The sequence below is a fragment of the Ensifer sp. Root558 genome, assembly GCF_001427045.1.
Lineage (GTDB): Bacteria > Pseudomonadota > Alphaproteobacteria > Rhizobiales > Rhizobiaceae > Ensifer > Ensifer adhaerens.
Map to the genome: position 1 here is coordinate 111074 of NZ_LMGC01000039.1, position 57130 is coordinate 168203.

Here is a 57130-nt window from a genome sequence, read left to right on the forward strand (position 1 = left end):
GAGGCGCTCGAGCTTGCCGGCGAAGCCGCGGCGATCTTCCAGGGGCCAGTCATGGTGGTGCTGGCGGCTTTAAGCAGTTTCCTCCTGCTGATGGCAATCGGCCGGCGAAGCGGTGCGCCGACCGGGCTGGCGCTCTCCACCTACATCGCGCTCGGCATCGGCCTGCACAATCTTGGCGAGGGGCTGGCGATCGGGGCCGCCTTTGCGGCCGGCTCGGCCGGGCTCGGCACCTTCCTCGTGCTCGGCTTTGCGCTCCACAATGTCACAGAAGGCATCGGCATCGCCGCGCCGATCCTGAAGAAGAGGCCGCCGTTCTCGGTCTTCGTCGGTTTGACGCTGCTGGCGGGCAGCCCGGCCGTCATCGGCATGTGGCTCGGGAGCCTTGCCGCCTCGGCGCAATGGTCCGCCTTGGCGCTGGCGATCGGGGCAGGCGCGATCCTGCAGGTGATCGTCGAAGTGGGCGCCTATCTGATGCGTCAGAGCGAGCGCAGGAGCGACGTGTTCCTGACGCCGCCGGTTTTGGCCGGCCTCGCAGCCGGTGCGGCATTCATGTATGCCACCGCGGCGCTGGTGAAGATCTGACAGGCAACAGGATGGGTCAGACGATCGTCTGGTCCATCTCCGCTGCCGGAATTTCATCGACGCGATGGATGCGCACGACGGTTGCCGGCACGCCCGCGACGGTGGTGCGCGGCGGAACGGTCTTGAGGACGACACTGCCGGCGGCGACCTTGCTATGGGCGCCGACCTCGATATTGCCGAGGATCTTGGCGCCGGCGCCGAGCATCACGCCGCGGCCGATCTTCGGGTGGCGGTCTCCGGTTTCCTTGCCGGTACCGCCGAGCGTGACGTTCTGCAGGATCGAGACCTGATCTTCGATGACCGAGGTTTCTCCGATGACGATGCCGGAGCCATGGTCGAGCATGACAGCCTTGCCGATGCAGGCGGCCGGATGAATGTCAGGTCCGAAGACGAGCGAGGCGAGGTTCGAAAGCCAGTTCGCGACCTCACGGCGGCCGTCGACCCAGAGCTGGTGAGCAGCGCGGTAGGTCTGCAGTGCCTGAAAGCCCTTGAGGTTCACCAGCACATGCTTGAGGCCCGGGCAGGCCGGGTCACGCTCCTTCACCGCCTGAAGATCGGCTTCGGTCGCCAGCAGGATCTGAGGGTTTGTCTTGAAGACGTCGGCGAGCAGCTGCGCAAGCGAGCTTTCGTCGACGCGCGCGACGGCCAAGCCGGCTGCGAGCACGCCGGCCAGCAATTCGGCATCCGATCCGGCATCGATGATCGGCATCAGGGCGGGCGCCATGACCGGTTCACGTGCGGCAAGCGCGCGCGCTTCCGCCCGGATCAGGCTCCAGACCGCGCCATCGGCGAGCGGTGCCGCAAGCGAGCCTTCGTACCGTAGCGTCTCAATCAATGCGGTCATGCGCCACCGTTTATCCCGCGATATCGACGACGCCGCAGTCGCCCTCGGCCGAGCCGAAGGCCAGCTGCCGGCCATCCTTGTTCCACGCCATGGCGGTGATTGCGCCCTTGCCGGGACGGCGCAGCAGCACTTCCTTGCTGTCGGCAAAGCGTGCGCCGAGGATCATGCCGTCCTGATAGCCGATGGCGACGATATCTTCAGCCGGATGGCAGCAGACGGAGGTCACCATGATGTCGGCGCGGGTGCCGAGTTCGAGCGGCGCCTTGCCCATCGGGCCGTCCTTGCCCTGGAAGGGCCATACGATGGCAGCCGGCGCGCCCGAGGATGCGAGCCACTTGCCCTTGGCCGACCAGGAAAAGGACTTCACCTTGGCCGGATAGCCGGTCATGCGCATGTGGCGCGCTTCGGCGCCGGGCTTGGCGTCGAGCTTCCAGCCGTGCAGCGCGTTTTCCTGCATCGTGGTGACGAGGAAGCGGCCGTCGGGTGAGAAGGTGACGCCGGTGTGGGCGCCCTTCCATTCGAGGTCGATCGGCTGGCCCGATGTGCCGACCCAGTGCAACGACACGCCGTTGTAGCGCGCTGCGGCGACGCGAAGGCCTTTCGGCGCGAAGGCGAGGCCTTCGACCGTGCGTTGCTCGGCGAATTCCTTCGTCGTGCCGTCGGCAAGCTTCACGTGCGTGGTCTTGCCATAGGCATAGCCAACGGCACCTTGCGGGCCGGCGGCAACCTGGGCGATCCACTTGCGCGGCGCTTCGGCGACCAGCGCCGTGGTACCGTCGGCGGCGGTGCGCATGACCTTGCCATCTTCGCCGCCCGTCAGCAGCGTATCGTTGGCTTCGTCGACCACGAGCGAGAGCAGGCCCTCGTGGACCTCCGTCGTCTTGTGGCCGAGGTCGAGGCGGTGGATGGCGCCGATGGCTTCGGCGAAGAAGGGGACGCCTTTGAGAAAGGCCACGCCGACGACGTGACCTTCGAGATCGAGGGGAGCGACAGTCGGCATCAGTTCGGCTGCGCCTCGCAGGCCTTGAAGGTGCGCTCGAGCTTTTCGCGGTCGAGGTCACGGCCGATGAAGACGAGGCGGCTTTCGCGCTTTTCGCCTTCCTTCCACGCACGCTGGTGATCGCCCTCGATGATCATGTGAACGCCCTGAACGACGTAACGCTCGGCGTCGCCAGCAAAGGCGATGATGCCCTTCAGGCGCAGGATGTTCGGGCCGTCCGTCTGGGTGATCTTCTGGATCCAGGGGAAGAAGCGATCCGGGTTCATCTCGCCGCCGCGCAGCGAGATCGACTGCACCGTCACGTCGTGGATCGGCGAGGGGGCATCGTGGTGGTGATGATGGTCGTGATCGTGGTCATGATCATGGTGGTGATGGTGATGATCGTGGCCGCAATCCGGACCGCAGGTGTGATCGTGTTCGTGATCGTCCTGGTCGAGGAAGTGCGGATCGTTTTCCAGCGCCTTTTCGAGATTGAAGGCGCCCTGGTCGAGGACCTTGGCGAGATCGATCTCGGAGCGCTGGGTGCGATAGATGCGGGCCGACGGATTGATGACGCGCACGGTCGCCTCGATGCGCTCCAGTTCCTCGGGCGTGACGAGGTCGGTCTTGTTGAGCAGCACGACATCGGCGAAGGCGATCTGGTCTTCGGCCTCGCGGCTGTCCTTGAGGCGCAGCGGCAGGTGCTTGGCGTCGACCAGCGCGACGACGGCGTCAAGCTCGGTCTTGGCGCGCACGTCGTCGTCCATGAAGAAGGTCTGGGCGACCGGGACCGGGTCGGCAAGGCCCGTGGTCTCGACGATGATCGCATCGAAGCGGCCGGGGCGGCGCATCAGGCCTTCCACCACGCGGATCAGGTCGCCGCGCACGGTGCAGCAGACGCAGCCGTTGTTCATCTCGTAGATTTCCTCGTCGGATTCCACGATCAGGTCGTTGTCGATGCCGATCTCGCCGAACTCGTTGACGATGACCGCGTATTTGCGGCCATGGTTCTCGCTGAGGATGCGGTTCAAAAGCGTCGTCTTGCCGGCGCCGAGATAGCCGGTGAGCACGGTGACGGGGATCGGCTTCTGCGGGGATGTTTCGGTCATGGGAACCTCTGGGATTTCCGGATGCGGGAGCAGGCATCCTAGTCGCGTCTCATATAGGAGATGCGGCGGCGATGCGCAAATGGCGCAGGCGATTTTGCCGGTCGGGCGGCGTTGATCGCTGCGATCCCGATAACCCTCCTTTCATCAAGATCGGCGAGAGTGCGCAGCACATCGAGGGGGTGCGCACGTGAAGACGATTTCCATCAACGGCCGGTTCCTGACCCAGCCGCTTACGGGCGTGCAGCGCTTCGCCCGCGAGATGACCCGGGCGCTCGATCAGCGCATCGCTTCGGGTGCCGTGCCGCATGCGCTGAAGGGCGTGCGCTGGCGGCTCCTTTCTCCCGGCAAGGCTGTCTACGATCTCGGCCTCAAGGCGATTTCGGTGGAGCGCTTCGGCTCCGGCCCGGGCCATCTGTGGGAGCAGGGGCCACTCTTCTGGCGGTCACGCCGCGACACGCTCATCGGCTTCGGCGGTAGTGGGCCGGTGCTGCATGGCGACCAGGTGGTGGTGATCCACGACGTTACACTCTTTCGCCATCCGGCCTCCTTTGGCCGCGGCTACCGGCTGTTCCACGGGGCGCTCGGTTTCCTTCTGGCACGACGGGCAAAGATCGGGACCGTGTCGAATTTTTCGCGCAAGGAACTCGCAGACGTGTTCCGCGTGCCGGCGCCCGGTATCGACGTTATCTACAACGCGACAGATCACTTCGCGGATCTTCAGCCGGACGACGGCATCATCGGCCGCCTTGGCCTTGCCGATACGCCCTTCTTCCTGCTTGTCGGCACCCTGAAACCCAACAAGAATGTCGAGTTCGCTGTCCGCGCCTTCGAGACCCTTGGCGCCCGCGACCACAAGCTGGTCGTGGTGGGCGGCACCGATCCGTCGGTTTTTCGCGATATCGCGCCGACGTCGAAGGGCAATCTGATCTTTCCCGGACGTCTGACCGACGCGGAGATCGCCGGGCTGCAACGCCGCGCTGTCGCCTTCGTCTTTCCGAGCCTTTACGAAGGTTTCGGCATCCCGCCGCTGGAGGCGATGACGCAAGGCTGCCCCGTGCTTGCCGCCGACATTCCACCGGTGCGCGAGGCCTGCGGCGATGCGGTTCGCTACTTCGATCCGTTGAAGACGGAAACGCTGGTCGAGGCAATGCGGATGATTTCGGCCGACGCGACTTTGCGTCGTGAGTTGACGCATGCCGGTTACGACAATGCCAAGCGCTTTTCCTGGGATGGAAGCGCGGTGGTGCTGCTCAACATGCTGGCTGCCAGCCGGGCTTGATGGCTGCGGAGGGCGTTAGAGGTCGAGCACGCGCATCGGGTCCAACCGCCCGCGCAGCATATCCAAGACGGCGATGACGTTGCCCTTCAGCCGACCGCGGCGGTCGACGAGGCCTTGCGACCTGACGCTGCCGAGGATGTTGGCAGCGACGTTGCCCCCCATCAGACGCAGCGCCCATTTGAGGCCGACCGTGCCCTTGTTGCGCAGATAGAGCGGATTGGCGACCTGCGAGTAGCCGAAACGCAAACCCGAGGTGCGGCCGCGCTTGTTGCCGAGATGGACGCCGCGCAATCTCTGTGACTTGACGATGCGCCCGCGTGACGCAAGCCGCCGGCAGAAATCGACGTCCTCCTGCCAGCCGTAGAGCGGCAGGCGCTCGTCGAAGCGGGTGTGCTCGACGGCGATCGCCGCAACACGGAAGGCCATGTTGCAGCCGTAGGCATTGAAGGCGGGCGTGATTTGATCCTCGGGCGCGGGACCGGCGTCGCCATGGAGGATCGCCTTCGCATCGGCCACCGAAATGCCGGGTCCGTGAATGCCGTCTGCCAGAACCAGGCCGGTTGCAACGACGATATCCGCCTCGCGCGCAAACAATCGCTCGGTCTCTGCGAGAAAGTCATGGTGTGGCAGGAAGTCGTCGTCGAAGAAGACGATCAGGTCGGCGGTCGTCGCGTGGTCGAGGATCGCATTGCGCTGCGCGCTCGAGCCTTTGCTGCCCCTAACGACGCGGACGTCGGCTGCGAGGGCACTGAGGCGGTTTTCGTCGATGTCCTCGGGCGCGCTCGGGCAGACCAGGATGGAGTCCGGCAAGCGGGTCTGCCGCGTCAGATGCATCAGGGTGTCCGAAAGGACTTCGCGGCGGCCCGCGGTCGCTATGCCGACGACGATGTTCATGGCGGACTCTCCGAACGTTTCGGCGGCGATCTAACCGGAAATTCGTGCAGTTTTTCTTAGCGCAATTGCTTCCAGCCCTATGGGGCGGCAAGCTTCGGAGCCCGCATCATCAGCCGCAATTGGTTGAGTGCGAGCAGGCACAGGACGCCGCCCCCGAGGATGCCGGCGCCGATCGCGAGATAGCTGGTTTCGCCGGCGAGCGCGAAGGCGAAGCCGGCCGTGGCGAGCCCTGCGGCGGCAAGAAGCACCGGCGGCCAGGGGAGGTCGAAGGGAAGCACCGCCATCAGGCGCAGACCGAAGGCGGTCGCAAGGACCGCGCCGATCGCACCACCGGTCGCAAGCGCCGTATCGATCGGGCCTGCGACAACCAGTGCCGCGAGCGCCCCGAGGTTCAGCAGCAGGCAGTCGATGACGGCGAGCAGAAGGATCAGCGCAAGACGCTGCTTCAGGTGCAGCGGCGTCGGCAACATGATCTGCGTCAGCGTGCGGGCAAGCGAAATGAGGATGATCGCAGGCGCCGTGGCGAGGAACCCCTGCTGCAGGTCCGGGCTGATGACGACCCACGTGACCGGCAGGAGCACCGCAAAGATGCCGGCCGCCATCATCAGCGCGAAGCTGGCAAGCAGGGCATAGTATTGCCCGAGCGTCCGGGCGAGGTCCGCGCGGTTGTCGGTCCGGTCGTGGGCGGCGACGATTTCGGGGTACTGGATCGCCTGAAGCGCCGAAACGATGAGCACGAAGGGCCGCTGCAAAAGGTCGAGCGCCAACAGCGCGCCGGCGGCACCCCTCGCTCCGAGAACGGATGTCAGCAGCGTCTTGAGGGCGAGCGGCGCGAACATGGCGGCCGTTGCAGCGCCGGCCGAAACGCTGCCATAGACGAGGTGCTTGCGGAAGCGCGCAGTCTCCAGTGCAACGGTCGGTCGCGCTGCCGGGTTGCGGGAAAGAACCGAGGCGAGCAGGCCGTAGGCAGCGTAGCCGGCCAGAAGCCCCGTGACCGTCGAGAGGAAGGTGGGCGAGGCCAATGCCCCGGCGAGCGTGCCGACTGCCAGAATTGTGGCGCGTGATCCCTGCAACACGGAAAAGGCGCGAAAGTCCTGACGAAACCGCAGCATCGTCAGATGCAGGTCGCTGCCCCCTTGCGCGATCGACACCAGGCCGCCGACAAGGGCGACGACCGGCGGCACGCCGAAGAACACGGCTATCGAGGCTGCGGCCAGGCAGAGTGCTGCGCAGACCGTCGCTTCAACGAGGATCGTGCGCCGCTCAGCCGCCTCGCTGTCAGCGTCCGGCCCCGGATAGAAGCGGGTGCACGCGAAGCGCACCCATTCGAAAGCGGCGATCGCTGCGAATTGGCAGATCGAGACGAACAGCGAATAGCTGGCGTAGTCCGCAGGCGCCAGCCAATGGGCGACGATGATCAGCAGGCCGAAGGCGATGACGGCCTGATAAAAATAGGCGCCGAGCGCTATGATCTTCGCCATGGGTTCTCTGCTCTTCCAACGGACGTCCTTGATAGCGCAAAACCGCAAAGAAAGTGTTTGCCGGGCGTCGCTTCACGCGTCAGGCGAGTTCAGACGGGTCGAAATCCCTGACGTCTTCGAGCAGTTCGACAAGGCCTTTGACGGCATGGGCAAGCAGCGCCTCGCCGCGCGCAGCCGTTGCGGCTGACGCGTTGCCGGCAACGCCATCGGCGTTGAGGTCGCGCATCTTCCAGCCGAAGGCATGCGGGCCGTAGGCACGCAGATGCTTGAAGCGACCGGCAAAGTCGCGCTGACGCGAGGGGAAATCGGACGTTTTTGTCGTGTCCACCTTGTCGGGATGCAGCGCCAGCATCACCGAAGTCTCGATATCGCCGCCGTGAATGTCGAAGGCCTTGTCTTCTGGCGCGATCCAGCCGTCCGGCTGGCCGAAGCGGGTCCAGCTGGTTGCGACCGCCAGCATGTTCAAGCGCACGCGCGCTTCGGTCGCGACGATCGTCATCAACGGCGAATTGCCGCCGTGGGCGTTCAGCATCACGAGCTTGCGAATACCAAGGCCATGGAGATCCCCGGCGATGCCGAGCCAGCGCTCCACGGCCTCGTCATAGGCGAGCGTGCGGGTGCCGGCGACATCCATGTGCTCGATCGAGTAGCCGACCGGCTCGGCCGGCAGGAAGGTTACAGGCAGATCGGCGGGAAGGACGGCGATGGTGCGGGAGACGATCCCCTGGGCAATCAGCGTGTCGGTTTCGAAGGGCAGGTGAGGTCCGTGCTGCTCATGCGCGCCGAGTGGCAGCACCGCGATCCAGTCGCGGCGGGCGTCAGGCGGAAGGTCGGCCGGATTGTCCTGCCATCGCGGCTCGGGCATCGACATTTCTCTTCGATCCTCCACGTCAATTGTCGTAAAATTGTTATTTGAGTCATACAGTTCGTAATCGCAAGCTGTATTGTTATAAGTGTTCGAGACGGGATTCGGCAGGAGGTCCAATGGGCAAGAAGAACAAGGCCGAAAAGAAGGGCAAGAACGGCAAGAAGAAGGACGAGCTCCTGATCGAGCCTCACGATCTTGCCGCCGTCCTTGTCCAGGCTGCGCGGTCGATGCGCACCGTGCTCTCCCGCAATCTGCTCGAAAGCGGCCTCTATGCCGGACAGGATGGCGTCATGCTGGCGCTGGCCGAGACCGACGGTCTGACGGCCGGCGGGCTCGCGGTCAAGCTCGGCGTCAAGGCGCCGACCATGACCCGCACCATCGGCCGCATGGAAGCGCAGGGCTTTCTCGAGCGGCGGCCGGACGACGATGATGCACGGCTCACCAAGGTCTATCTCACTGAGCCCGGCCGCAACCGGCTGCAGACGATCGCCGAGGCCGGTCAGCATTCTGAAAAGCTCGCGACCCGTGGTCTGACCGACAAGCAGGTTCGCACGCTGATGAAGCTGCTGCGCGCCGTTGACAGCAATCTCCAGGCTGCGCGCGCGGCCGACTGAACCGGATTTGCCGCATATTGCCGCGGCGATTTAAACAGTTTAAATAGGGATTTAAATTTATGGCACGCGCGCCGTCTCACAGGCGCGCGAAGGATGCCGAACGTTTGACGCACCGCTCCTGGCTGGGGTTCGTGCGGATGGGGCGAAACAGGGCTTACAGGGGGCATCGTGGCGCAAAAGGTCAAGCTTTCGACGATCGCGGAAACACTCGGTCTTTCGACGGCGACGGTATCCCTGGCCCTGCGTGACAGCCCGCTGGTGGCGACGGTCACCCGCGACAAGATCAAGGAACAGGCGCGCGCGCTCGGCTATATCTACAACCGCCGCGCCGCCAGTCTCAGGACATCGCGATCGGGCATCATCGGCGTCGTCGTGCACGACATCATGAACCCGTTCTACGGTGAAATCCTCAAGGCGATCGAGGCCGAACTCGACCGCGACAAGCAGACCTTCATTCTTTCCAATCACTACGATTCCGTCGACAAGCAGCGCGATTTCATCGAGACGCTGCTGCAGCTCGGCGGCGACGGCGTCATCATGTCGCCGGCGATCGGCACGCCGCTGGAGGACATCCAGCTCGCCGAGGACAACGGCATGCCGGCGATCCTGATCGCCCGCTCGATCGAGGGCGTGGACGTGCCGATCTTCCGCGGCGACGACGCCTACGGCATCTCGCTTGCCGCCAACCACCTGATCGGCCTTGGCCACCGCTGCATCGCCATGGTCGGCGGCACGGACGAGACCTCCACCGGACGCGACCGCTACCAGGGCTACGTCAACGCGCTGCGCAAGGCCAACATCGAGGTCGATCCGGAACTGCGCATTCCCGGGCCCCGCACGAAGCAGGGCGGCTTCGAGGCCGCAGTGCACCTGCTTTCGCTGCCGCAGAAGCCGACCGCGGTCGTTTGTTGGAACGACCTCGTGGCGATCGGCATGATGAACGGCATCGCGCGCGCCGGCCTCGTGCCGGGCGTCGACATCTCCGTGACCGGCTACGACGACCTGGAAGAGGCGTCGATCGCGACGCCGGCGCTCACCACCGTCTGGAATGGGCAGGCCGATGTCGGCCGCAGTGCTGCCCGCGCACTACTCGACAAGCTCTCCGGCAGCCATGAGCCGGATGGAATTCACCTGATCAAGCCGGAGATGCGCATCCGGCAGTCGACCGGCCCCTTGCGGGTCATCGCCTGAGGTCCATCACCCGCAAGGAAAATTGCCATGTCTGCCCGCATTCGCGTTCTCGTGCCCGGAAAAATCAATCCGCGGGTGATCGATCGTCTGGCGGAACGGTTCGACGTGGTGCGGATCGAAGGTGCCGATGCGACGCTGGTGACGCCGCAGATGCAGGACGTCAAGGCGATCGCCGTTTCCGGGCGCGTGCCGGCTGCACTGATGGACGCCCTGCCGCAGCTTGAGATCATCGCCAATTTCGGCGTCGGCTACGACGGGGTGGAGGTCGGGCATGCCGCGGCCAAGGGAATTGCCGTCAGCAACACGCCCGACGTCCTGACGGAAGAAGTGGCCGATACCGCGGTCGGGCTGCTGCTCAACACGCTCCGTCAATTGCCGCAGGCGGAGCAATGGCTGCGCCAAGGTCGCTGGAGCCGCGAGGGCGCGTTCCCGCTATCTCCGCTGTCGCTGCGGGGTCGAAGCGTCGGTCTTTACGGTCTTGGACGCATCGGTCTTGCGATTGCCAAGCGGCTCGAAGCCTTCGGCGTATCGATCGCCTACCATACGCGCAGCCCGCGCGAAGGCCTTGCCTATGCCTACCATTCGACGCTGACGGGGCTCGCAGCTGCGGTCGACACGCTTGTTGTCATCGTACCCGGCACCGAGGCGACGCGGCGGACGGTCAATGCCGAGGTGCTTGCCGCGCTTGGCGGCAATGGGGTGCTGATCAATGTCGGACGCGGCTCGACGGTCGACGAACAGGCCTTGATCGCGGCGCTTCAGGCGGGCGTGATCGCCGGTGCCGGTCTCGATGTCTTCGAGAACGAGCCGCAGGTGCCGGAGGCGCTTGTGGCGCTGCCGAATGTTTCGCTCCTGCCGCACGTGGCCTCTGCCTCGGTGGTGACGCGCAACGCCATGGCCGACCTCGTCGCCGACAACGTCGTGGCGTGGTTCTCGACCGGCAAAGCGCTGACGCCCGTGCCGGAAACACCGTTCACGCGACGCGCGGACTAAGGCCCGACGTCGACGCGCCAGGCGCAAGGTCAAACAGATAGCTCAGGCGGCCAGACGACCGGCGGCGTAGGTTCTGACCGCATCGCCGAACGCCTTGAACAGGCTCGCCGACGGCGTGTCCGTGCGCACCCAATATTCCGGATGCCATTGCACGCCGACGGCAAAGGCCTTGGAGCCGATCACCGAGACGGCCTCGATCGTGCCGTCGTCGGCAACCGCTTCGACCGCAAGACGGGGCGCGGCAGCGCCGATCGCCTGGCGATGGAGCGAGTTGACGCGGATGCGGCCGGCGCCGAGCACCGGCGCGAGGCAGCTTCCTTCCTTGACGATCACGTCCTGGCGGATGCCGTAGGCGACGTCGAGTTCCTTCACGTCGGGCTTGCGGTGATCCCAGATGCCCGGCTGGTCCTGAATTTCGGAGGCGAGCGTGCCGCCGAGCGCGACGTTCAGTTCCTGAATGCCGCGACAGATGGCGAGAAGCGGCACGCCGCGCTCCAGCGCGCGGGTGATGAGCGGCAGGCTGGTCGCGTCGCGGCCGGGATCGAAGGGGCCGTCGCTCTCCTTGGCCTCGGCTCCATAAAGCGAGGGATGGACGTTCGAGCGGGCGCCACTTGCCAGCACGCCGTCGACGCGGTCGAGGATCTCGTCGATGTCGTTGCCGGTCTCGAGTGCCGGGATGAGGAAGGGCATGACGCCGGCGCCTTCGACGGCGGCGCGGACATATTGATGGGCAACGACATGCCAGACATTGCCGTCGAATTCGCGGAAATCGCACGGGATGGCAACGACAGGTTTCGACATCATCAGGCTCCGTTGGATGCTTGAGAAAAGCCTTGCCTTCAGTTGCAGATGAAAGTCAACTGAGAAGGTGGTGAGCGCGATCGTCGCGCCGATCCCGGGCAGCGAGACAGGAGGAGCGATCCGAAACGGCAGGAAATCGCAGGTATTTCTTCAAGAACGAGTAACCATCACAGGCGCAAGTTTGGGATCATCTACGGGCGTCGCAGAATTGTCGAAGTTGCGATCAAGCCGTTTTATTGTGCGAATGCCTATGTTTGGTTGTAGAAACCGAGTATTGTCCCGTGCGGTTCGCACTACTGAGTTGAACTCTTGGGAGATTTCGGCGAAGACCCGTGGTTTTGCTGGGATTCGGTACATTTTTCGGGGCGTTAGACGAAATCTTTCGTTAAGTCATCACCCCTAACAATCCGGTAAACCGGAGCTTGGTTCATGATGCGACTTGGACAGAGCGCTCTTCCGACTGACGTGTATCTGTCATCCGTGAGCTCGCTCTACGAACATCGCAAAACGCTGGTGATCGGCATGCTGTCGCATGTCGTGACGTTCCTGCTCGTCTATCTGAAAACCAGTGATCCGCTCTATCTCGCCTGCTCCGGTGTGATCTTCGTCCTCTGGGCGCTGCGCAATCTCGACATGGCGCGGTTCGACCGGCAGGATTTCTCCAATGCCGATCGGGCGATGGTCCGCAAGTGGGAGAACCGCTACATCGTCGGCGGCGTCAGCGTCACGCTCACCTGCGGTATTGCCTGTGGCTACGCCATCGCCATCAGCCAGGACCCCTTTTCCGAGCTCGCCACCATTTCGGTGACGCTTGCGTCGATGATTTCGCTCGTCGGTCGCAATTACGGCTCCGAGCGGGCCGTGCTCCTCTTGTCTTCCTCGGCCTGCCTGCCGATCGTCATCGGCCTGATCACGCTGCAGGACGTGTTCATGCTGGCGCTTGCCGTGCTGATCCTGCCCTTCATCCTGTCCACCTGGATGATGGCCAACAATGTGCGCGCCTTCCTCTATGAAAACGTGATGGCAGCGCGCGAGATCGCCACGATCGCCGGCCAGTTCGACACGGCGCTCAACAACATGACGCATGGGCTGTTCATGCTTGATGCTGATGGCCGGGTGGTCGTCGCCAACGAGCGGGCCTGCGAATTGCTGGCCCTCGGCGACCGCACCGAACTCAAGGGCTGGTTGCTCGATGATGTGATCCGGCGCGGCGCCCGGCGCATGCGGCTCGATCCGGACAAGACCAAGGCCATTTCGCGCCAGCTCGACCTTCTGCTCAAGGGCAAGCGGCCGCAGGTGCTGATCCCCGTCAGCGAAGAGCTGCATCTGGAATTTTCGGCGAGCCGCCGCGATAACGGCGACACGGTGCTGATTTTTGAAGACGTGACCGCGCGCGTCCAGGCGGAAAAGCAGATCCTGCATATGGTGCGGTTCGACAAGCTGACGCAGCTGCCGAGCCGCGACTATTTCGGGGAGCTGGTGCAGGCGACGGTGAGCGCGGACGACACGGCCGAACGGTTGGTCGGGTTGATGGTTCTCGACGTAACGGAATTCAAGCACGTCAATGACATGCGCGGCCATATCGTCGGCGACAGACTGCTTCATGCGATTGCCGGCCGGCTAAGGGTGCTTGCCGGTGACGATGCGATCGTCGCGCGGCTGATGGGCGACGAGTTCGTCGTGTTCATTCCCGGTGGCAGTGACGCTATTGCACTCGAAGAGCGGATGCGCGGACTTCATGCCGATCTGCGCGACACTTACGAAGCCGGCGGCTTCACCTTCAGCATGACGATGAGCGCTGGCATCGTCATCGCTTCGAGCCTCGACCTCAAGCTCGAGGACTTGCAGATCAAGGCGGATCTTGCGCTTTCGGAAACAAAGCTGCGCAACCGCGGCGGCTGCACGGCCTTCGAGGCCGAGATGGATGCACGCTACGTCGATCGCCAGAAGCTGAAGGCCGACCTGCGCGAGGCGATCAACGCCCGCAGCCTGACGCTCTCCTACCAGCCGATGTTCGCCCCGAACGGCGGGCGCGTGGAGTGCTGCGAGGCGTTGGCGCGGTGGACCCATCCGGAACGCGGGCCGGTGCCGCCGAACGTATTCATCCAGCTTGCCGAAGAGCTCGGGCTGGTCACGGAAATCACCCGCTTTGTTCTCGATCAGGCGTGCCGGGACTGCATGAACTGGCCGGGCGACGTATCGGTGTCGGTCAACCTGTCGGTGCTCGACCTTCGCAGCAGCGAAATCGTGGTCATGGTCACGGACGCACTTCGCGTAACCGGTCTCGATGCCGCGCGGCTGCATCTGGAAGTGACGGAAAGCTGCCTGATGGACGAGCCGCTGAAGGTGCAGGCGATCCTGCGCGAACTGCGCGGACTGGGCATCACGATCGCCATCGACGATTTCGGCACCGGCTACTCGAGCCTCAGCTATCTCGATGCGCTGCCGGTCGACATCATCAAGATCGACCGTTCCTTCGTGCGCAACATCCGCGAGGATTCTCGGCGCTTCAAGCTTCTGCGTGGGACCGCCAACCTTGCCCGCGCGCTCGGCCTGCGCATCGTCGTCGAAGGTGTCGAGACGGCGGACCAGCTACAACTTATCAACGAGCACAATTGTGCCGATTTGATACAGGGCTTCGTCTTTGCCGCGCCCATGCCGGCTTCGGCCATTGCTACGCTTTGCAAGAATGGTGTGCCAAAACGAGGCGCAAAAACCACCAGCAAGCGCATCGCCTAACCCCTGAAATCTTCTGGAAACTGTCCTGTTTTACTACTGGTTTTCCGGTAGCAAGTCATTGATTAGGTGCGCCAAATTGATTCCGCTTTGGTGCGCTTGATTTCAAATCGAGCAAATAAGTTCACGAATTTTTATGGTTAACGAAAAGTTAACGGTGAACTGTTTCGATTTGCGGTTGCCGCCCCATCACCCGTCAATAGGTTAACGATTTGTTAACCATGAGGTGTTGAGTATGGGTGAGACGATTCACCAGGCTGAGCCTGGGCGCTTTTCTGAAAAACTGATGCAATTGCTCGATCGCGTCGAATACCGGCGGGTCGAAACCGGCGAGGACATGGAGGACATCGCGCGGCTGCGCTACAAGTCCTACAAGTCCGTCAATCTGATGGAGTTGACCGGCTCGACGCTGATCGACGATCTCGATTTCGACAGTCACGCCTATGTCTTCGGTCTCTATCTCGACGAAGTGCTTGTCAGCACCGTGCGCGTTCATCATGTGACGCCGGATCATCGCGCCAGCACGTCGGGCATGATCTTCGCTCCCGAGATCGACGCGTTCCTCGATGCCGGCATGGTGCTGGTCGATCCCGGCCGGTTGGCGGTCGATCCTGACGTGATCGGCGACGAGATGCGGGCGCTTCCCTATCTGACGCTGCGACCGGTCGCGATGGCGTGCGAGTACTTCGCTGCCGACCGCTGCCTGACGGCCTGCCGTCCGCGCCACGCGGCTTTCTACAAGCGCATCTTTGCGTCGGAGACGGTTGTCGCCAAGCGCGAGAACCTCGGTGTCTACAATGCCGACGGCGCGCTTCTGGTGGCACAGGTGCGGGGGCAGCGGCCGTCGATCCTCGACCGCTACCCGGTCTTCGATTCCGAACCGTTCGAACGCCGCATGATGTTTGCCGACCGCAGCGAGGTGCCGTTTGCGCCGCTGACGATCCTGCCGACCGCGCGCATGGCGCAGACCGGCTACGGCCGCTCCTACCGGACGTCCGTCTTCCGGTAAGCGGCCTCGATTGCGAATGCGAATTCGGGGCGCGTCGAGGCGCGCCGCACCTTGCTGTGTGGCGTGACATTTCGCCCCATCAGGCACGGCTAAAGAACGGGTTTTCGTTGCGCCAGCCGTGCGCATTGTGTAAGGGCAGCTATAAGGGTTTCGCGGCTTTTCGCGAGACCATGCTTCGATAGGGGCGGCGATGACCCCAAGGTGGCGCCGCGGCATTCAGGGAGAATTTTGAACGATGGCTGAGCATCATTCTGGACCGGTCGATGTGGGCGCTCCGATGGACTATCCGGAACACGAGAAGACCTACCTCATGTTCCTGAGTGCCTCGAAGTACGGCACGCTTTTCTGCGTCGCCCTGCTGATCGCGATGGCTGCCGGCTTCTTCACGACGATGGGCCTGATCTCCTCGATCGTGCTTTTCATTCTGATCAACGTCGCCGGTTTCTTCTTCCTTCGCTAATCGGCGCGACCAAACCGACTGTTGAGGGAGCGCACACCGTGCTGCCTCGGCGACCGGGCGTTTGCCCGGAAGAAGCTGCATGTCGCCGGCTGGAGGTGCCGACGCATATGGCTTGAGGCCCGGATGCCCGTCGTAGGGCAGAGGTGGATAGTCCTCACCCGAGTGAGGGAGGAGTGGACAGCAGGCCCGCAGAGCCCGATTGCGGCTCGATGCCGGTGGATCGCCAAAGGTCCCGCATCCAGGCGATGGCTTGCTCCAGACGATTGCGCCGGGCACAGGTGTGCCGCGCACATGAGGGCGTGTCGGCCCGGTAGGCCACCCGCTTTGCAGTCGGAGAGAATGCCCGCATTCCGGCCCTGGCTCGATTGCGGCCAGGAGGGGGGACTTGTGAGCGAGATCGTCTTCGTCGCCAAGGAAACGGATCCGAATGAGGGTCGCGTTGCCGCATCACCGGATACTGTGAAGAAACTGAAAGGTCTCGGCTTCGACGTCGTCGTCGAGGCGGGCGCCGGGTTTCTGTCGCGCATTCCGGATGCCGAGTTCGAAAAGTCCGGAGCCCGGATCGGCACGACGGCAGACTACAGGGCGGCGGATGTCGTGCTCAAGGTCCGTCGGCCGACGAGTGTCGAGATTGCCGGCTACAGGTCCGGCGCCATCGTCATCGCCATCATGGATCCCTACGGCAACGAGGCGGCGATCGCCGACATGGCGAATGCCGGATTGACCGCTTTTGCGATGGAGCTGATGCCGCGCATCACGCGCGCGCAGTCGATGGACGTGCTGTCCAGCCAGGCCAACCTCGCCGGCTATCAGGCGGTCATCGACGCGGCCTACGAATATGACCGGGCGCTGCCGATGATGATGACGGCGGCCGGCACGGTTCCTGCCGCCAAGGTCTTCGTCATGGGCGCCGGCGTTGCCGGTCTGCAGGCGATCGCGACGGCCCGCCGTCTCGGGGCCGTGGTCTCGGCAACCGACGTGCGTCCCGCCGCCAAGGAGCAGGTCGCCTCGCTCGGGGCCAAGTTCATCGCCGTCGAGGACGACGAGTTCAAGGCGGCTGAGACCGCCGGCGGCTACGCCAAGGAAATGTCCAAGGACTATCAGGCCAAGCAGGCAGCACTTGTCGCCGAGCATATCGCCAAGCAGGACATCGTTATTACCACGGCGCTTATCCCCGGCCGCCCGGCGCCGCGGCTCGTTACCCGCGAGATGCTGAAGAGCATGAAGCCCGGTTCGATCGCGGTCGACCTTGCGGTCGAGCGCGGCGGCAACGTCGAGGGGGCAGAGGCCGGCAAGGTCGCCGAGGTCGAAGGCGTCAAGGTTATCGGCCATCTGAATGTGCCTGGCCGCATCGCCGCTTCCGCCTCCGGGCTTTATGCCAAGAACCTCGTCACCTTCCTGGAGACGATGGTCTCCAAGGAGACCAAGGCGCTCGCGCTCAACATGGAAGACGAGCTCGTCAAGGCGACGGCGCTCACCCATGGCGGTCAGGTCGTGCATCCGAACTTCGGCGCCAGCAAGGGGGACAAGTGATGGCGAATGAACTTCTCGACAAGGCGCTCGCCGATCTCGACCGGGCGGTGGAAGCGGTCCGCACCGCGGCCGAGTATGTGCCGGATGCGGCCGGTGCCGTCGCCCATGGCGCCACCGGCGGGGCGATCGACCCCTTCGTCTTTCGCCTGGCGATCTTCGTGCTGGCGATCTTCGTCGGCTACTACGTGGTCTGGTCGGTGACGCCGGCGCTGCACACGCCGCTGATGGCGGTCACCAACGCGATCTCCTCGGTCATCGTCGTCGGCGCCCTGCTGGCGGTCGGCATTTCCGCCTCGGGGCTGGCGACCGGCTTTGGCTTCATTGCGCTGGTGCTGGCCTCGGTCAACATCTTCGGCGGCTTCCTCGTCACCCAGCGCATGCTGGCCATGTACAAGAAAAAAGACAAGTGAGGCCGGCCCGATGAACGCCAACTTCGCAGCCTTCCTCTATCTCGTCTCCGGCGTCCTGTTCATCATGGCGCTGCGCGGCCTCTCGCATCCGACCACCAGCCGCAAGGGCAATACCTACGGCATGGTCGGCATGGGCATCGCCATCGTCACGACGTTGCTGCTCGCCAAGCCGAGCTTCGGTGGCCTGATGCTGATCGTGCTTGGCCTTGCCATCGGCGGCGGTATTGGTGCGTTCATCGCCCGCCGCATCGCCATGACGTCGATGCCGCAACTTGTTGCTGCCTTTCACTCGCTGGTCGGTCTTGCGGCCGTCATGGTCGCGGCTGCCGCCATGTATGCGCCGGAAAGCTTCGGCATCGGTACGATCGGTGACATCCACGCGCAGGCGCTGGTCGAAATGTCGCTCGGCGTCGCCATCGGCGCGATCACCTTTACCGGCTCGGTCATCGCCTTCCTCAAGCTCGACGGTCGCATGTCCGGCAAGCCGATCATGCTTTCGGGTCGCCATGCGATCAATGCCGGTCTGGCCGCGGCGCTCGTCGTGCTGGTGATCATGCTGGTCCTGACCCAGAGCACGACGGTGTTCTGGCTGATCGTCGCACTGTCGCTGGCGCTCGGCGTGCTGATCATCATTCCGATCGGCGGCGCCGACATGCCGGTGGTGGTCTCGATGCTCAACTCCTATTCGGGCTGGGCGGCGGCCGGCATCGGCTTCACACTCGGCAACCTGGCGCTGATCATCACCGGGGCGCTCGTCGGTTCGTCCGGTGCGATCCTCTCCTACATCATGTGCAAGGGCATGAACCGCTCGTTCATCTCGGTCATCCTCGGCGGCTTCGGCGGTGAGACAGCAGCGGCCGGCAGTGACGACGGCGTCCAGCGCACGGTCAAGCAGGGCTCGGCCGATGACGCGGCCTTCCTGATGGCGAACGCCTCCAAGGTGATCATCGTGCCCGGCTACGGCATGGCGGTTGCTCAGGCGCAGCATGCGCTGCGCGAAATGGCCGATCAGCTGAAGGCGGCCGGCGTCGAGGTCAAATATGCGATCCATCCGGTCGCGGGCCGCATGCCCGGCCATATGAACGTTCTGCTGGCGGAAGCAAACGTTCCCTATGACGAAGTGTTCGAGCTCGAGGATATCAATTCCGAGTTCGCGCAGGCCGATGTCGCCTATGTCATCGGCGCCAATGACGTCACCAACCCGGCGGCGCGCGACGACAAGTCCTCGCCGATCTACGGCATGCCGATCCTCGACGTGGACAAGGCCAAGACCTGCCTGTTCGTCAAGCGTTCGCTCGGCTCCGGCTATGCCGGCATCGACAACACGCTGTTCTACAAGGACGGCACGATGATGCTGCTTGGTGATGCCAAGAAGGTGACGGAAGACATCGTCAAGGCGCTGCACGCCTGAGGGCTGCTCGCATCGACCGATAAAGAAACGCCCGCCTTTCGGCGGGCGTTTCGCGTTGAAGGAGATGCGCGCGCCGTATGCGGCGATGTGTCGAGCTTTAGTCCAGGTCGACTTAGCCAGCCGGTGCCAGTGTCAGCTCGTCAATGCCGACGGCGAGGTTCAGGCCTTCCTGCACCTGGACATTGACCGGCTGTAGCATAAACGCCTTGTTGGTGCCGCCGCCGATCACCTTGGCGCCACCGCCGACGGCGAGACTCGCATCGGCGCCGACGCCGTAATACTCACCGGCAAGCGCGAATTCGCTGATCGGTGTGCCTGTCTTGGCAAGCACGTCCCAGATCATCGTGCTCTTTCCCGTCTTGCCGATGTCGATGCCGATCTTGCGGATCGTGCCGGCATAGACGGCCTTCGGTGCGCCATTGGTGGGCGTGAAGGTGCACATCAGGTTCTTGGTTGAGGTCAGGATCATGCCAGTGCCGCCTTCCGAACCACAAACGAGGCGGCCAAGGGCGACATAGTTTTGCGCGGCGGCCGGGCCCGTGGCAAGCGCGGCGAGCGCCAGCGCAGTGACGAGGGTTCGTTTGATCATGGCTAGTCTCCGTTCTTGATGCTTCAAGCAAACGGATGGCGGGCAGGAAGGTTCCGCTGTGCAGGGGCAATGCCTGCAAACGAAAACGCCCGCGATGCGGTCGCGGGCGTTTCGAAATGCGTGAACGGGTTGGCTCAGGATGCCTTGACGCGGGCAAGGCCTGCGCGGGCCGGCTCGTATTTCGGGTCGAGCTGCAGCGCGTGCGAATAGGATTTCGACGCTTTGGCCTTGTCGCCCTTGCGCTCGTAGATCAGCGCCTGGTTGGCCCAGGATTCGGCGACCTTGCCGTTCAGGTTGATCGCGGTGTTGAAGTCGGAGAAGGCGTTGTCGTCGTCGCCTTGCGCGACATAGGAGATGCCGCGGCCGTTATAGGGTTCCGGCGAGCTCGGCGACAGCGAGATCGCGGTCGAGAAGTCTTCGATCGCCTGACCGTGCTGGTTGCGTGCCTGGTAGATCAGGCCGCGATTGTGATAGGCGCGCGGATCGGTGGTATCGAGCTGGATGGCCTTGTTGAAATCGTTGAAGGCGGAATCGAGCTGGCCGGCCTGGCGATAGAGATTGCCGCGGCCGATATAAGCGACGTCGTAGTTGGCGTTGAGCTGCAGGGCCGTGTTGTAGTCGGCAAGCGCTGCCTGGGTATTGCCCATGTTGCGATGAACGAGCGCCCGGTTGGCATAGGCCTGGTAGAAGCGCGGGTTCAGCTTGATCGCCTGGTCGAAATCGGCAATCGCGCGGCGGTATTCGCCGGCGCGGCCGTAAGCCGAGCCGCGGACATTGTAGCCTTCCGGATCGCTCGGGTTGGAGGCGATGACGCTCGAAAGCGAGGCGATGTTTTCCTGCGAGCCCTGTTCGCGCTCGACCTTGTTGGTGACGGAGTCCGGACCGTCGGTCGTGCAGCCGGCGATGAGGAGGGCCGAGCCGAGAAGCAGCATGGCGGCAAGCCTCGGCTTGCGCTGGTGGCGGCGAGACGCCTCATGGACATTAAAACCGGAGACGTCCGCAGTCATGGCAGCAAGTGTCAAAGGTTGATCCCTCAAATCGACAAGGTCTCGAAAGCCATCGGCTTTCCGTTTCTGGAGCCGCTGAACTCCCCGCGGGCTCCTCAAGCCGGGCCAAAGTCGGCCTTGGCAGACCACCGGTCCAAACACTCCGGTCGGTCGTCCGTCGGTGGCAGCGTCGAGCACGCTAGCCTGTCGGCGGAAAAGATGTCCATACCAAAAAAAGGCGGTGGCGATATTTCGCCCCCGCCACGACTTACATCGAATAGCGTCGAAAAAACGACAAATCAGCGAGCCAGGAGGCCTTCGCGCTGTGCACGCTTGCGTGCCAGCTTGCGGACGCGGCGAACGGCTTCAGCCTTTTCGCGAGCGCGCTTCTGGGACGGCTTCTCGTAGTAGTCACGCATCTTCATTTCGCGGAAAATGCCTTCGCGCTGCATCTTCTTCTTGAGAGCGCGGAGCGCCTGATCGACATTGTTATCGCGGACTAGTACCTGCACGTGAATCCCGTTCCTTGGTTCGTGTTGTTTGCTGCTCCGTCAGGTGCGGAGGCAAAAGAGTGACATTCGCTAAGCTGGAAGCTTTACGATTAGATGAGCGGATACCAGATCATCAGGCGAAAGTCCAGCGACGACATGAGGCGGCGCTGAAAAAAACCTGAGATACGAGTGTCGCGCGACTTCTCCCCCGCCGCTTAACCGATCCATAGTCATGTCGCAACTGCGCGCAAGTCCACGCAAATGCGTCGCAAAAGAAACGTTGCGCAGGTCTCGGATTTGCGATTTCTAACTCCAACGAGAATGATCACCGGGAGTAACGGGCCGATGCGCAAATATTCAGTTTTCGCCGTGGCGCGCGAGGCGCTGCGCGGCCACAAGGGATGGGGCCCGCACTGGGCATCGCCGGAGCCGCGAAAGGAGTATGACGCCATCATCATCGGCGGCGGCGGCCATGGCTTGGGAGCAGCCTATTACCTTGCCAAGGAGCACGGCATCACAAATGTCGCGGTGCTCGAAAAGGGATGGATCGGCGGCGGCAATACCGGCCGCAACACGACGATCATCCGGTCCAACTATCTCTATGAAGAGAGCATGGACATCTACGAGCATTCGCTGAAGCTCTGGGAAAACCTCTCGCAGGATCTGAACTACAACGTCATGTATTCGCCCCGCGGCGTGATGATGCTGTCGCACAACATCCATGACCAGCAGTCGTTCAAGCGCCACATCAATGCCAACCGTCTCTACGGCATCGACAACGAGTGGCTGACGCCGGAGCAGGCCAAGGCCTATTGCCCGCCGCTCGATATCGCCAAGACTGCGCGCTACCCGATCAACGGGGCGGCCCTGCAGCGCCGTGGCGGCACGGCCCGCCACGATGCGGTTGCCTGGGGCTATGCGCGTGCGGCCTCCGACCGCGGCGTGCACATCATCCAGAACTGCGAAGTGACCGGGATCCGCCGCGACGAGACCGGCCGGGTCGTCGGGGTCGACACCAATCGCGGCTATATCGGCGCTAAGAAGGTCGGCATTTCCGCCGCCGGCCACACCTCGGTGCTGATGCAGATGGCCGATGTGCGCGTGCCGCTGCAGAGCCAGCCGCTGCAGGCGCTGGTCTCCGAACCGCTGAAGCCGATCTTCCCCTGCGTCGTCATGTCGAACTCGGTGCATGCCTATATCTCGCAGTCCGACAAGGGCGAGTTCGTCATCGGCGCCGGCACCGACCAGTACAATTCCTATTCGCAGACCGGCGGCCTGCAGATCATTACCCATACGCTCGATGCGATCTGCGAGCTCTTCCCGATGTTCCGCCGCGTCAAGATGATGCGGCAGTGGGGCGGCATCGTCGACGTCACCCAGGACCGCTCGCCGATCCAGGGTGTCACGCCGGTTCCGGGCCTCTACCTGAACGCCGGCTGGGGTACGGGCGGCTTCAAGGCGACGCCGGGCTCGGCCCATCTCTTCGCCCATCTGATCGCCAAGGGCGAGCCGCATCGTCTCGCCGCAGGGTTGACGCTGGAGCGCTTCCGCACCGGCCGGCTCATCGACGAAGCGGCTGCCGCCGCCGTTGCGCACTGAGGATTTCGAGATGCTTCTGATCTACTGCCCCTATTGCGAGGAAGAGCGTTCCGAGCTCGAGTTCCGCGGTGCCGGCGACGCCCATATCGCCCGTCCGGAAAACATCGCCGACATCACCGACGAACAGTTCGAGGAATATTTCTTCCTGCGTCAGAACCCCAAGGGTCTGATCTTCGAACGCTGGCGCCACATCCATGGCTGCGGCCGATTCTTCAACGCCGCCCGCGACACGGTCAGCGACCGTTTCTACACCACCTACAAGGCTGGCGAACCGAAGCCTGACATCGCCACCATTCTCCAGAGCGAGCAGGACAAGAACGGCCAGGATAAGGGAGCCGCGAAATGATGGGCGCCAATCGCATTCCAGGCGTCGGCCGCCTGACCCCCGCCCGCACCGCGCGCTTCACCTTCGACGGCCGCACGCTGACGGCGCTCGAGGGCGACACGGTCGCTTCGGCGCTGCTTGCCAACGGCATTCATCTGGTCGGCCGTTCGTTCAAGTACCACCGCCCGCGCGGCATTCTTTCGGCCGGAGCCGAGGAGCCGAACGCGCTGCTCGACGTCTCGCGGGATGCCGCCCGCCGCCAGCCGAACGTGCGCGCCACGGTGCAGGAAGTCTTCGACGGCATGAAGGTGGAATCGCAGAACCGCTGGCCGTCGCTTGCCTTCGACGTCGGCGGCTTCAACGATCTCCTGTCGCCTTTCTTTGCCGCCGGGTTCTACTACAAGACCTTCATGTGGCCGAAGGCTGCCTGGCACGCGATCTACGAACCCTTCATCCGCCGTGCTGCCGGCCTCGGCGTTACGCCGACGGAAGCCGATCCGGATCACTATGCCAGCCGCTACGCGCATTGCGATGTGCTTGTCATCGGTGCGGGTGTTGCCGGTCTATCCGCAGCACTTGCCGCTGCCAAGGCCGGCGCCAAGGTGATCATCTGCGACGAGCAGCCGGAAGTCGGTGGTGCGCTTCGCTACGAGAGCGGCACGACCATCGACGGCAAGGATGGCTGGGACTGGGCGCAGGAGACCGCCAAGACGCTTGCCTCCATGGACAACGTCACGGTGCTCACCCGCACCACCGGCTTCGGCTACTACAACCACAATTTCGTCGGCCTCGTCGAGCGCGTGACCGATCATCTGGCGGCCCTCGACAAGTCGCTGCCGCGTGAACGGCTGTGGCAGGTGCGCGCCAAGAAGGTGATCCTCGCCAACGGCCAGATCGAGCGGCACATGGTGTTCGCCAACAACGACCGCCCGGGCATCATGCTCGCTTCGGCCGGCCGCACCTATCTCAATCACTTCGGCGTCGCAGTCGGCTCCAAGGTTGGCGTCTACACGGCGCATGACTCGGCCTATGAGGCGGCCTTCGACCTGAAGCGGGCCAGTGTTTCGGTTCCTGTTATCGTCGACTGCCGCGAAAATCCGGGCGAGGCGGTGCTGGCGGAAGCGCGCAAGCTCGGCATCGAGGTGCTGACCGGGCATTCGGTGATCAAGGCCGGTGGCAAGCTCCGCGTCAACTCGATCAGTGTCGCCCGCAATGGCGGCGGCTCGGCCCGCAAGTTCGCCGTCGACGCGCTTTTGGTCTCGGCCGGCTGGACACCGTCGGTGCACCTGTTCTCGCAGTCGCGCGGCAAGGTGAAGTTCGATGCGGCGACGCAGCGCTTCCTGCCAGGCACGTACCTGCAGGATTGCCTGTCGATCGGCGCCTGCAACGGCACCGACGACCTGCAGGCAACCATCGACGAGGCGCTTGCGGCCGGCGAACTGACCGCGCGTGCGGCCGGTACAGAGGGCGGTGCGCAGGTGACGCTTTCGGGCGAAAACCGCTACGGCTGGACCGGCGGCATGATCGGCGCTGCCGAAGGCGCTGGTCCCGATACCACGGTCAAGGCCTTCATCGACTTCCAGCACGACGTCTGCGCCAAGGACATTCGTCTGGCGGTGCGCGAAGGCATGCACTCGATCGAGCACATCAAGCGCTTCACCACCAACGGCATGGCGTCCGACCAGGGCAAGCTTTCCAACATGCATGGTCTGGCGATCGCCGCCGAAGCGCTTGGCAAGGACATTCCGCAGGTGGGTCTGACGACCTTCCGCCAGCCCTACACGCCGGTGACCTTCGGAGCGATCGTCAACCACTCGCGTGGTGCCCTGTTCGACCCCGCGCGCAAGACGCCGATCCACGCCTGGGAGGAGGCGCATGGCGCCGAGTTCGAGGATGTCGGCAACTGGAAGCGCGCCTGGTTCTACCCGCGCTCCGGCGAAGACATGCATGAGGCGGTCGCGCGCGAGTGCAAGACGGTGCGCGACGTGGCTGGTGTCTTCGACGCCTCGACGCTCGGCAAGATCGAGGTTGTTGGCCCGGATGCGGCGCAGTTCCTCAATCTCATGTACACCAACGCCTGGGACAACCTGAAGCCCGGCCGCTGCCGCTACGGCATCATGCTGCGCGACGACGGCTTCGTCTATGACGACGGCGTGGTCGGTCGACTGGCCGAGGATCGCTTCCACGTGACGACCACGACCGGCGGTGCGCCGCGCGTCATGAACCACATGGAAGATTATCTGCAGACCGAGTTCCCGCACCTGAAGGTGTGGCTGACCTCGACGACGGAACAGTGGGCCGTCATCGCCGTGCAGGGACCGAAGGCGCGCGAGATCATCGCTCCGCTCGTCGAGGGCATCGACCTCTCCAACGAGGCCTTCCCGCACATGAGCGTCGCCGAGGGCAGGATCTGCGGCGTGCCGACACGGCTCTTCCGCATGTCGTTCACCGGCGAGCTGGGCTTCGAAGTCAACGTGCCGGCGGACTACGGCCAGGCGGTATGGGAAGCGATCTGGGCGCGGGCCGAGCCGATGGGCGCCTGCGCCTATGGCACGGAAACCATGCACGTGCTGCGCGCCGAAAAGGGCTACATCATCGTCGGCCAGGATACCGACGGTACGCTGACGCCGGACGATGCCGGCCTCTCCTGGGCCGTCTCGAAGAAGAAGCCCGACTTCGTCGGTATCCGCGGCCTGAAACGCCCGGATCTCGTCAAGGATGGCCGCAAGCAGCTCGTCGGTCTTCTCACCAAGGATCCGAAGGTGGTGCTGGAGGAAGGCGCGCAGATCGTCGCCGACCCGAACCAGCCGAAGCCGATGACCATGCTCGGTCACGTGACGTCGTCCTACTGGTCGGCAAACTGCGGTCGCTCGATTGCGCTGGCCATGGTGGCCGGTGGCCGCGAGCGCCTCGGCCAGACGCTCTACGTGCCGATGACCGATCGCACCATTGCCGTCGAAGTGAGCGACATGGTGTTCTTTGACAAGGAAGGGGGCCGCCTCCATGGCTGACCAGGTTACTGCAAGCCGCAAGGCGGCACTCACCGCGCGCGGGGGCTCGGCCGAGGCGATCCTGACGCCTGCACCGGCAGCAACGCGCATTTCGCTGCGCGCCGGCGCCGACGCACTGCCGGCCCTTTCGGCCGCACTTGGCGTGACGCTGCCGACCCGGCCGAAGACCTCGGCTTCTTCCGGCCAGCGCCATGCGCTGTGGATCGGCCCGGACGAGTGGCTGGTCATCGATGAGAGCCAAGCCGACCTGATGGCGGCAGCGGCCTCAAGCGGCACGCTGCATTCGGCGGTCGACATTTCGCATCGCAACGTCGCCGTCATTGTCAGCGGTCCGGGCGCCGACGTGGCTATCAACAGCGGCTGCCCGCAGGATCTGTCGCTGGCGATCTTCCCGGTAGGTGGCTGCTCGCGCACGATCCTCGGCAAGGCGGAGATCATCCTCTTCCGCACAGCTGAGGATCAGTTCCGGGTCGAGTGCTGGCGGTCGTTCTCGCCCTTCGTCTTCGGACTGCTTTCCGAGGGCGCTGCTGACGCCGGCCACTAAATGAAAAAGCCGGGAGGTGCGAGCAAGCACCTCCCGGCATTCGAAGACTGTTTGAAACAGCTCGCTCTCATTGCCGAGCGAGCAAGATACCTTTTTCGAGGAGCGTGCGCTTCGTCGCGTCGTTCAGGTCGTAATCCTGAAGGTGCTCGGGTTCGACCCAGGCATGTTCGACGAACTCGTCGTTGAGGCTGACCTCGCGATTTTCGGCCTCACAGTCAAAGATCAGATAGATCATATGAAGCTGCTCGGTTGAGCCGTCGGCATAGGACTTTGTCCGGATGTCGTCCCGGAAGGTCCAGGGCTTGATCGTTCCGATCTCCAGACGGTCTCCAAGCTCTTCCCGGATTTCACGGCGCAGGCCCTCATCGAGACGTTCGCCCGGCTCGAGGCCGCCACCCGAAAGCGCCCATTGCCCGGGAAACACGCCGCGATCGGGCGGCATCTTGCAGAGCAGGTAGGCGCCCCTGTTCTGAATGAGCGGGCAGACGATGATACGCTGGCGCAATGACTTCTCCATTTACTGATTTGGCGACCACGACAGCCGCCTGGCTTTTTTACGCGAAGCGCAAGTACCAGAAGAGCGCAATCTCGTGCGTTCCCGGCGTCAATGCCGAATAGAGGTGTCGGTCGTGGCCGGCGAGCTCGAAGCCGTAGCGCTCGTAAAAGCGGCAGGCGGCGACATTGTTCGATTGGGTCTCAAGCCTGATCCCCGGCAGGCCCCGTTCCCGCGCCCAGGACACTGCCCTGTCCATGAGAGCTCGCGCGACGCCGGCGCGGCGCGCGTCCTTGTCGACGGCGATATCGTCCACCTCGGCATAGCCGTTCCACGCCTTCGAGAGTGCAATGTAACCGGCGAGCCGGCCGTCGAGACGCGCTGTGAAGAGGGCGGCATCCGGCCCAGCCGCGGTCTCCACAAGCTCGTCCGGGTCGGATCCATAGGTCTTGATGTAGCTCTCGACCGGAGCGACGTCGCCGAGATCGGGGCCGATGAAGGGCGGCCGTGCCTCGGACGTGACCTCGAAGGAAAAGTCGCAGCCGGCAAAGTCGCTGACGAAACGCCCGTCGGCCGGCTCGACGATGACTGCTACTGTCATGGGATCTTCCTGCTCAAACCGCCTCAGGCATCGGCGGGGCGATCCTTGGGATCGAACTGGATGATCGTCTGCCAGGTTGCCGTCAGCGCCGGCTTGCGCTCGCCTTCGATCTCGACGCTGACGTCGTAGGTGATCATCAGCATGCTGGCGCCGCGGAAGCGGGCATCGGCCATGGTGAAGTGGCCGCGCACCTTGGCGCCGCTCTTCACCGGCGCGATGAAGCGCACTTTCTCGAAGCCGTAATTGATGCCCATGGTCTGTTCGCGGATTTTCGGCAGGCAATTGTAGTTCATCGCGGAGAGCAACGAGAGCGACAGGAAGCCATGCGCGATCGTGCCGCCGAAGGGCGTTTCGGCAGCGGCCCGCACCGGGTCGACGTGAATATACTGATAGTCGCTGGTTGCCTCGGCGAATTTGTCGATTGTTTCCTGCGTGACCGTGATCCAGTCGGAAACGCCGACCTCCTTGCCGACCAGCACCTTGATCTCAGAAAGTGAAATGTCGTGCAGCATGTAAACGCCTCGAAACAAGCCCCCCAAGCGATCTATAGGCTCGCCCGTTGCAACCTGCAAGTGGTGGAAAAGCTTTAGAAAACCTCGACGAAGAAGGCAACCGAGCGCGGCGCCACGTGATCGGCGGGGGATGACGCTGCGAGCGCATCCTGCCATTTTCCATCGACGCTGTCGGGCAGGCGGAGGGGATGCGGCGCATGGCTGCGATTGATGACGACGGCAAGCCGCGTTGCCCGCTTCTGCGTGCGGTCGGGGGTGGTCAGCACCATTGTCAGATTGTCCGTTGCCGGATGCTCCCAGTCGGTCACGGTCATCGGGTGACCGTCGAGACGGCACCACTCGACGTCGCCGTTTCCTGTCAGGAACGTGGTCTCGTCGAAAACGCCGAAGCGGGAGCGCATGGCTGACAGGGCCTCAGTATGGGCGACGATCTCGTCGTCCATCGCCGTCCAGTCGAGCCAGGTGATGGCGTTGTCCTGGCAGTAGGCGTTGTTGTTGCCCCGCTGGCTGCGCCCGGCTTCGTCGCCGGCGGTCAGCATGATCGTGCCGCGGGTGGCAAAGAGCGTTCCGATGAGCGCCATCACGTCATGGCGGCGAGCCGCCTTGATTTCCGGATCCGCCGTCGGCCCTTCGGCGCCATTGTTCCAGGAATGGTTCTCGTTGTGGCCGTCGCGATTTTCCTCGCCGTTCGCCTCGTTGTGCTTGCCGGCATAGGAGACGAGATCGGCCAGCGTGAAGCCGTCATGGGCGGCGATGAAGTTGACCGTGCGCGTGCCGCTCTCACCCCAGCGGGCGAAACTGCCTGAGGAGCCGGCAAGCGCTGTCGCCAGCGCGCCGATCGAATGGCGATCGCCGCGCCAGTAGATGCGGAGGTCGTCGCGGGCGCGGTCGTTCCACTCGAGGAAGGGCGCGGGGAAATTGCCGAGCTGGTAGCCACCGGGACCGATATCCCAGGGCTCGGCGATCAGCACCCGGTCGGCAAGCAGCGGATCGGCCGCAATCGCCTGAAAGAGTGGGGCATCGCGGTGGAAGCCGCCCATGTCGCGGCCGAGGATCGAGGCGAGATCGAAGCGGAAGCCGTCGACGCCGGCAGCGCTGACGAAGTGGCGCAGGCTGTCGAGGATCAGTGCCTCGACAACCGGATTGTCGCAGGCGATCGTGTTGCCGCAGCCGGTATCGTTGATCAGTTCGCCCGGGCGGTCGGTGGCGTGACGATAATAAGTCAGGTTGTCGAGCCCGCGCATCGACAGCGTTGTGCCGAAGCAATCGCTTTCACCGGAGTGGTTGAAAACGAGATCGAGGATGACGCCGATGCCGGCCTTGCGCAGCGCCTCGACGGTCTTTCGCAGCTCCTTGATGCCGCCCGGCACCAGGCGCGGATCGAGTGCCATAGGGGCGATCGGATTATAACCCCAGCCGTTCTTCAGACCGAGCGGTGGCAGATGGCGTTCGTCGATCCAGGCGACGATCGGCATCAGCTCGATGGCCGAGACGCCGAGGCGCTTCAGATGTTCGATGATGGCGGGCTCGGCGAGGGCGGCCACCGTGCCGCGCTTGGCTTTGGGTACGTCGGGATGGAGGATGGTGAAAGGCTTGACGGCGATTTCGTAGACAAGGCCGCCGGAGCGAAAGAGCGGCGCCTTCACCTTGGCAGCCTTCACCTCGGTGACGATCGCTTTCGGTACGAGGTCGGCGGTGTCTTCGCCAAAGATCGTCAGGCGCGGATCATGGCCAAACGGGCGGTCGAGTTCGATGGCATAGGGATCGACGAGAAGCTTGGATGGATCGAACCAGAGACCGTGATCGGGCGAATAGACGCCATCGGCCCGGAAGCCGTAGCGCGTTCCTTTCGGCGCGTCGGCAACCTTCAAGCTGTGAATGTCGCCGTTCCGCGTCATCGGCAGCTGGCGCAGCTGTTTGGCGCCTGATTTGTCGAAAAGGCAGAGATCGATACGGGCGGCATTGTGCGACCAGACCGAAAACACGGTGCCTTCGGAGGTGATGGTGGCACCGAGGGGTGGGTTTCCTTTGGTCGGCATGAAGGCGGCCCTCTTCGTGGTGTCGTCGGTGTGTGTGACCCACCCCCCTCTGCCCGGCCGGGCATCTGCCCCACAAGGGGGAGGTTGACTTGTGGCATCCTCCCATTCCACCGATAAACCGATGCGTTGGTTTACGGGCGAGGGGATCCCTGCGACGTCAACGCCATCTTAGGGCAAGGCCGTGCCGCAGATCGATCTCCCCCTTGTGAGGGAGATGCCCGGCAGGGCAGAGGGGGGTAAGCGGCAAACGAAAAAGGGCCGCATCAGCGGCCCCGATAGTGCGGTATTTCAGGTAATGACGCTCGGCTCGGTGCGGCCGGTGCGGGTCTTGATGCTGGCGATCTCTTCGGCAACGGCGATGAGATCGGCGAGCGCCGTCTGCGTCTCGATATCGTGACGCGAGGCGTCCGGCTCGAAGCGCTCGATATAGACGCGCAGCGTTGCTCCCGATGTGCCGGTGCCCGACAGGCGGAAGACGACGCGGGAGCCGCCTTCGAACAGGATGCGGATGCCCTGGTTCTTGCTGACGGAATGGTCGACCGGATCGTTGTAGGCGAAGTCGTCCGCGGTCGCGACCTTGAGCGCGCCGAAGGACTTGCCGGGCAGCGTGGCAAGCTGGTCGCGCAGGTTGGCGATCAGGCCATTGGCCGCATCAGAATCGACCTCTTCGTAGTCGTGGCGCGAATAGTAGTTGCGGCCGTAGGTCGCCCAATGGTTCTTGACGATGTCGAGCGCGCTTTCCTTGCGCACCGCCAGAATGTTGAGCCACAGCAGGACTGCCCAGAGCCCGTCCTTCTCGCGCACGTGGTTGGAGCCGGTGCCCGCACTTTCCTCGCCGCAGATCGTCGCCATGCCCTCGTCGAGCAGGTTGCCGAAGAACTTCCAGCCGGTCGGCGTCTCGTAGATGCCGATGCCGAGCTTTTCGGCGACACGGTCGGCAGCACCACTGGTCGGCATCGAACGGGCGATACCTGCAAGACCCTTGGCATAGCCGGGTGCCAGATGCGCGTTGGCGGCGAGCATGGCCAGACTGTCGGACGGTGTGATGAAGATGCCGCGGCCGATGACGAGGTTGCGGTCGCCGTCGCCGTCGGAAGCGGCGCCGAAATCCGGTGCGTCGGGCGCCATCATCGTCTCATAGAGTGCGCGGGCATGAACCAGATTCGGGTCCGGGTGGTGGCCGCCGAAATCGGGCAGCGGGATGAAGTTCATCACCGAGCCCTTAGGCGCGCCGAGTCGCTTTTCGATGATCTCCTTGGCATAGGGACCGGTAACGGCGCTCATCGCATCGAAGACGACGCGGAAGCCGCCTTCAATCATTTTGCGGATCGCGCCGAAGTCGAACAGGCTTTCCATCAACTCGGCATAATCGGCGACGGGATCGATGACGGTGATCGTCATGCCGTCGATGTCCTGCGTGCCTTCGGCATCAAGGTTGATGTCGGCGACATCGGAGATCTTGTAGCTGTCGATCACCTTGCTGCGCGCGAAGATCGCGTCAGTGATCTTCTCCGGTGCCGGGCCGCCATTGCCGATGTTGTACTTGATGCCGAAGTCTTCGGTCGGGCCGCCAGGATTGTGGCTGGCCGACAACACGATGCCGCCAAAGGCTTTGTACTTGCGGATGACGTTGGAGGCAGCCGGCGTCGACAGGATGCCGCCGCGGCCGACGAGCACGCGGCCGAAGCCGTTGGCCGCCGCCATCTTGATGGCGATCTGGATGACTTCGCGGTTGTAGAAGCGACCGTCGCCGCCGATGACAAGCGTTTCGCCCTGAAAGCCTTCGAGCGAATCGAAGATCGACTGGATGAAGTTCTCGGCATAGTTCTTCTGCTGGAAGACCGGGACCTTCTTGCGCAGCCCTGACGTGCCAGGCTTCTGGTCGCCGTAGGGGGTTGTGGTAACCGTTCTTATCATGCTGACTTAACCTTTCCCGAGAAGTCCGGAATAAAGAGAGACGTAACGCTCGGCACTTGTGGCCCAGGAAACGTCCGATTTCATGCCCTGGGTCTGAATTTTCGACCAGACTTTGGGCTCGCTGTATGCACGCAGCACCCGCCGGATCGCAAGCCGCAACCCATCGGCATTGACAGGCGTGAACTGGAAGCCGGTCGCGACCTTGGCCGCAAGCCCGGCCTCGTTGGCGTCGATGATGGTATCGGCAAGGCCGCCGGTGCGGGCGACGACCGGCACGCAGCCGTAGCGCAGGCCATAGAGCTGGGTAAGCCCGCAGGGCTCGAAGCGCGACGGAATGAGGATGGCGTCGGAGCCCGCCTGCATCAGATGCGACAGCGGCTCGTTGTAGCCGGTGACCATGCCGATATGGCCGCGATGGCGGGAGGCAGCGGCGAGCAGCGCGCCTTCGAGCGCCGCGTCGCCGGAGCCGAGCACCACGAGCTTGCCGCCCATGGCGACGAGCTCGTCGGCGATCTCGGCGACCAGATCCATGCCCTTCTGCCAGGTGAGCCGGCTGACAACGCAGAAGATCGGGCCGTTGCCTTTTTCAAGGCCGAAGCGTTCCTCGAGCGCACGCCGGTTGGCCGCGCGCTGCTTCAGGCTCGTTGCGCTGAAATGCTGGGCGATGTGCGGGTCGGTCTGCGGATCCCAGATGTCGGCGTCGATGCCGTTGACGATGCCAGAGAGGTCGGCGACGCGGCTCTTCAACAGGCCTTCGAGGCCCATGCCGAATTCGGGCGTCAGGATTTCCTGCGCATAGGAGGGGCTGACGGTGGTAATGGCGTCGGCGGTCTGCAGGCCGCCCTTCAGGAAGCCGACGTCGCCGTAATATTCGACGAACTGCATCGAGAAGGCTTCGGCGGGAAGGGCAAGCTCGGGGAAGACTAAGGCGCCGAACTGGCCCTGGAAGGCGATGTTGTGGATCGTCATCACCGTCGGCGTTGCGGCCGCCGGGCCGAAATGCATGTAGACCGGCGTCAGCGCCGTCTGCCAGTCATGGGCGTGAACGATATCGGGTTTCCAGCCCGAGACGACATCGCCGCCGGCAATTTCGGCCGCCGCAAGCGAGAGTGCGGCAAAGCGGCGGAAATTGTCGACGTAGTCGCGGCCGGTGGCATCGACATAGGGGCCGCCGTCTCGAGCGTAGAGTTCAGGCAGGTCGAGGACCAGCAGATCGAGCCCGTCGATTTCGGCGGCGAGAACTGTCGCCGGATTGCCGAACAGGTTTTCGAAACTGCCGACCTTCTTTTTCTTCTTCAGCTTCTGCAGCACGGCCGGATAGCCGGGCACCAGCGTGCGGGTCTTGACGCCGTGCGGCAAAAGCGCTGCCGGAAGCGCGCCGACGACATCGGCGAGCCCCCCGGTCTTGATCAGCGGATAGACTTCGGACGCAACGGACAGGACGTTCATGAAGTGCCTACATTCCCAGTTTGTCGATCATCGTTTGCGTGATCAGGCAGACGCCGTTTTCCGAACGCCGGAAACGCTTGGCATCGAGCACCGGATCGTCACCGACGACGAGGCCCTCGGGGATCACGACACGGCTGTCGATGACCACGTTGCGCAGCGTCGCGTGGCGACCGATCTTCACATCGGGAAGAACTACGGCATTCTCCAGACGGGAATATGAATTTACGCGGACACCTGTGAACAACAGGCTGCGGTTGAGCGCGGCGCCTGAGATAATGCAGTCGCCGGAGATCAGCGACGAGGTTGCCGAGCCGCGGCGGTTTTCATCGTCATGCACGAATTTCGCCGGCGGCTTGATCTCGGCAAAGGTCCAGATCGGCCAGGTGCTGTCGTAGATGTCGAGCTCCGGCGTCACGTGGGTCAGGTCGATATTGGCCTGCCAATAGGCATCGATCGTGCCGACGTCGCGCCAGTAGGCCTCGCGCTCGAAGTCCGACCGCACGCAGGACTCTGCGAAACGGTGGGCGACGGCTTTGCCGTTATCGACGATGTAGGGGATGATGTCCTTGCCGAAGTCGCGGCTCGATTTCGGATCGGCGGCGTCGCGGCGCAGAAGATCCATCAGGAACTTCGTGTGGAAGACATAGATGCCCATGGAGGCAAGCGCCATCTCCGGATTGCCGGGAATGCCCGGCGGATCGGCCGGCTTCTCGACGAAGGCGATGATGCGGTCCTTTTCGTCGACATGCATCACGCCGAAGCCGGTTGCTTCCATGCGCGGCACCTCGAGGCAGCCGATGGTGACGTCGGCGCCGGAATCGACGTGCTGCTGCAGCATCAATTCGTAGTCCATCTTGTAAATATGGTCGCCAGCAAGGATCACCATGTATTCGACGCCATGATCCTCGATGATGTCGATGTTCTGGTAAACGGCGTCGGCCGTGCCTTCGTACCATTGCGTTTCGGAAACGCGCTGGCTGGCCGGGAGAATATCGAAGCTTTCGTTTCGCTCCGGGCGGAAGAAGTTCCAGCCACGCTGCAGGTGGCGGATCAGCGAATGCGCCTTGTACTGGGTGGCGACGCCGATGCGGCGGATACCGGAGTTGAGCGCGTTCGACAGCGCGAAGTCGATGATACGGGCCTTGCCGCCGAAATAGACCGCCGGCTTCGCCCGTCGGTCGGTCAGTTCCTTCAGGCGACTGCCGCGACCGCCGGCGAGAACATAGGCCATGGCATCACGTGCCAGAGGTTGCGTACGCTTTTCCACCATTTGTCCTCCCCATTCATTGACCTTAAGGGGTCGTCACGGCGGCCTTCTGCGACGCCTTGCGGCCCTCGATATTTGCAGTCTTCCGCCGCCTTCGGCTGGCGGGTCGGATAAATTACTCCTGTTCCAGCATCAGTGTCGCGAGCGGCGGCAGGGTGATGTTGGCCATGATCGCTCCCGTGCTGTTCTTCTCGGCAAAAACCGCGCCGCCATTGCCCTTGCCGCTTCCTCCATAGATTTCCGCGTCGCTGTTGAGGATCTCCTTCCAGCGACCCTTGACCGGCAGCGGGATGGCGTAGCTTTCCCGGTAGACGGGGGTGAAATTGGTGATGACGGCGACCAGTTTTTCGCCGGGCGCCTTGCGCAGCCAGGCAAAGACCGAGTTGTCGCGGTCGTCGGCCAGCAGCCATTCGAAACCTTCGCCTTCGCAATCGCGCGCATGCAGCGCCGGCTTGGCGCGGTAGGTGCCGTTCAAGTCACGCACCAGCCGTCGCATGCCCTCGTGCAGATGGTATTCGAGCAGGTTCCAGTCGAGCGCCCGATCCTCGGACCATTCGCGCCATTGCGCGAACTCCTGACCCATGAACAAGAGCTTCTTGCCGGGATAGCCCCACATGAAGGCGTAGTAGGCCCGGAGATTGGCGAACTTCTGCCAGTCGTCGCCGGCCATCTTGGCGATCAGCGAGCCCTTGCCGTGCACGACCTCGTCATGGGACAGCGGCAGCACGAAGTTCTCGTTGAAGGCATAAAGCAGGCCGAATGTCAGGTCGTTGTGGTGGAACTTGCGGTGCACCGGCTCGCGCGACAGATATTGCAGCGTGTCGTGCATGAAGCCCATGTTCCACTTGAAGCCGAACCCGAGACCCCCCGCATGGACCGGATGGGAGACCTTCGGCCAGGAGGTCGATTCCTCGGCGATCGTCAGGATACCCTTGTGAGAGCCGTATATTTCCGTGTTCAGCGTCTGCAGGAAACGGACGGCCTCGAGGTTCTCGTTGCCGCCATATTCGTTCGGCACCCACTCGCCGTGCTTGCGCGAGTAGTCGAGGTAGAGCATCGAGGCGACCGCATCGACGCGCAGGCCGTCGACATGGAATTTTTCCGCCCAGTAGAGCGCATTGTTGACGAGGAACGACAGCACTTCCTGGCGGCCGAAATTGTAAATCGCCGTGTTCCAGTCGGGGTGGAAGCCTTGGCGCGGATCCTCGTGTTCGTAGAGTGCGGTGCCGTCGAACCAGCGCAGGCCGTGCTCGTCGGTCGGGAAATGCGCCGGCACCCAGTCGAGGATGACGCCGATGCCGACCTTGTGGCAGCCGTTGACGAAGCGGGCAAAACCTTCGGGCTCGCCGAAACGGGCGGTCGGCGCATAAAGACCGGTTGTCTGGTAGCCCCAGGAGGGGTCGAAAGGAAACTCCGAGATCGGCAGAAACTCGATATGAGTAAAGCCCATGTCGACGCAGTAGGGGATCAGCCGGTCGGCAAGCTCGTCCCAGGAGAGCATCTCGCCATTGTCGCGGCGCTGCCAGGAACCGGCGTGCACTTCGTAGATCGAGATCGGTTGCCGTCTTGCGTCGGCCGAGGCCCAATGCTTGCGGTGTGCCTCGTCGTCCCAGGTCTGCGCGATTTCCGGCGTGGTCATCGAGGCCGTGTTCGGGCGTAGTTCGGAGCGCCGGGCAAAGGGATCGGCCTTGAGCGGCAGACGCGTGCCGTTGCGGTCGAGGATCTCGTACTTGTAGACAAGGCCCGCATCGACGCCGGGAATGAAGATTTCCCAGATGCCGGTGTCGGTGCGCAACCGCATGACGTGGCGACGGCCGTCCCAGTCGTTGAACTGGCCGACGACCGAAACACGCTTCGCATTGGGTGCCCAGACGGCGAAATGGTAGCCGCTGGCACCGTCATGCTCGATCGGGTGCGCCCCCATCTTGTCGAAGAGCCTGAGATGCGAGCCTTCGCGAATGTAATAATCGTCCATCGGCCCGAGAACCGGACCGAAGCTGTAGGGATCAACGACCACCCATTCGCCGCCCTGATTGCGGGCGCGGTAGCGGACGGGCTGTGGCTTCTTCAGCGCCACCGGGCCTTCGAAGAAGCCGGCATCGTCGCGCCGTTCGATCGCCCCCAGGTCCTTGCCCGAGAGCGTTTCGACCGTCACCGTCTCGGCATCGGGGATGAAGCAGCGGGCAAGGACGGTCTTGCCGACGGGGTGCACGCCAAGAACCGCAAAGGGGTCGTCATGCGTGCCCTTGAGGATGGCCGCGATATCCGGGGCTGACAGCAGACCTGAAGCTGCGGGTTCCGGGTCCTTGCCGGCCGAGGGCGTCATCCAGCTCTCCAGATTTCCCCGGCATATTGCCGGATGGTGCGATCGGACGAGAACCAGCCCATCCTTGCGGTGTTGCGGATTGCCTGCGCGTGCCAGTCGGACGGCGTCGTCCAGAGCTGGTCGAGCTCGCGCTGCGCCTTGGCGTAGGCTTCGAAATCGGCAGCGACCATGAACCAGTCGTGATTGTAGAGACCTTCGACGAGGCTTGCGAAGCGATTGCGGTCATCGGGCGAGAACACGCCGGACGCAATCGCCTGCAGCGCCTGCGACAGCTCGCGCGAGCCTTCGATGATGGCGCGCGGGTTGTGACCTTCGGCTCGTGCCCTGGTCACCTCTTCGGCGGTCATGCCGAAGATCTTGATGTTTTCCTCGCCGATCCAGTCGCGCATTTCGACATTGGCGCCGTCGAGCGTACCGATCGTCAAGGCGCCGTTCAGCGCGAACTTCATGTTGCCGGTGCCCGATGCTTCCATGCCGGCCGTCGAGATCTGCTCGGAAAGGTCGGCAGCCGGAACCATGATCTCGGCGAGCGAGACGTTGTAGTTCGGCACGAAGACGATCTTCAGGAGGCCGCGCACCGCCGGATCGTTGTTGACGACACGGGCGACGTCGTTGGCCAGTTTGATGATCAGCTTGGCATTGTGATAGCTCGGCGCCGCCTTGCCGGCAAAGAGCTTGACGCGCGGCACCCAGTCGAGCTCCGGATGGGAGCGGATCTGGTCGTAGAGCGCCACCGCCTCGATGATGTTGAGGAGCTGGCGCTTGTACTCGTGGATGCGCTTGATCTGGATGTCGAACATCGCCGACGGATCGAGCCGGATGCCGAGGCGGCTCTGCACGAGCTGCGCGAGGCGCACCTTGTTGGCGCGTTTGACCGCGGCGAAATGTTCCTGGAAGTCCGCCTTGTCGGCGAAGACGTCGAGCGCCTGCAGCGCCTCGGTATTGTCCATGAACTCGTCGCCGATCGCGTCGCGGATCAGTCCGAAGAGACCGGGATTGCACTGCATCAGCCAGCGGCGCGGCGTAATGCCGTTGGTCTTGTTGTTGATGCGGTCCGGGTAGAGCTTGTGCAGGTCGGCAAACACCGTTTCCTTCATCAGCTCGGTGTGCAGTGCCGAAACGCCGTTGATCGAGTGCGAGCCGACAAAGGCGAGATTGCCCATGCGCACGCGTCGTTCGCCGCTTTCGTCGATCAGCGAGATGTTGCGGATTTCGTCGTCCGTGGCGCCCTTCTGGCGGCGGGCCTCGATCAGGATCTTGGCGTTGATCGCATAGACGATCTGCATGTGGCGCGGCAGCAGGCGCTCGATCAGCGGTACCGGCCAGCTTTCGAGCGCTTCGGGCAGAAGCGTGTGGTTGGTGTAGGAGATCGTGCGGCGGGTGATGTCCCAGGCCTGCTCGAAATCGAGGCCGTGCAGGTCGGTCAAGAGCCGCACCAGTTCGGCAATGGAAATGGCTGGATGGGTGTCATTGAGCTGGATGGCGACGGCGTCCGGCAGCGAGTTGAAGTCCGGGTATTGCTGCAGGTGACGGCGCAGGATGTCCTGCAGCGAGGCCGAGGAAAAGAAGTATTCCTGGCGTAGGCGCAGCTCCTGGCCCGCTGGCGTCGCGTCGGCCGGATAGAGAACACGCGTCAGGCTTTCCGCCTTGTTGCTTTCGCGAAGGGCGCCGATGTGGTCGCCGGCGTTGAAGGCGGCCAGCAGGATCGGGTCAATCGGCTGCGCGGTCCACAAGCGCAGCGTGTTGACGCGTTTTGCCCGCCAGCCGACGGCGGGCGTGTCGAAGGCGGTGGCGATGACGCGCTCGGCCGGTTTCCACACGAAACGCTGGATTTCCTCGTCGACATTGGCGGTTTCGACCACGCCGCCGAAGCCGATTTCGTAAGAGCTTTCGCGGCGTTCGAATTCCCAGGGGTTGCCGTGGGCAAGCCAGGTTTCGGGTAGTTCCACCTGCCAGCCATCGGCCATCTGCTGGCGGAAGAGGCCATGCATGTAGCGGATGCCGTAGCCATAGGCGGGTACGTCGACGGTCGCCATCGATTCCATGAAACAGGCAGCCAGCCGTCCGAGACCGCCATTGCCGAGGGCCGCATCCGGCTCGAGCTGGGCGACGACATCGATATCGACGCCGAGGGAGGCGAGTGCGTCGCGCATCTCGTCCATCAGGCCGATATTGGTCATCGCATCGCGCATCAGCCGGCCGATGAGGAATTCGAGCGAGAGATAATAAACGCGCTTGGCGCCGGTTGCGTAGGTCTTGCGGGTGGAGTCCATCCACTTGTCGGTGATGCGGTCACGCGCAACCAGGATCGCCGCCGTCAGCCAGTCATGGGGCTTGGCGACCTTCGGGTCCTTGCCGATGCGGTACTTCAGACGTTCGAGGATTTCGACGGCGAGCTGGCTAGGTTCAGACGACCTTGGGGCGGGCTGCGGCACGTCGTTGGTGGAGAGCCTGTTCATCATGAAACTGTCTTTACCCTTTTGCGTTGGGAGATCGCAGGCCGGACCCGACCGGGGATAAAGCCAATTTATGCATCGATCCGAAGCGCTTGCAACAGATGTTTTTAAATGGATTAGACTTGTCTCAGACGGTGGAGAACGTATCCCGCCGAAACGCAAAATGCCGCCCGGCGGGGCCGGGCGGCATCGTCAGCGATGTGGTCTGTCTTACCTTGTCAGGCGTGCCATCTTGCCCGAGGTGGTGGCGCCGATTTCACCGAAAACCTTGACCAGAGCTGCGGCATCTTCCGGCGACTTGTAGTCGGCTGTGCTGCTGGCGCATCGGCTGAGCACCGATTTTCCCTGGATCGGCGCCATGAAGGCGATGGTGAAGACGCGAATGCCGGCGTCCTTGGCATCCTGGCACGCCTTGAGCGTTGCCGTGTCGGATTTGGAATCCTGGGCTTTGTACTTGTCGAGTTCCGGTTCCGGCTTTGGCGCCGCCGGGATGGTCAACGCCTTTCCTTCGAAATGTGTGTTCGCCCCATCGGTCATGAAGACGATGTACTTTTTCGGCGTCAGGCCGTTGGAAGCCGTGTGCGCGTCGTTTTCGCCCTTGAGCTTCAGATCCGTGACGGCCTTGGCGAAAGCGCCGCTCGAATCCGTGCCGCCGTTCGCCTCCAGGTTCTTGACGTAGGTACTGGCCTTCGTCGTGCCCCAGGCCAGTTTCTCTTCCGGGAAGATGGAGCTGCTATAGGAAACAGCGCCGACACGGACATACTTGTTGTCGGGGTCCATCTCGGTGAGTGGCTTCAGCAGCGTCTCAACCGCGGATTTCAAGGTCGTGATCTTGTCGATCATGCAAGGGCTGGTCTCAGAGATGCTCTTGCCCCAGTTCTCCGCCGTCCAGTTCTTGCACTTGGTGCGCTTCTCGTCCTTCACATTCGTCACGAAGGCCATCGAGCCCGAGCGGTCGAGCACGAGATACATCGACATGGCGTTCTTGGTTTCCGTCGCGCTCTCGGCAACGGCTACCGTTTCCAGATTGACGGACTTCTGTCCGAGCAACCGCGTCATGGGGTTGAGCTGAATTGTCTGCTTGTTGACGATCGTGACCTTGAAGGCCTTGTCGCTCTTGCCGACAGTCGTCATGACGATGTCGACCGTCGGCTGAACCTGGGTCTCCGTCGGGTCGGTCACGCCGCCCGCGGAAGCGCTGCTGGTGCCCGGGTCGCTGCCGCCGGCTCCACCGGGCAGATCGGTCGAGCTTGCGCCCGACTGCGCCTTCAGGAAGTTCAAGGCGATTTCCTTGGCCTTCTCGGTCGCCAGGGTATCCTTGTTTGCAACGAGTGCGGACGCAGCCGCAAGTGCTGCCGCGTCGGCTGCATCCTGCATCTGGTTTTTCGTCGTCATCATGGTGGCCAGATCGACGGCGACGCCGCCGGCTGCCAACACCAATGGCGCCGCGAGTGCTGCCATGATGCCAAAATTGCCACCCCGGTCCTTGAGCATAGCTACGAAGGACCGGCCTACCGTGTATCGTCTTCCCATCTTTGCACACCCCAAAGGAACACGTTGCAAGCTTGGGGGCATCAATAGCGGCGATGGCTTACGATATCGTTCCGGCAATCCTTGCAATTTTAATGGATTGCCGGAAAACCGGTTGTTGTAAGGGGTTCTGCGGCACCCTGTCTGTTCCGAAGCGGGAATCGGCCTGTGCCAAATCGGGTCACGGTACCGGAATGACGTCGACCGCCTGTTTCGTCGTTTGGCTGCCGTAGCTTTTCAGGACCCCGATGACGGGCGCGACATCGCCGTAGTCGCGGCCATGGCCGACGACGATATGGTCGGTTCCAGCCGGAATATTGTTGGTCGGATCGAGTTCGAGCCACCCACCGGTTGTGCCGCACCAGACGCGCACCCAGGCGTGCATGGCATCGGCCCCCTCCAGGCGCTCCTTGCCGGGCGGAGGGATCGTCCTTAGGAAACCGCTAACATAGCCGGCAGGGATGCCGAGGCTTCTGAGCGCCACGATCATGACATGGGCGAAATCCTGGCAGACGCCGCGCTTGAGCTTGAACGCTTCTGCCGGCGTCGTGTTCACGGTCGTCGCCTCGCCGTCATAGGCGAAGTCGCGATGGATGCGGTCACACAGTGCAACGGCGATCTGGCGCACGGTCATCGTGTCGGTAATGGTGTCACGCGCGTAGGCGGCAATGTCGGCGACCTCGGGCAAGAGTGGGCTCGGGCCGGCGAAGTGATGCGGCGCGTCGGCATCGACGGACCAGCAGGCCGCAAGCTCGGCCGGCAGGCCGGTGAGGTCAGGGGAGAAGTCCGCGGTCAGGGCCTGTGCTTCCACCTGCACGCGCGCCTGCATGCGGATCGTCAGGTCTGCATGCGAGTTGCGAAAGAGAATCGACGTAAACGGGTTGGCGAAGAAGTCGATGCTCTCGGTACGTTCGGCCGGCATGGGATGGCAGCTGAGCGAGCCGACGACGAGACGTTGGCGACCGGGCAGCGTCGCCGGCAGCACGCGCACGAGGTGGCGGCCGCCGGACACCGGCACTTCGTAGTCATAGATGATCTTCAGGCTGATGTCGTAAAGCATGGCTAGCCGAGATAGGTGCGCGCGAGCAGATCGGACAGGCTTTCGAGATCCCGCTCCAACCGATTGTAGACGCCGAGGTTCATGGCTTCCGGTGTCATCACCGCCAGGCCCGAATGCAGCCGCATCGCCTCGCGGTAGAAGGAGGACATCTGGCCGTTGACGAAGGCGTTCGGCAACAGCTCGACCTCGGTCTTGATCTCATTCAACTGGTAAAGCACCGAGCGCGGATTGAGCGGATCGAGCGCCAGGAGGTCGGTGACCGTCAAGGCGGCGGTGCTGACATTGTAGCGCCGGCGATGGGTCATGACGCTGTCGCCGATTTCGAGCAGCATGTCATAGGCGCCATCGGGCGCATCCGGCCCCGACATGTGGCCGAGCAGCCGGGTCATGTGCAGGCCGCGCTCGATATAGCGGCCGATCGAAAGGAAGCGCCAGCCGGTGAAGCGGTACATGTTTTCATGCACGAGACCGGCAAAGCCGGCGAGCTTGCGCAGGAGCACGGTGATCGCGCGGGTCGCGTCGTCGCCGGCCTGCACCGTCGCGTGGAACTTGCGCGCCGTCTGCGACAGGTCGTTCAGTGCCAGCCAGCCGTCCGGCGAGAACCGGTCGCGGATGTTGCCGGCGCTGAAGAGGGCGCTTGCGATATTGGCGAGCAGGCTGTCGGGCACAGGCTGGCGCGCATCGATGTCGAGGGCTGCGAGATAGTCGCCGACATCCTTAAGGAGCGGCAGGTCCGGATCGGCGGTTTCGGCGAAGCGGCCGTGCCAGGCGCGCAGGATGCGTAGCGCCCCTTCCGCACGCTCGATATAGCGGCCGAGCCAGAAGAGATTGTCGGCCGCCCGGCTCGGCAGGCTTCCCGGCATGTTGCGGGTGAAACTTTCCTCGGCCGGAAGCAGCGTCGTGCGCTCGACCGGTCGGTCGCTGACGATCCAGACATCGGCGGCGGTGCCGCCCGCCTGCATCGCGATCGCGGCGACATCGTCGCCGGAGCCGATGCGGGCAAAGCCGCCTGGCATAATCTGCCAGCCGTCGCGGGTGCGTGCCGCAAACACCCGCAGGCTCATCGGCCGCGGCGTCAGCCGCCCGCGCACCCAGGCAGGGGTGGTCGAGAGCGTGACCACCTCCTGGCCCACGAGCTTGCCGCCCTCGGCGCTAAGCCAATCTGCGATCGAGGCTCGAGCCTTCTCATCAAGCGTACGGCCGAGTACCGACTGGCCATTGTCGTCGAAGAAAGGGCGGGTCTGGTAGGCGGGGCCGATGACCATGCGGTCGAGGTTGGCGGCGACCTGTTCGCGTTCGGCGCCTTGGCCGCACCACCAGGTGGCGATCGAGGGCAGCTTCTGTTCCTCGCCCAGCAGATGGCGGCAGATCGCCGGCATGAAAGCGAGGAAGGCGCGGGTTTCGACGATGCCGGTGCCGAGCGCGTTCACGATTGAGACCGAGCCGGCCCTGAGCGCCTCGACAATGCCGGGTGTGCCGATATGCGAGGACTGATTGAGCTCGAGCGGATCGGCAAAGGCCGCGTCGAGACGACGCCAGAGCACGCCGATGGGCTTGAGGCCGGCGACGGTGCGCACCATCACCCGGCCGCCGAGCACGGTCAGATCCTCGCCTTCAAGCAGCATGAAGCCCAGATAGCGGGCGATATAGGCATGTTCGAAATAGGTCTCGTTGGCGATCCCCGGCGAAAGAACGGCGATGCGGTCGTCCGGGTGCAGCCGGCGGCTCTGCAGCGTGTCGCGGAACTCGCCAAAGAAGCCGGCCAGCCGGTGGACGTGGCTTTCGGCATAAAGATTGGAGAAGGCACGCGTGGTCGCGACCCGGTTCTCCAGGGCGAAGCCGGCGCCCGAAGGTGCCTCGGTGCGATCGGACAGGACCCACCAGTTACCGTCGGGGCCACGGCCGATCTCGAAGGAGACGAAATGCAGGAAGTGGCCGTCGGCCGGTTTGACGCCGACGAGCGGGCGCAGGAACTCCGGATTGGAGGCGACGAGCGCCGGCGGCAACAGCCCTTCGCGCACCAGCCGGTTCTCGCCATAGATGTCGGCGACCACCTTTTCCAGAAGTTCGGCGCGCTGCACGAGGCCTTGCGAGACGTGCGCCCATTCCTTTTCGTCGATCAGAACCGGAATGTGCGACAGCGGCCAGCTTCGCTCGGAACTCTCCTTGGCGCCATAGACGCGATAGAACACGCCGGCGTCGCGCAGATAGCGGTCGGCGCGCGCGAAGCGGTTGGCAAGTTCGGTCTCGTCGAGCCGCCCAAGCGTCGCGAGCAGCCGCTGCCAGACCGGGCGGACATTGCCCTCCTGGTCGAGCATTTCGTCGGCAATGCCCGGTAGGGCACGGTAGCCGAAGACCGGATCGTCGTCGGTGCCCGGATGGTTTGCGGCCGCTGTCTGCTTCTTCGGCATTTACGCTCCTGGTGGACGCCTGAGATCAAGCGTCATCGGGAATTCCGTCGACGGGCTTTCGGGGCGCAGCGGATAGCCTCCCGGCGTATGGCCCCAAGGCTCGAACCGCGCCAGGCGTCGCGCCTCCGCCTCGTTGCCGTTGACCGGAAACGTGTCGTAGTGGCGCCCACCCGGGTGGGCGACATGGTAGATGCAGCCGCCGATCGCCCGATTCGACCATGTATCATAGATATCGAATGTAAGGGGAGTGTTGACCGGTAGCACCGGGTGTAGCCCTGAGGCCGGCTGCCACGCCTTGTAGCGGACGCCGGCCACCGCCGTGCCATTCGAACCAGTGCGTGTGAGCGGCAAGGGCCGACCGTTGCAGGCGACCGTATATCGCTCGGGATTGGCGGTATCGAGCTTGACCTGCAGCCGTTCGATCGAGCTGTCGACATAGCGCACGGTGCCGCCGATCGCGCCCTGTTCGCCCATCACGTGCCAGGGTTCGAGCGCCTGACGGATTTCGAGCTTTGCCCCCTCGTATTCGACCTCGCCGCAGAAGGGGAAGCGGAACTCGAGCTGGGCCTCGAACCATTCCGGCTTCAGATCGAAGCCATGCGCCCGGAGATCGGCGAGCACGTCGAGAAAATCCTGCCAGACGTGATGCGGCAGCATGAAACGATCGTGCAAAGCTGTGCCCCAGCGCACGAAGCGACCGTCGACCGGGTGTTTCCAGAAACGGGCGATGAGGGCGCGCACCAGCAATTGCTGGGCAAGCGACATGCGGGCGTTCGGCGGCATCTCGAAACCGCGGAACTCGACGAGGCCGAGGCGGCCGGTGGGCCCGTCAGGCGAAAACAGCTTGTCGATGCAGATCTCCGCCCGATGGGTGTTGCCGGTGACATCGACGAGCAGGTTGCGGAACAGCCGGTCGACGAGCCAGGGCAGGGGCGGCGGCGTTGCAGAGCCCGGCATCGGCACCTGCGCCAGGGCGATTTCGAGTTCATAGAGCTGGTCGTGCCGGGCTTCGTCGATACGCGGCGCCTGCGAGGTCGGGCCGATGAAGAGGCCGGAGAACAGGTAGGAGAGCGAGGGATGCCGCTGCCAGTGCAGCACCATGCTTTTTAGCAGATCCGGGCGGCGCAGGAACGGGCTGTCATTCGGATTGGCGCCGCCGACGACCACGTGATTGCCGCCGCCGGTGCCGGTGTGACGGCCGTCGATCATGAACTTGTCGGCACCGAGCCGGCTCTGGCGCGCCTCCTCGTAGATCGCCGTGGTGATATCGACGCAGTCCTGCCAATGGGCGGCCGGATGAATGTTGACCTCGATGACGCCCGGGTCCGGCGCAACGCGGATGACGTTGATGCGCTCGTCCTGCGGCGGTGCATAGCCTTCGATGTGCACGGGCAGGCCGATCGCAGCGGCAGCGCGCTCCGCAGACGCGATCAGATCGAGATACTCCTCGACGCTGGTCGTCGGCGGCATGAAGACGCAGAGCCGGCCGTCGCGCGGCTCGACGCTGATGGCGGTGCGCACCAGTCCGGCGATCTCGTCGCGCGGCGCCGGGAGCGGCGTTTCCGGAACTTCCGAGGCCTGGAAGCGTGCATGCTGCGTGCGGGCGCTGCTTTCGCTGAAGTCCGGCAAATCGTCGCGCGGGACCGTCGGATCGACCGGATGGATATAGGGGTAAGCGGAGGGCGCGACATAGGGTAGGGCGCCGAGCGGAAGGCGATAGCCGACGGCGCTGTCGCCGGGAACGAGGAAGATGCGGCCACGGCGCGTCTGCCATTTCTCGCTCATCCACTTCACGCCGGTGGCGCGCGCGTTCCAGGCTTGCACCGGCAGAACATAGCCGGTCGGCGCCGTCAGGCCGCGCTCGAACACGCGGGCCATGCGGCTGCGCTCCTCGGGATCCTTCAGCTTGGAGTTGGCAGGATCGACGTTGTCGGGGAGGTTTGCCTCCTTCAGCAGCCAGTCGGCCGGGTCTTCGAAGGCCGGCACGACCATTTCGGTCGGCAGGCTCAATTCGCCTGCGACCAGATGCAGCAGGCGTTCGGCATCCGCTACCGTCACGTCGTGGCGGCTGGTCTCCTCGGCGATCAGGTCCGGCCGGCGCCAGATCGGCACGCCGTCCTTGCGCCAGTAGAGGGAGAAGGTCCAGCGCGGCAGGGTTTCGCCCGGATACCATTTGCCCTGGCCATAATGCAGGAAGCCACCGGGGGCGAAGCGTTCGCGCAGCCGGCGGATCAGTGTGTCGGCCTTCTCGCGCTTGGTTGGTCCGACGGCCTCCGTGTTCCATTCCTCGGACTCGAAGTCGTCGATCGCAACGAAGGTCGGCTCGCCGCCCATCGTCAGGCGGATGTCGTTTTCCTCAAGCTCCCGGTCAACCTTCCCGCCGAGTGCATTCAGCGCATCCCAGCTTTCGTCGGAGAAGGGTTTGGTGATGCGCGGGTGCTCGGCGACGCGCCTCACCTTCATGTCGAAAGCGAAGTCGGTGCGGGTCTCGGGATCGCCGAAAAATTCTCCGGAGATCGGCGCGGCGTTGCGGTAATGGGGCGTTGCGGCAAGCGGAATGTGGCTCTCGCCGGTCAGCAGGCCCGAGGTCGGGTCGAGCCCGACCCAGCCGGCGCCGGGCAGGTAGACTTCGGCCCAGGCATGCAGGTCGGTGAAGTCGTGGTCGGTGCCGGAGGGGCCGTCGAGGGCTTTCAGATCCGGCGTCAGCTGAATGAGATAGCCGGAGACGAAGCGGGCGGCGAAGCCGAGATTGCGCAGGATCTGTACGAGCAGCCAGCTGGAATCGCGGCAGGATCCTCTTGCCGATGTCAGCGTCTGCTCCGGGTCCTGCACGCCCGGCTCCATGCGGATCACATAGCCGACTTCCTTCTGCAGGCGTGCGTTGAGCCCGACGACCATGTCTATGGTGCGCTGGCGGGAACGGTCGACCGTTGCCATGAAGGCGGAGAGCGCCGGGCCGAGCGGCTCCGGCGTCATATAGATCCGGAGATCGTCGCTGAGATCCTCGGGGTAGGGGAAGGGCCAATGTTCGGCCTCTTCCTCGACGAAAAAGTCAAAGGGGTTGTAGACGGTCATGTCGGCGACGAGATCGACTTCGATTTTCAGCTCGCTCACCGGATCGGGAAAGACGAAACGGGCGAGGTAGTTGCCGTAGGGGTCCTGCTGCAGGTTGACGAAATGGTTGCCGGGCGAAACCTTCAGCGAGTGGCTGATGACCTTGGTCTTGGAATGGGCAGCGGGCTTCAGCCGGATGATCTGCGGCGAGAGGCTTACGGGACGGTCATAGATATAGTGGGTCAGGTGATAGATACTGGCCTTGATCGACATGCCGGATTTGATCCCCTTCGTGGCGGGTCTGACGCCCCCCATCGCCACGAAGTTTGTGCAATGCAAATCGAGAATGCAAGCGCGAAAGCGCCCGCAGAAAATCAGGGCGGCGCAACGCATTCGCACGCCCGGACGGGCGTGCGAAACATTGGCCATCCTCGGTCAGACGATCGGCGGATTGATGCGGGCAAAACCCTCCTGGCGGTAGTAGGGGAAGTAGGGGTAGGCCGGCGTCGTTCGGCTCGCCGCGTCGAGTCGGGCGATCTGGTCCGCTGACAACGACCAGCCGACGGCGCCGAGGTTCTGGCGAAGCTGCTCCTCGTTGCGGGCGCCGATGATGACGCTCGAGACCGTCGGGCGCTGCAGCAGCCAGTTGATGGCGATCTGAGGGATCGTCTTGCCGGTTTCCTCCGCGAGCTGGTCGAGCACGTCGACGACATCGTAGAGCTTCTCATCATCGACCGGTGGGCCGAAGGCCGCGGTGTCGTGCAGGCGGCTGCCTTCGGGCCACGGCTTGCCGCGGCGGATCTTGCCGGTGAGACGTCCCCAGCCGAGCGGGCTCCAGACAAGAGCGCCGACGCCTTGGTCGGCGCCCAGCGGCATCAGTTCCCATTCGTAGTCGCGTCCAACCAGCGAATAGTAGACCTGGTGGGCGACGTGGCGCACGAGGCCGTGCTTCTCCGAGACAGCCAGCGATTTCATCAATTGCCAGCCGGCAAAGTTTGAGGCACCGACGTAGCGCAGCTTGCCGGCGGCAACCAGACTGTCGAGTGTCGAAAGCACCTCCTCGACCGGCGTTCCCGCGTCGAAGGCGTGCAGTTGCAAAAGGTCGATGTAGTCGGTGCCGAGCCGCTTCAAGGCATCGTCGACGCCCTTGACGAGACGCGTGCGCGACGTGCCGGCGTCGTTCGGTCCGTCGCCCATCGGCAATGCCATCTTGGTGGAGAGAAGCACGGCATCACGCCGGCCCTTGATGGCCGCGCCGAGCACGCTCTCGGACGCACCGTCGGAGTAAACGTCTGCGGTATCGAAGAGATTGACGCCGGCTTCGAGCGAGATGTCGATCAGCCGCCGGGCTTCCGCGGCGTCGCTGTTGCCCCAGGCGCTGAAGAGCGGCCCCTTGCCGCCGAAGGTGCCGGCGCCGAAGCTCAAGGCAGGCACTTTCAGTCCCGATGATCCAAGCCGTCTGTATTCCATGTCGTCAAACTCCTCGTTGGTTTTGTCTTTGCGAGAGCGGAAGTCCGCTCGCCCACCAGGAGAAGGTGGTATCGCAGCCATTTGCGATGTAGACCGGATGAAAGAACATCATTTGTGAGTTGAAGTCACATGTCGCGCTTGTCTATCAACCGTTCGGGGGAGATGGCGGTTTTCGCCAAGGCGGTGGAGCTCGGCGGCTTTTCGGCCGCCGCAAAGGTCTGCTGCATGACACCCTCGGCCGTCAGCAAGCTCGTGCAGAGGCTGGAGGAAAGGCTCGGCGTCCGGCTCATCAACCGCTCGACGCGGCGGCTGCAGCTGACGGCGGAAGGCTGTGCCTTCTATGAGCGGGCGGTGCGCATCCTTGCCGATATCGACGAGGCGGAGCGCGAGGCGGGTTCAGGCGAAACGCCCGAGGGCCGCGTGCGGCTAAACGTCAGCGCTTCCTATGCGGTGCATGTGCTGATGCCGGTGCTGCCGGAGTTTCTCTCGGCCTTTCCATCGGTCTCGCTCGATATCCTGCAGACCGACGCCGTGGTCGATCTGATGGCGGAGCGGGCCGACATCGCCGTGCGCGCCGGTCCTCTGAAGTCTTCGAGCCTGATCGCCCGCAAGCTCGGCAGCACGTCGATGACGATCGTGGGCGCGCCGTCCTATCTTCAACGGTTCGGCATGCCCGAGAGTGTCGGCGACCTCGAAGCGATGAACAGGCTGAGCCATAGCTATGCGCGTTCGATCGATGGTTGGCCGCTCCTGTCGAACGGGGAGCCTTTCACGCTGGCGCCGACGGAGCAGGTCCGCGTGAGCGACGGCGAGGGTTTGCGCCAGCTTACGCTCGCCGGTGTCGGGCTGGCGCGACTGCCCACGTTTACGGTCAAGGAGGATATCCGTTGCGGCCGGCTGACGGCGGTCGCCGAGCACTTGAACCCGGGCGACATCGAGGCATTCCATGCGGTGTTCCACGGGCAGGGTGGAGCCCTGCCGGCGCGCGTGCGGGTGGTACTTGATTTCCTGGCTAAGCGCGCGCGGATTTCATCGCCTTGAACGGCTGGTGCGTCGCTTCGGCCGGCTGGCCGCAGACGCGATTGCGGCCCTCGGACTTGGCGCGATAGAGCTCGTTATCGGCAAGTTCGATCAGGTGCTTCCAGCCACCGTTCGCGCTGCGGCCCTCGGCCACGCCAAAGCTGGCGGTGACGTTCAGCTTCCGTCCGTCGGCAAGGACGATCGGTTCGTGCGCGAGGTTGACCCTGATCCTTTCGGCAAGGGCAAGGGCGGACTCGATGCTGTCGCCGGGCGTGATCACGGCAAACTCCTCACCGCCGAAGCGGGCGACGAGATCGGAATTGCGCACGGAATTGCGGATGATGCGGGCGGTTTCCTGAAGCACGATGTCGCCGATCAGATGGCCGTGGGTATCGTTGATCTGCTTGAAATGGTCGATGTCCATCAGGATCAGACAGGCGTCCTGATCCTTGCCGTCCGTGTCTTCCGCGCCGCCGATCAGCTCCAGCGCGCGGCGGTTGAGCAGGCCGGTCAGTTCGTCGGTTTCCGCCTGGCGTTCGAGATGCTGCATCAGCAACGTGCGCTCGTCGAGGCGCTGGCGCAGGATGTCGATCGCATCGAACAGGCGCCCCATTTCGCCTTCTCCACCCTTGCCCTGAAGGCGCGCGATCGGGCGATCATTGGCAAGCTCGATGATGCTGTGGCGCGCAAGAAGCAGCGGTTCGAACACCAGCGATCGGGCGCGCCGCATCAAGATCAGCAACATCAGGAAGAGCGAGAAGGTCGCAAGGCTCGCCACGGCGAGCTTGATCGACGCGCGGGTCTTGTTGGCGGACAGGCGCTCGACGGTCGAATCCATGAAGGCGCGACGCAGATCTTCGAGCGGTTTCATCTTCGGGACGAAAAGGTCGGTGAGCTGTTCGGCGGTCATCGGGTAGTCGCCCGAGCGTTTACCGACGGCGACGATGTTGTCGATGATTGCAAAACCTTCGGCAAAGAACTCGCGGTCGATCTTGGCGAGATCGCCGATCTTCGACGGATCCAAGCCTGGAAGCGCGCCCGGCTTGCCGACGATCGCCCAGACCTCCTGCAGCCTGCCGCGCGTGCGCTCGCTGTCGGCCAGATTCTTGATCGCGAGCGGCTTGCCGACGGCAACGGGCGCCATGACGTGCGAGCCGAGGCGCCCTCCGTCCTCACGCAGATTGGCAAGCATCTGGGCTGCAAGGGCAATGCCCGCAAGGTTCGGGTCGGTGTTGGTCAGGCGCTGAATGTTCCAGTCGATCGCGGGGCGAAGCGCATCGATCACGCCGAACATGGCCTCGATCGTCGCTTCGATTTCGGCAAGGTTCCGCCGTTCCGGCGGAAGGGCCGCAATGCGATCGACTTCCGCACGCGCGAGTATCAGCCGACGATGGACCTCGACCAGGATGGGCGAAAGCGCGCCGGCCGGTTCGGAGCGGCTGGCATTGTCGATGTCGGCGGTGATCTGAGCCAATGCCGCGTCGCTGCGGGCACGAAACTCCGCCAGCCGCGCCTGGACAGTCGAGCCGGGCGCTACGCCAAGGCCGAGCACACCGTTGGACGGGCCACGTTCGGCCGAGAGGTAGTTTGCGGCGTCGAGGACGCGGCAAAAGGCCATGACTTCCGTCAGGTTGCGGCGCGCGACGACAAAGTCGCTATAGGATGCGGCGATGATTTCGGTCGCAAGAATGCCCGTGCAGGCAACGACGATCGCCACCAGCCATTGGAGCTTGCGTCGCAGGGCCTTGGCCGTACGCGCTTCCCCTACGCCCATCTGAGGGGACGCATAGGTGCTGCCCTTATTGCTCATTTGCGCGAAGTTGCTCCACTCACGTCGCCGCCCGTCTGCTCGACAATCGCGACAAATTCTTGCCACCCGACAAGAAACCCATCCGAAATCAGTGTGCTTGCCGCCCCTGCTATCGTATAAGATGTTAAATATGCTTGAAATACCCTGAAATACTAGGGGCTATTCCGCAACCGAGGGATGCGCCCGGCGCACGGCAGACCCCAGCTTTGCGGCCCCCGTATTCGCTTTCCGGTCCATGATCGCAATAAATCCTGCCCGCCTTCTTGCCGAAAGCGGGCCTGGACTTGGTTGGTCGTCATTTTACTTCAGCAACTCTTCACGGCAACGTGATCTGTGCTGCCGCCTAAAGCGCCGCGCGTCTTATCAGACGGGCTAAGGTCGCTGTAACACTTTGATTTTCTGCAAGTCTGTTCCCTTACGTCGAGGACGATTTAAGGAGACAAGCAGTCGTCTCAGCGCTTCGGCCCGACCAGTGCGAAGAGGGCGCCCTGCGGGTCGAGCGCCTGAACGATCCAGGCGCCTCCGGGGACCTCCATCGGCTCCAGCACGATCTTGCCGCCGCCAGCCTTGATGCGTTCGATGGCGGCATCGATGGCCGGTACGTTGATGTAGTAGAGCCAGTAAGGCGCGGGCACTTCCTTCGGCTTGGTCATCATCCCGCCGATCGGGGCGCCGCCATGGGCGAAGATCTGGTAGATGCCCATTTCGCCCATGTCCATGCCCTGGTCCTTCGTCCAGCCGAAGAGTTCGGAATAGAAGGGAAAGGCGGTGTCGAGGTCGCCCGAGGCAAGCTCGTGCCAGCCGATCAGTCCGGGCGCCATCGGGTCGGTGACCGGCGGCGGATCGCCCGTACCCTTGAAGATCGAGAAGACCGCGCCGTGCGGATCGGTGACGACGGCGAAGCGCCCTATACCCGGGATATCGTCCGGCGCCCGGTGCACCTTGCCGCCCTTGGCGGCGATGCTGGCGGCGCTCACGTCGACATCGTCGACGCCGACATAGCCGAGCCAGGCGGGCGGCACGTTCATTTCGAGCGCGCCTTCCGGCATGGTCATCAATCCCGCCACCGGAATCTCGCCGACGTTGAACAGCGTGTAGCTGATGCCGGCCATGCCGGCATCGCTGGCGGCCCAGCCGACCACGTCCTTGTAGAACGTCTCGGCGGCCGCCATGTCGGTGGTCATCAGTTCGTACCAAACGAATTTGCCGTGATCTGCCATTGCCTTCCTCCGGTTTTGCTCTGGCGCGGCGTATCTGGCGCCACTTGTTTGCCTGTTCGAATGAACTGTTGTCGGGTCAGCCTGACATGATGCATGGCCGAACAGCCAAGGCCGTCGTCAGCGCGGCTTTCAATCCCGACGTAGGTATTCCGCCGTCATCAAGTCTTTCCAGTTTCCGTCCGCTGTCTGCGCCTGCGCCGTCAGCAGCCGACGGGATGGCCCGGCAAGCGTGATGACGTCGCGGTAGCGCATGGTCCTGCCGGGGTTTTCGAAATCTGGCCCCTCGCAGTAGAGGGAGAGGGACGTGCCGTCCGCGTCCAGTTCTCCGTCATAGATCCACATGTGGCTCATCATCGAACCGACCCAGGTGCCGACGTAACGTTTTGTCTGCGGATTGAAGCCGAGCGTCATCAGCGTCTGGCCGAAACTGCCGCCCGGCATCGTTCCCTGACCCTCGCAGACGATCCAGAGGCCTTCGAGTGACCGGACATGCTCGGTCCAGGGGCCACTGCCATCGGGCTCGCCATCGGAGCCGGCCGCGCGAACGTGCCAGTCGCCCAGCAATTGCTCGAGCCAGCGGTGCGCTTCTTCCGGTTCTGCTCTCACGGGATTTCCTTCTTGACCGGGCGCAGACGTTCGGCCCGGCACGCGAGCGTTCTCAAAACGATTTTGCGGGCGAAAAGTTCCGTCCGCCGGGATGCGGACCTCAGCCCGCCTTGCGTCCGGGCTCCCGATCATATTCGTCGTGGCGGCGAACGAAGCTCATGGTCCCGTCCTCGTTGCGCCCCTTGGGTGCGCGGTCGAGCAGCATCAGTGTGCCCACGAGTTCCTCGAGCCCGCGGGCATAGGACGAATAGGTGTGGTAGATCGTGCCGTCCTCGCCCTTCTGGAAGGCGCTGAGACCGGGCAGTTCCTCATGCGCATTGGCGCTTTCTATGTCGGTGAAGTTGTACCCGACTTTGCCGCTTGCGAGCTCGTCTGGCGAAAAGGCCACGTGGAAGTCATGGTTGAAGCCGTTGCCTTCCGCCGAGACCCAGGGGAAATCCCACTCCATGCGTTTCTTGTAGGTTTCGATCTTTGCGAGCGGCGCGTTCGATGCGGCGACCAGCGTCACGTCGTGATGGTTGAGGTGCGGCAGCATGCCGGCGAAATGATCGACCAGGAAGGAGCAGCCGGGGCAACCGGCCTCCCAGGTGGGGCCGAACATGAAATGGTAGACCATGAGCTGGCTGCGGCCGTCGAAAAGCTCGGACAGGGATTTGCGGCCCGCCCGCGTATCGAAGACGTAGGTCTTTTCCATCTTCACCCAGGGCAAGGCCAGCCGGGCGGCATTGACCTTGTCGCGTGCGTGGGTGTGTTCCTTTTCCAGCGCAAGCAGATCTTTGCGCGCTTTCAGCCACTCTCCAGGCGATACCACTGCGTGATCCTGTCTCATGCCCGTTCCTCCTTCCAACGTTGCACTTGACTATTTACGTTGATATCAACATTAATCGGGCATGTCAAAAATGCCGCTTGTTTCGTTCGACACTACCCTGCATGTGAAGGACACCTGCCTCTGCCTGCATGTGCAACGCGCAGCGCGCGCCATTGCCCGCCGGTTCGACGAGGCGCTGCGCCCGCTCGATATCACCAACGGACAGTTCTCTCTCCTGATGTCGCTCAACCGCCCGGCGCCGCCCAATATGGGCTCGGTGGCGTCGCTTCTTGCCATGGACCGGACGACCTTGACGGCGGCGTTGAAGCCGCTGGAACGGCGCAGCCTGGTCGAAAGCTTCCCGGATGCCGACGACCGGCGGTCGCGGCGATTGCGGCTGACGACCGAAGGGCAGGCGCTGCTGGCGCGCGCCGTGCCGATCTGGCGGAACCTGCATGAGGCGCTCGATCCGGTGCTCGATGACGGCGGTTCGGACCGCCTGCGTGCCGATCTCTTAAGGCTGGCTTGACGCGCGGCCGGTCAGTCCTCGGACGGCTCTGGCGCGGGGCGCTCCTTGAGCACCTCGATCACCTCGGCGATCAAGGCAGAGGCCTGCCGCAGCCGTCGTTCGCCGAGTGCGCCGCCCAGGCCGTCCGCCCAGGCCGCCTGCCGCTCCTTGATGTCGTGCAGTGCCGTTTCTCCCGCCGCAGTCAGAACCATGAGCTTTGCCCTCTGGTGGGTCGGGTTGTCCCTGTAGGCGATCAGCCCTTCGGCCTCCAAGAGATCGGCGATGCGCTGCACCCCCTGGCGCGCAAGGCCGAGCGCGCGTGCCGCATCGGCAACCGACATCGGCGCATGGTTTGCCGCGGCCAGCACCTGCCAGCGGGCGCTCGTCTGTCCGGAAGGTTTGGCGAGTGCGTCGCCGGCCTGCGTCAGCGGGCCCGCTAGCCGCAGTACCGATATGGCGAACTCCGCAAAGGCGTCTCCGGCGGGTGTCCGATCGGGATCTTTCATGTTGACAGCACCACCGTCGTGTGAATGTTTGTATGACATCATGTTGTCATGATGCGGTCGTTTCAGCAAGTCAATTTAGCAAGGGAGATGAGAGCATGGCGAGAAGGACTTACAGCGGCGGTTGCCATTGCGGCAAGGTCAGATACGAAGCGACTTTCGATCTCGATGCGGGGACGACGCGATGCAATTGCTCGTTCTGTGGCAAGGCCCGCTACTGGGGTGCACAGGTCCAGCCGGAGGATTTTCGCCTCCTGTCACCGGAAGATCAGGTTGGGCTCTATCAGTTTGGCGCCAAGGTTGGCAACCACCGCTTCTGCCCTGCCTGCGGCATCGCCTCCTATAGCCATGGTTATGTCGAGGAACTCGGCGGCGCTTATTGCAGCATCAATGTCGCAACGCTGGACGATGTCGATCCGACGGTCCTGGCTAAGGTGTCGGTGCAATATCTGGATGGCCGGAACGACCGCTGGGATGAAACGCCTGCCGAATTCCGTCATCTCTGACGCGTGCGAGATCTCGCACCTATTTGACAATATATTGTCAATATGGCATATGGACTGCATGAGTTTCACCTGGCAGCATATCGCCTGCCGGGTGGGCGGCAATAGGGGGCCTGCCTGGCCCGCCACGCAGGAGCGACGGGTATGAAACTGACCTATAAGGGAAGCTGCCATTGCGGAAACATCCGCTATGAGGCCGACATCGACCTCGATGCCGGCACCGGCAAATGCAACTGCTCGATTTGCTGGAAGCGGCGCTACTGGGGGGCGGTCGTGAAGCCCGACGCCTTCCGGCTGCAGTGCGACGAAGCCAATATCGCTGACTACCAGTTCGGCAGCGACAGCGTGCATCACCGCTTCTGCAGGACCTGCGGCGTTGCCGCCTTCGGCCACGGCTATATCGAGGAGATTGGCGGCGCCTATTACTCCGTCAACCTCGCCTGCCTCGACGACCTCGATCCGGCGGTGCTGGCCGAAGCACCGGTGCAGTACATGGACGGGCGCAACAACAACTGGTTCCACGCGCCAGCCGAGACCCGTCACCTCTAAAGCCCACAGCGAAGCTGGTTACATCTTGCGAAATTCGAGGTGGTAGATGACCTCCTCGCCGGTTGCCGGGTCCACGCCCGGCGCGCCGTAGATCACCAGCTTATCCCCTTGCAGGACAAAGGGGCGGATCAGGTCGGAGACGCCCCAGGCCGGGTTCCAGCTTGCCTCGACATGATGGATGATCCGGCCGTCCTTGAGCGAATAGGAGCCGGAATAGGCGAGCATGGAGTCAAACAGTGCCGCCTTTTCGTCGTGAGACGGCACGAGTCCTTTGAGCTG

49 protein-coding genes (2 of these 49 cut by a window edge) are annotated in these 57130 nt (G+C 63.6%); 19 read left to right on the top strand and 30 right to left on the bottom strand.

Features of this window, described 5'->3' with window-relative positions; all coding sequences use genetic code 11:
• Nucleotides 1-582 carry the 3' end of a ZIP family metal transporter gene (locus ASD63_RS33475; RefSeq protein WP_034786948.1) on the top strand. 603 nt of this gene lie to the left of the window's left edge, so 582 of the gene's 1185 nt are visible here — the last part of the coding sequence; its start codon lies off the left edge, out of view; its stop codon occupies nucleotides 580-582.
• A gap of 16 nt (nucleotides 583-598) precedes the next feature.
• Here the strand turns inward: ASD63_RS33475 and cysE are convergent, their stop codons facing one another.
• The 3 genes from cysE to ASD63_RS33490 are packed head-to-tail and all read right to left on the bottom strand — an operon-like array spanning nucleotide 599 to nucleotide 3514.
• Nucleotides 599-1426: a serine O-acetyltransferase gene (gene cysE, locus ASD63_RS33480; RefSeq protein ID WP_034786945.1), complete on the bottom strand. Its 828-nt coding sequence runs from the start codon at nucleotides 1424-1426 to the stop codon at nucleotides 599-601.
• A gap of 10 nt (nucleotides 1427-1436) precedes the next feature.
• Nucleotides 1437-2426 (bottom strand): WD40 repeat domain-containing protein, encoded by a 990-nt coding sequence (locus tag ASD63_RS33485; RefSeq protein WP_034786943.1) that lies wholly within the window; start codon nucleotides 2424-2426, stop codon nucleotides 1437-1439.
• Nucleotides 2426-3514, bottom strand: a complete 1089-nt coding sequence (locus ASD63_RS33490) for a GTP-binding protein (RefSeq protein ID WP_034786931.1) — start codon at nucleotides 3512-3514, stop codon at nucleotides 2426-2428. The genes ASD63_RS33485 and ASD63_RS33490 overlap by 1 nt, the downstream gene beginning before the upstream one ends.
• Nucleotides 3515-3701: 187 nt before the next feature.
• Here ASD63_RS33490 and ASD63_RS33495 point away from each other — a divergent pair, with 187 nt between their 5' ends.
• Nucleotides 3702-4793 carry a glycosyltransferase family 1 protein gene (locus tag ASD63_RS33495; protein ID WP_034786928.1) on the top strand — a complete coding sequence of 364 codons (1092 nt, stop codon included), beginning with the start codon at nucleotides 3702-3704 and terminating at the stop codon, nucleotides 4791-4793.
• A 15-nt stretch (nucleotides 4794-4808) separates the two neighbouring features.
• Here ASD63_RS33495 and ASD63_RS33500 read toward each other — a convergent pair whose 3' ends face one another.
• The 3 genes from ASD63_RS33500 to ASD63_RS33510 all read right to left on the bottom strand — a co-directional run bounded on the left by ASD63_RS33500 (nucleotide 4809) and on the right by ASD63_RS33510 (nucleotide 8039).
• The gene (locus ASD63_RS33500) at nucleotides 4809-5687 is read right to left on the bottom strand and encodes a glycosyltransferase (protein WP_034786925.1); all 879 of its coding nucleotides are present in this window, start codon (nucleotides 5685-5687) and stop codon (nucleotides 4809-4811) included.
• Nucleotides 5688-5764: 77 nt separating this feature from the next.
• Nucleotides 5765-7168, bottom strand: a complete 1404-nt coding sequence (locus ASD63_RS33505; RefSeq protein ID WP_034786923.1) for a hypothetical protein — start codon at nucleotides 7166-7168, stop codon at nucleotides 5765-5767.
• 79 nt (nucleotides 7169-7247) lie between these two features.
• Nucleotides 7248-8039: a creatininase family protein gene (locus tag ASD63_RS33510; protein WP_034786920.1), complete on the bottom strand. Its 792-nt coding sequence runs from the start codon at nucleotides 8037-8039 to the stop codon at nucleotides 7248-7250.
• 113 nt (nucleotides 8040-8152) lie between these two features.
• Here ASD63_RS33510 and ASD63_RS33515 point away from each other — a divergent pair, with 113 nt between their 5' ends.
• The 3 genes from ASD63_RS33515 (at nucleotide 8153) to ASD63_RS33525 (ending at nucleotide 10834) form a co-directional block, all read left to right on the top strand.
• Entirely contained in the window at nucleotides 8153-8650 is a 498-nt protein-coding gene (locus ASD63_RS33515) for a MarR family transcriptional regulator (protein WP_034786917.1), read from the top strand.
• A 168-nt stretch (nucleotides 8651-8818) separates the two neighbouring features.
• Nucleotides 8819-9841: a LacI family DNA-binding transcriptional regulator gene (locus tag ASD63_RS33520; protein ID WP_034786913.1), complete on the top strand. Its 1023-nt coding sequence runs from the start codon at nucleotides 8819-8821 to the stop codon at nucleotides 9839-9841.
• Between the two features lie 27 nt (nucleotides 9842-9868).
• Nucleotides 9869-10834 carry a 2-hydroxyacid dehydrogenase gene (locus tag ASD63_RS33525; protein ID WP_060530584.1) on the top strand — a complete coding sequence of 322 codons (966 nt, stop codon included), beginning with the start codon at nucleotides 9869-9871 and terminating at the stop codon, nucleotides 10832-10834.
• 42 nt (nucleotides 10835-10876) lie between these two features.
• On the opposite strand, the gene ASD63_RS33530 is transcribed toward ASD63_RS33525, so the two are convergent.
• Nucleotides 10877-11635, bottom strand: a complete 759-nt coding sequence (locus ASD63_RS33530) for a gamma-glutamyl-gamma-aminobutyrate hydrolase family protein (RefSeq protein ID WP_034787271.1) — start codon at nucleotides 11633-11635, stop codon at nucleotides 10877-10879.
• A 429-nt stretch (nucleotides 11636-12064) separates the two neighbouring features.
• Between ASD63_RS33530 and ASD63_RS33535 the strand changes: the two genes are divergently transcribed.
• The 6 genes from ASD63_RS33535 to ASD63_RS33560 all read left to right on the top strand — a co-directional run bounded on the left by ASD63_RS33535 (nucleotide 12065) and on the right by ASD63_RS33560 (nucleotide 19194).
• Nucleotides 12065-14374, top strand: coding sequence for an EAL domain-containing protein (locus ASD63_RS33535; protein WP_034786908.1), 2310 nt, complete (start codon nucleotides 12065-12067; stop codon nucleotides 14372-14374).
• A 232-nt stretch (nucleotides 14375-14606) separates the two neighbouring features.
• On the top strand, nucleotides 14607-15380 hold the full coding sequence (locus tag ASD63_RS33540; protein ID WP_034786904.1) for a hypothetical protein: 774 nt from the start codon (nucleotides 14607-14609) through the stop codon (nucleotides 15378-15380).
• 235 nt (nucleotides 15381-15615) lie between these two features.
• Nucleotides 15616-15840, top strand: a complete 225-nt coding sequence (locus ASD63_RS33545; protein ID WP_034786900.1) for an aa3-type cytochrome c oxidase subunit IV — start codon at nucleotides 15616-15618, stop codon at nucleotides 15838-15840.
• 387 nt (nucleotides 15841-16227) lie between these two features.
• Nucleotides 16228-17373, top strand: a complete 1146-nt coding sequence (locus tag ASD63_RS33550; protein WP_034787268.1) for a Re/Si-specific NAD(P)(+) transhydrogenase subunit alpha — start codon at nucleotides 16228-16230, stop codon at nucleotides 17371-17373.
• A complete protein-coding gene (locus tag ASD63_RS33555) occupies nucleotides 17373-17783 on the top strand; it encodes a proton-translocating transhydrogenase family protein (protein WP_034786897.1) in 411 nt (136 codons plus the stop codon). Before ASD63_RS33550 ends, ASD63_RS33555 begins: the two co-directional genes overlap by 1 nt.
• Nucleotides 17784-17793: 10 nt before the next feature.
• Nucleotides 17794-19194, top strand: a complete 1401-nt coding sequence (locus ASD63_RS33560; RefSeq protein WP_034786893.1) for an NAD(P)(+) transhydrogenase (Re/Si-specific) subunit beta — start codon at nucleotides 17794-17796, stop codon at nucleotides 19192-19194.
• Nucleotides 19195-19306: 112 nt separating this feature from the next.
• On the opposite strand, the gene ASD63_RS33565 is transcribed toward ASD63_RS33560, so the two are convergent.
• The 3 genes from ASD63_RS33565 to rpsU form a co-directional block, all read right to left on the bottom strand.
• A complete protein-coding gene (locus tag ASD63_RS33565; RefSeq protein ID WP_034786890.1) occupies nucleotides 19307-19783 on the bottom strand; it encodes a DUF992 domain-containing protein in 477 nt (158 codons plus the stop codon).
• Nucleotides 19784-19917: 134 nt separating this feature from the next.
• A complete protein-coding gene (locus ASD63_RS33570) occupies nucleotides 19918-20805 on the bottom strand; it encodes a tetratricopeptide repeat protein (protein ID WP_034786887.1) in 888 nt (295 codons plus the stop codon).
• A 263-nt stretch (nucleotides 20806-21068) separates the two neighbouring features.
• Nucleotides 21069-21281 carry a 30S ribosomal protein S21 gene (gene rpsU, locus ASD63_RS33575; RefSeq protein WP_034786884.1) on the bottom strand — a complete coding sequence of 71 codons (213 nt, stop codon included), beginning with the start codon at nucleotides 21279-21281 and terminating at the stop codon, nucleotides 21069-21071.
• A 324-nt stretch (nucleotides 21282-21605) separates the two neighbouring features.
• Here rpsU and ASD63_RS33580 point away from each other — a divergent pair, with 324 nt between their 5' ends.
• From ASD63_RS33580 to ASD63_RS33595, 4 genes are read left to right on the top strand one after another with little or no spacing between them, the layout of a single operon-like run.
• Nucleotides 21606-22859, top strand: coding sequence for a sarcosine oxidase subunit beta family protein (locus ASD63_RS33580; RefSeq protein WP_034786880.1), 1254 nt, complete (start codon nucleotides 21606-21608; stop codon nucleotides 22857-22859).
• Between the two features lie 10 nt (nucleotides 22860-22869).
• Complete coding sequence (locus tag ASD63_RS33585; protein WP_034786877.1) at nucleotides 22870-23205, top strand: sarcosine oxidase subunit delta; 336 nt, start codon at nucleotides 22870-22872, stop codon at nucleotides 23203-23205.
• Complete coding sequence (locus ASD63_RS33590) at nucleotides 23202-26195, top strand: sarcosine oxidase subunit alpha (RefSeq protein WP_034786875.1); 2994 nt, start codon at nucleotides 23202-23204, stop codon at nucleotides 26193-26195. The genes ASD63_RS33585 and ASD63_RS33590 overlap by 4 nt, the downstream gene beginning before the upstream one ends.
• Complete coding sequence (locus tag ASD63_RS33595) at nucleotides 26188-26739, top strand: sarcosine oxidase subunit gamma (protein ID WP_034786872.1); 552 nt, start codon at nucleotides 26188-26190, stop codon at nucleotides 26737-26739. The genes ASD63_RS33590 and ASD63_RS33595 overlap by 8 nt, the downstream gene beginning before the upstream one ends.
• A 67-nt stretch (nucleotides 26740-26806) precedes the next feature.
• Here ASD63_RS33595 and nudI read toward each other — a convergent pair whose 3' ends face one another.
• From nudI to ASD63_RS33665, 14 genes are all read right to left on the bottom strand, one after another.
• Nucleotides 26807-27244 carry a nucleoside triphosphatase NudI gene (nudI, locus tag ASD63_RS33600; protein ID WP_034786869.1) on the bottom strand — a complete coding sequence of 146 codons (438 nt, stop codon included), beginning with the start codon at nucleotides 27242-27244 and terminating at the stop codon, nucleotides 26807-26809.
• 49 nt (nucleotides 27245-27293) lie between these two features.
• Complete coding sequence (locus tag ASD63_RS33605; protein WP_034786865.1) at nucleotides 27294-27833, bottom strand: GNAT family N-acetyltransferase; 540 nt, start codon at nucleotides 27831-27833, stop codon at nucleotides 27294-27296.
• A gap of 23 nt (nucleotides 27834-27856) precedes the next feature.
• Nucleotides 27857-28345, bottom strand: a complete 489-nt coding sequence (locus tag ASD63_RS33610; RefSeq protein WP_034786863.1) for a MaoC family dehydratase — start codon at nucleotides 28343-28345, stop codon at nucleotides 27857-27859.
• 74 nt (nucleotides 28346-28419) lie between these two features.
• Nucleotides 28420-30384 (bottom strand): glycogen debranching protein GlgX, encoded by a 1965-nt coding sequence (gene glgX / locus ASD63_RS33615; protein ID WP_034786860.1) that lies wholly within the window; start codon nucleotides 30382-30384, stop codon nucleotides 28420-28422.
• Between the two features lie 288 nt (nucleotides 30385-30672).
• Nucleotides 30673-32301 (bottom strand): alpha-D-glucose phosphate-specific phosphoglucomutase, encoded by a 1629-nt coding sequence (locus tag ASD63_RS33620; RefSeq protein WP_034786858.1) that lies wholly within the window; start codon nucleotides 32299-32301, stop codon nucleotides 30673-30675.
• Nucleotides 32302-32307: 6 nt separating this feature from the next.
• Nucleotides 32308-33750, bottom strand: coding sequence for a glycogen synthase GlgA (glgA, locus tag ASD63_RS33625; RefSeq protein WP_034786855.1), 1443 nt, complete (start codon nucleotides 33748-33750; stop codon nucleotides 32308-32310).
• A gap of 7 nt (nucleotides 33751-33757) precedes the next feature.
• The gene (gene glgC / locus ASD63_RS33630; protein ID WP_034786853.1) at nucleotides 33758-35020 is read right to left on the bottom strand and encodes a glucose-1-phosphate adenylyltransferase; all 1263 of its coding nucleotides are present in this window, start codon (nucleotides 35018-35020) and stop codon (nucleotides 33758-33760) included.
• 112 nt (nucleotides 35021-35132) lie between these two features.
• On the bottom strand, nucleotides 35133-37343 hold the full coding sequence (glgB, locus tag ASD63_RS33635; protein ID WP_034786849.1) for a 1,4-alpha-glucan branching protein GlgB: 2211 nt from the start codon (nucleotides 37341-37343) through the stop codon (nucleotides 35133-35135).
• Nucleotides 37340-39805: a glycogen/starch/alpha-glucan phosphorylase gene (locus tag ASD63_RS33640; RefSeq protein ID WP_089044955.1), complete on the bottom strand. Its 2466-nt coding sequence runs from the start codon at nucleotides 39803-39805 to the stop codon at nucleotides 37340-37342. The genes glgB and ASD63_RS33640 overlap by 4 nt, the downstream gene beginning before the upstream one ends.
• Before the next feature lie 204 nt (nucleotides 39806-40009).
• On the bottom strand, nucleotides 40010-41374 hold the full coding sequence (locus ASD63_RS33645) for a pilus assembly protein TadG-related protein (RefSeq protein ID WP_348272370.1): 1365 nt from the start codon (nucleotides 41372-41374) through the stop codon (nucleotides 40010-40012).
• A gap of 136 nt (nucleotides 41375-41510) precedes the next feature.
• Nucleotides 41511-42389 (bottom strand): transglutaminase family protein, encoded by an 879-nt coding sequence (locus tag ASD63_RS33650; protein WP_034786844.1) that lies wholly within the window; start codon nucleotides 42387-42389, stop codon nucleotides 41511-41513.
• A 2-nt stretch (nucleotides 42390-42391) separates the two neighbouring features.
• Entirely contained in the window at nucleotides 42392-44800 is a 2409-nt protein-coding gene (locus ASD63_RS33655) for a circularly permuted type 2 ATP-grasp protein (RefSeq protein WP_034786842.1), read from the bottom strand.
• Nucleotides 44801-48127 carry a transglutaminase family protein gene (locus tag ASD63_RS33660; protein WP_034786839.1) on the bottom strand — a complete coding sequence of 1109 codons (3327 nt, stop codon included), beginning with the start codon at nucleotides 48125-48127 and terminating at the stop codon, nucleotides 44801-44803. It abuts the gene before it with no gap.
• Between the two features lie 162 nt (nucleotides 48128-48289).
• Nucleotides 48290-49324 (bottom strand): aldo/keto reductase, encoded by a 1035-nt coding sequence (locus tag ASD63_RS33665; protein WP_034786838.1) that lies wholly within the window; start codon nucleotides 49322-49324, stop codon nucleotides 48290-48292.
• 129 nt (nucleotides 49325-49453) lie between these two features.
• Between ASD63_RS33665 and ASD63_RS33670 the strand changes: the two genes are divergently transcribed.
• Nucleotides 49454-50365: a LysR family transcriptional regulator gene (locus ASD63_RS33670; RefSeq protein ID WP_034786836.1), complete on the top strand. Its 912-nt coding sequence runs from the start codon at nucleotides 49454-49456 to the stop codon at nucleotides 50363-50365.
• Here the strand turns inward: ASD63_RS33670 and ASD63_RS33675 are convergent.
• The 4 genes from ASD63_RS33675 to ASD63_RS33690 form a co-directional block, all read right to left on the bottom strand.
• Nucleotides 50337-52154 (bottom strand): GGDEF domain-containing protein, encoded by a 1818-nt coding sequence (locus ASD63_RS33675; RefSeq protein WP_064817010.1) that lies wholly within the window; start codon nucleotides 52152-52154, stop codon nucleotides 50337-50339. The two genes, ASD63_RS33670 and ASD63_RS33675, sit on opposite strands and share 29 nt — an antisense overlap.
• Before the next feature lie 452 nt (nucleotides 52155-52606).
• Nucleotides 52607-53374: a VOC family protein gene (locus ASD63_RS33680; protein WP_034786835.1), complete on the bottom strand. Its 768-nt coding sequence runs from the start codon at nucleotides 53372-53374 to the stop codon at nucleotides 52607-52609.
• A 129-nt stretch (nucleotides 53375-53503) separates the two neighbouring features.
• The gene (locus ASD63_RS33685; RefSeq protein WP_034786833.1) at nucleotides 53504-53980 is read right to left on the bottom strand and encodes a DUF1579 domain-containing protein; all 477 of its coding nucleotides are present in this window, start codon (nucleotides 53978-53980) and stop codon (nucleotides 53504-53506) included.
• A 100-nt stretch (nucleotides 53981-54080) separates the two neighbouring features.
• A complete protein-coding gene (locus ASD63_RS33690) occupies nucleotides 54081-54809 on the bottom strand; it encodes a thioredoxin family protein (RefSeq protein WP_034786831.1) in 729 nt (242 codons plus the stop codon).
• 61 nt (nucleotides 54810-54870) lie between these two features.
• Here ASD63_RS33690 and ASD63_RS33695 point away from each other — a divergent pair, with 61 nt between their 5' ends.
• Nucleotides 54871-55317, top strand: coding sequence for a MarR family winged helix-turn-helix transcriptional regulator (locus tag ASD63_RS33695; protein WP_034786829.1), 447 nt, complete (start codon nucleotides 54871-54873; stop codon nucleotides 55315-55317).
• 11 nt (nucleotides 55318-55328) lie between these two features.
• On the opposite strand, the gene ASD63_RS33700 is transcribed toward ASD63_RS33695, so the two are convergent.
• Nucleotides 55329-55802 carry a helix-turn-helix domain-containing protein gene (locus ASD63_RS33700; RefSeq protein WP_034787245.1) on the bottom strand — a complete coding sequence of 158 codons (474 nt, stop codon included), beginning with the start codon at nucleotides 55800-55802 and terminating at the stop codon, nucleotides 55329-55331.
• A gap of 95 nt (nucleotides 55803-55897) precedes the next feature.
• On the opposite strand from ASD63_RS33700, the gene ASD63_RS33705 reads away from it, so the two are divergent.
• Both ASD63_RS33705 and ASD63_RS33710 read left to right on the top strand, forming a co-directional pair.
• Nucleotides 55898-56305 (top strand): GFA family protein, encoded by a 408-nt coding sequence (locus ASD63_RS33705; protein WP_034786827.1) that lies wholly within the window; start codon nucleotides 55898-55900, stop codon nucleotides 56303-56305.
• A 141-nt stretch (nucleotides 56306-56446) separates the two neighbouring features.
• Nucleotides 56447-56851: a GFA family protein gene (locus tag ASD63_RS33710; RefSeq protein ID WP_034786825.1), complete on the top strand. Its 405-nt coding sequence runs from the start codon at nucleotides 56447-56449 to the stop codon at nucleotides 56849-56851.
• An 18-nt stretch (nucleotides 56852-56869) separates the two neighbouring features.
• Here ASD63_RS33710 and ASD63_RS33715 read toward each other — a convergent pair whose 3' ends face one another.
• Nucleotides 56870-57130, bottom strand: the 3' portion of a protein-coding gene (locus ASD63_RS33715; RefSeq protein WP_034786824.1) for a lipocalin-like domain-containing protein. Its footprint extends 168 nt past the window's final position; 261 of the gene's 429 nt are visible here — the last part of the coding sequence; its start codon lies beyond the right edge, outside the window; the stop codon is at nucleotides 56870-56872.

What these genes read in the sequence shown, in the direction of transcription:
- glgB (WP_034786849.1), bottom strand. Translation starts at nt 37,343, where the DNA reads ATGACGCCCTCGGCCGGCAAGGACCCGGAACCCGCAGCTTCAGGTCTG.
- ASD63_RS33510 (WP_034786920.1), bottom strand. Translation starts at nt 8,039, where the DNA reads ATGTCGATGCCCGAGCCGCGATGGCAGGACAATCCGGCCGACCTTCCG.
- ASD63_RS33580 (WP_034786880.1), top strand. Translation starts at nt 21,606, where the DNA reads ATGCGCAAATATTCAGTTTTCGCCGTGGCGCGCGAGGCGCTGCGCGGC.
- ASD63_RS33555 (WP_034786897.1), top strand. Translation starts at nt 17,373, where the DNA reads ATGGCGAATGAACTTCTCGACAAGGCGCTCGCCGATCTCGACCGGGCG.
- ASD63_RS33710 (WP_034786825.1), top strand. Translation starts at nt 56,447, where the DNA reads ATGAAACTGACCTATAAGGGAAGCTGCCATTGCGGAAACATCCGCTAT.
- ASD63_RS33485 (WP_034786943.1), bottom strand. Translation starts at nt 2,426, where the DNA reads ATGCCGACTGTCGCTCCCCTCGATCTCGAAGGTCACGTCGTCGGCGTG.
- ASD63_RS33530 (WP_034787271.1), bottom strand. Translation starts at nt 11,635, where the DNA reads ATGTCGAAACCTGTCGTTGCCATCCCGTGCGATTTCCGCGAATTCGAC.
- ASD63_RS33525 (WP_060530584.1), top strand. Translation starts at nt 9,869, where the DNA reads ATGTCTGCCCGCATTCGCGTTCTCGTGCCCGGAAAAATCAATCCGCGG.
- ASD63_RS33675 (WP_064817010.1), bottom strand. Translation starts at nt 52,154, where the DNA reads ATGAGCAATAAGGGCAGCACCTATGCGTCCCCTCAGATGGGCGTAGGG.
- ASD63_RS33690 (WP_034786831.1), bottom strand. Translation starts at nt 54,809, where the DNA reads ATGAGACAGGATCACGCAGTGGTATCGCCTGGAGAGTGGCTGAAAGCG.
- ASD63_RS33590 (WP_034786875.1), top strand. Translation starts at nt 23,202, where the DNA reads ATGATGGGCGCCAATCGCATTCCAGGCGTCGGCCGCCTGACCCCCGCC.
- cysE (WP_034786945.1), bottom strand. Translation starts at nt 1,426, where the DNA reads ATGACCGCATTGATTGAGACGCTACGGTACGAAGGCTCGCTTGCGGCA.
- ASD63_RS33585 (WP_034786877.1), top strand. Translation starts at nt 22,870, where the DNA reads ATGCTTCTGATCTACTGCCCCTATTGCGAGGAAGAGCGTTCCGAGCTC.
- ASD63_RS33605 (WP_034786865.1), bottom strand. Translation starts at nt 27,833, where the DNA reads ATGACAGTAGCAGTCATCGTCGAGCCGGCCGACGGGCGTTTCGTCAGC.
- ASD63_RS33620 (WP_034786858.1), bottom strand. Translation starts at nt 32,301, where the DNA reads ATGATAAGAACGGTTACCACAACCCCCTACGGCGACCAGAAGCCTGGC.
- ASD63_RS33545 (WP_034786900.1), top strand. Translation starts at nt 15,616, where the DNA reads ATGGCTGAGCATCATTCTGGACCGGTCGATGTGGGCGCTCCGATGGAC.
- ASD63_RS33695 (WP_034786829.1), top strand. Translation starts at nt 54,871, where the DNA reads ATGTCAAAAATGCCGCTTGTTTCGTTCGACACTACCCTGCATGTGAAG.
- ASD63_RS33500 (WP_034786925.1), bottom strand. Translation starts at nt 5,687, where the DNA reads ATGAACATCGTCGTCGGCATAGCGACCGCGGGCCGCCGCGAAGTCCTT.
- ASD63_RS33660 (WP_034786839.1), bottom strand. Translation starts at nt 48,127, where the DNA reads ATGTCGATCAAGGCCAGTATCTATCACCTGACCCACTATATCTATGAC.
- ASD63_RS33540 (WP_034786904.1), top strand. Translation starts at nt 14,607, where the DNA reads ATGGGTGAGACGATTCACCAGGCTGAGCCTGGGCGCTTTTCTGAAAAA.
- glgA (WP_034786855.1), bottom strand. Translation starts at nt 33,750, where the DNA reads ATGAACGTCCTGTCCGTTGCGTCCGAAGTCTATCCGCTGATCAAGACC.
- ASD63_RS33680 (WP_034786835.1), bottom strand. Translation starts at nt 53,374, where the DNA reads ATGGCAGATCACGGCAAATTCGTTTGGTACGAACTGATGACCACCGAC.
- ASD63_RS33670 (WP_034786836.1), top strand. Translation starts at nt 49,454, where the DNA reads ATGTCGCGCTTGTCTATCAACCGTTCGGGGGAGATGGCGGTTTTCGCC.
- ASD63_RS33535 (WP_034786908.1), top strand. Translation starts at nt 12,065, where the DNA reads ATGATGCGACTTGGACAGAGCGCTCTTCCGACTGACGTGTATCTGTCA.
- ASD63_RS33665 (WP_034786838.1), bottom strand. Translation starts at nt 49,324, where the DNA reads ATGGAATACAGACGGCTTGGATCATCGGGACTGAAAGTGCCTGCCTTG.
- glgC (WP_034786853.1), bottom strand. Translation starts at nt 35,020, where the DNA reads ATGGTGGAAAAGCGTACGCAACCTCTGGCACGTGATGCCATGGCCTAT.
- ASD63_RS33700 (WP_034787245.1), bottom strand. Translation starts at nt 55,802, where the DNA reads ATGAAAGATCCCGATCGGACACCCGCCGGAGACGCCTTTGCGGAGTTC.
- ASD63_RS33515 (WP_034786917.1), top strand. Translation starts at nt 8,153, where the DNA reads ATGGGCAAGAAGAACAAGGCCGAAAAGAAGGGCAAGAACGGCAAGAAG.
- ASD63_RS33565 (WP_034786890.1), bottom strand. Translation starts at nt 19,783, where the DNA reads ATGATCAAACGAACCCTCGTCACTGCGCTGGCGCTCGCCGCGCTTGCC.
- ASD63_RS33705 (WP_034786827.1), top strand. Translation starts at nt 55,898, where the DNA reads ATGGCGAGAAGGACTTACAGCGGCGGTTGCCATTGCGGCAAGGTCAGA.
- ASD63_RS33645 (WP_348272370.1), bottom strand. Translation starts at nt 41,374, where the DNA reads ATGCCCCCAAGCTTGCAACGTGTTCCTTTGGGGTGTGCAAAGATGGGA.
- ASD63_RS33560 (WP_034786893.1), top strand. Translation starts at nt 17,794, where the DNA reads ATGAACGCCAACTTCGCAGCCTTCCTCTATCTCGTCTCCGGCGTCCTG.
- ASD63_RS33505 (WP_034786923.1), bottom strand. Translation starts at nt 7,168, where the DNA reads ATGGCGAAGATCATAGCGCTCGGCGCCTATTTTTATCAGGCCGTCATC.
- ASD63_RS33610 (WP_034786863.1), bottom strand. Translation starts at nt 28,345, where the DNA reads ATGCTGCACGACATTTCACTTTCTGAGATCAAGGTGCTGGTCGGCAAG.
- ASD63_RS33650 (WP_034786844.1), bottom strand. Translation starts at nt 42,389, where the DNA reads ATGCTTTACGACATCAGCCTGAAGATCATCTATGACTACGAAGTGCCG.
- glgX (WP_034786860.1), bottom strand. Translation starts at nt 30,384, where the DNA reads ATGCCGACCAAAGGAAACCCACCCCTCGGTGCCACCATCACCTCCGAA.
- ASD63_RS33640 (WP_089044955.1), bottom strand. Translation starts at nt 39,805, where the DNA reads ATGATGAACAGGCTCTCCACCAACGACGTGCCGCAGCCCGCCCCAAGG.
- ASD63_RS33595 (WP_034786872.1), top strand. Translation starts at nt 26,188, where the DNA reads ATGGCTGACCAGGTTACTGCAAGCCGCAAGGCGGCACTCACCGCGCGC.
- ASD63_RS33655 (WP_034786842.1), bottom strand. Translation starts at nt 44,800, where the DNA reads ATGCCGAAGAAGCAGACAGCGGCCGCAAACCATCCGGGCACCGACGAC.
- ASD63_RS33490 (WP_034786931.1), bottom strand. Translation starts at nt 3,514, where the DNA reads ATGACCGAAACATCCCCGCAGAAGCCGATCCCCGTCACCGTGCTCACC.